Origin of the sequence: Pseudomonas sp. MPFS (genome assembly GCF_022537035.1) — a bacterium.
GTDB lineage: Bacteria > Pseudomonadota > Gammaproteobacteria > Pseudomonadales > Pseudomonadaceae > Aquipseudomonas > Aquipseudomonas sessilinigenes.
Map to the genome: position 1 here is coordinate 3,226,944 of NZ_CP066123.1, position 53,264 is coordinate 3,280,207.

Sequence of the window (53,264 nt, forward strand, 5' to 3'; positions counted from 1 at the left end):
AGTGGAATGTCCATCGCCTACTGCATCGGCGTGGCGGTCTTTGGAGGGTTCACCCAGTTGTTCGCTGCCGCACTGGTCAGCCTCACTGGCAGTCCGAATGCCCCGGCCTGGTACATGTTCGCCGCTATCGTGCTGTCCCTGGCGGGGTTGAAGTTGGCACCTGAAACGGCTGGCAGGGAGTTGGATTGACAGGAAAAGGAGCAGGACTGCGCCGGCATACAAGGTTACAAGTGGATCAATTGAGTCAATATTGACTCATTGGCGGCTGCGAAGTATCTTGTCGCCAGTTCGGACTTTTCCGGATATTTCATCGGTAATCCGTGTGCAGGGACGGCGCTGACACCCTCCCAAGCCCAAACAGCACGAAGTGCCCTGGCCGCGTTGCTCTGCCATAGGTCAAGGCACGGATGGATGTGCCGGTCCAGCTCCTTTGGTTGGCCGCAACCAGCCAATTTGCCCCGTCGGCCTTCGGACCGCGGGGCTTTTTTGTGTGCCGGCAATGCACTGGAATGGGGGAGGACAGCCCGTCAGGCAGGCTTGGTGGTGGCAATGGCGCCATGGAGGAACATCTGTTCCACCACATTGGCCGAATTGGCGCTGGCCGCGCGGCCACGGCGCTCGGCATCGACAATGCCGAAGATCAGGGTGAGGAACAACTCGGTGAAGACCTGGGCGGTGATATCGATGCGGAACACTCCCAACTGCTGGCCTCGCAGGAAGAACGCGTCCAGGGCATCGGTATAGAACTGCCAGCGTTCGTCTTCGCCGTCGTTGAGCATGGTGTCGGGGCGGTACTGGAACAGCAGGAACACCAGCATTTCGCGATGGGCCAGGTGCTCGCTGACCAACGAGCGCAGGGCGGCTACGGGCTCGTCATGTTGCAGGTCGGTGCTATCGATGATGCGATTGAGTACGCCTTGGCCGTGGTCTTCCATCATCTGCAGCAGCTTGTCGCGCGTGCCGCAGAAGCGGTGCAGGGTGGCCTTGCTCACTCCGGCGAGTTCCGCCAGCTCCTTGAGGGTCGCCCGCGGACGGTCGACGATGGCCTGGGCCAGCGCCTTGATGAGTCGTTCGTCTTGAGGGGTCAAGAGCATCAGTGGACCTCGTGTCAGTTGTGAAATGCACGCATTGTGCAGAAATAGTCGATGGCTTCAACGCCAATCAGCGATTGGATGAGGAAAACCGCCACTCAAGTCGCGTTCCAGACGTTGGTTCCAGGAGCACCTTCATCGCCACCCGATGGGTTCAACCCGGGTGACCGGCCTGAAACAACTGCTGGAAACCTTGCAGGGTGCTGTCCACGAAGCGTTCATCGGTGGTGCCTTCAGGGAAATCCAGGACACCCTGGATAACCAGGGAGGCCAGGCCGTGAGTGTAGGACCAGCCGGCGAGGGCCGCTCGCCGCACCTGTGGCTCGTCCACCTGCAGGTGCAGTAACTCGGCGATGATGCGCCGCAACTCGCCGAAGGCCTGTTCTCGGGCGATGGACAGCTCGGGGAGCATTTCGCCGGTGGCGAACTCGGGGCCGAACATCAATTGGTATAGCGCCGGATTACGTCGAGCGAAACCGAAGTAGCTCAGGCAGGCGTTGCGCAGTTTCTGCGTACCGTCGACGGTGCTGTCGTTGAACACCAGTACCGCTGCCAATTCACGAAACCCTTCGGCTGCGAGGCTGCCGACCAGCTGGGCACGATTGGCGTAGTGATGATAGGCGGCAGTGGCACTGACGCCCACGCGCTCGGAAACCGCTCTTAATGAAAGCCGGGTCGGTCCCACTTCCTCCAGCATTGCCCGGGCGGCAGCCAGGAGCTGCGGTGCCAGGTTGCCCACGTGGTAGGAGTCGCGCGAGCGTGGGGAGTTCTTGGTCATGGGAAGTTCGCCGGTATGGCCTGAAGGGGCCTGCAAAGCGCGAAATCCTACCACGGTGATTAATCTTGACGCTGATAAGATTGCACCTTAGCCTGCATCCCATCTCTTGCATGGGGCTCGTCAATCATGTTGCAAAGCCTGTCCGGATTGCTCCTGGCGCCGTTGCTGCTGGCCCAGGGGCGCTATGTGCGCAGGGTCACTCCACGGCTTGCAGAACCTGCTGGCGAACGGTCCGGCGCCTGTGGTGCCGGCCCCTTGCTGCGGTTGTTGATCATGGGGGATTCGGCCGCCGCCGGAGTGGGGGTGACGCACCAGGCCGACGCCCTGTCTGGCCAATTGGCAGCGCGCCTGTCCAGGCACTTCACCCTGTCTTGGCGCCTGCTTGCCCAATCCGGGCTCGATACCCCGGCCTTGCTGCAAAGAATCGAAGACAGCGATACCGAGGATTTCGACGCCGTACTGGTTTGCGTCGGTGTCAATGATGTCACCGGCGGTATCGGTGCCAGGGCTTGGATGAGCTGTGTGGCTCGCTTGGTGGCGTTGCTGCGCAAAAAGTTCGCAGCCCCCCGGGTCTTGCTGTCCTGCGTGCCACCGATGCATGCCTTTGCTTCCCTGCCGCAACCTTTGCGCTGGTACCTGGGGAGCAGGGCGCGACGCTTCAACCAGTTGCTTGGCCAGTGGAGCCAAGCGCAGCCCGGGGTAACCCTGGTGGCCGGCGAGCTACCACTGCACGACGACATGCTGGCCGTGGATGGTTTTCATCCTGGGGCTCTGGCTTATGGAATCTGGGCCGAGGAGGTGGCGACCGTGTTGCGTCAGCCCTGGGTCGCAGCGCGCGGTTGCCGGCCTGGCAACTGAGCCACTACGCCGTCCCCAGGCAAGCTGGGCGACGGAACCTGAGTAGCATCACCGATGCTTGAGAGGAGAACCCGATGTCGGAATTGAAACTGCACCCCAAGGCCCAAGTTTCCCTGCAGCGCTGGCACGCGATGATCGAGCGGCGGAATCTTGGCGACTTGCCTGAACTGTTGGATGCCGCTGTAGTGTTTCGCTCACCGATGGCCCATACGGCCTATCCCGGGGCCCCGGTGGTGGCGACCATCCTGGGGACTGTGCTCGAGGTCTTCGAGGATTTCGCCTATCACCGCGAACTGGCCACGGCCGATGGCCTGAATGTGGTGCTGGAGTTCAGCGCCAGGGTAGGCGACAGGCAGATCAAGGGCATCGATATGATTCGCTTCGATGAGCGGGGCAAGATCGTCGAGTTCGAGGTGATGGTGCGGCCCATGAGCGGGCTCCAGGCCCTTGGTGCGCAAATGGCGCAGCGCTTGGCCGGCTACCTTGCGGCGAGCAAGTCCTAGGCTTCGATCCGGCTATGGCCTGGCGCCGCTCATTGCGGGGCCAGCCATGAGGCCATCACCCGGCGGTCGAGTTCTTCCCAATCCGCCATGCCCAGTACCCGTGTGGTGTTCAACCCGCGAAGATAGCCGCGCAACTGATAGGCCACTTCACGGCGTACCTGCGGGTCGGTGGCCGGGTCGGCCAGGGCGGTTTCATAGTCGATCAGGTAATCGGCTACCCGCTCACGAAATTCTGGCAGGACAGCGTCACGGATAAGGTCGAAAGTTCGCACGAGCAATTCCTTTTTTAGTTGTAATCGGACTGCCTGGCAGTCTGCACGCGGCACAACTATCGGTTCAAGTGATAGTAACAATCAAAAAACGCATATTCTGATTTGCCGACCGACAGTGGAAAATGCGCGCCGTCGCAGAGGCTGGCCAAAGAGTCGGCTTCTGGAGTCCATTAATGAACGCAACGGCAGCGCCGTGACGCCGAACCGTTGCGCAACGAACCAGATTTTATTCCAGGATTTCACCGATGCGTGCTTCACCCGTTGCTGCCTTGACCCTTGTTTCCCTGATGCTGGCCGGCTGTGCTTCGGCACCGAACGATCCGACACTGGTCATGCAGACCAAGAAGACTCCCACCGAATATGCCGATTGTGTGGTGCCAAAACTGAAGGAGCAGGCACTGGTCCCGGTGGTCTCCCAGACCCAGCGCAGCTATCGGATCGTGGTCGTCAGCAAAGTAGCGGCCAATAACGTGCTGGAAGCCTACAAGGCACAGGGTGGTGGCAAGGTATTCCTCTACGAGCGCCATTTGCTGGCCTCGAGCTTTACTCCATCGGCTTTCGAGCGAACCGCCCAGGACTGCCTGTAGTTCGCTGGCGCGCCCCGGCAGGCGTCGGCGCGAGGCTCAAACTGTAGTGCCGAGCAGTTGCTCGATCCGGGCCAGCTCCCAGGTGCTGAGCAAACTGACCGGGTCTGTACCGAAGCGCTGGCGGTTATCGAGCCGCCATTGCCGTCCTTCGACCGTGGTGCAGCACAGGCAGTGCAGCAGGCGTGGGCCATCGAGGTCCAGGAGTAGGCACCAGCCGGCGATGTCCACCAGGACCTGGTCGCCGGCATTTGCCACCTCGATTCGTTGCAATAGGTGGATGCCAAGGGCAGCATCGCGCAACCGCTGGCAGACCTCACGTGCGCTCAGGGCACTTGCCTGTGTCATGTTCTCACTCACCACGTTTGAATTTGCGCATGGCCCACTCAAACTGCTGCCTGCACCATTGCTTGATCTGTGCCCAGTATTCCTGGCCGAGAATGGCGATCACCAGCAGGGTCAGCAACTCGCCGCCTATTGCCAATACAGAGATCACCAGGGTCTTTTGGGGAATATCGAGGAACGGCAAGATAGGCAGGGCAATCCAGTAAAGCAACACCACCGCCAGTAACGACAGGCCAAGTTTTTTCCTGAAGCCCAATGGGTTTCCAGACATGCTCATCTCTCTTCTTCAATGACTGCAGTGGCGTGCGACGGGTCTCGCAGGCGTTGTTTCATCGCCTGGCATGTCCCAGTGGGGCCAGGAACGTCGCGGTTTCAGTGGCGAACTCCTGTGCCAGGGTCTTGGCATGGGCCGCGCGCTGGTAGCTATCGAGGATGTCGAAGAAGCCGGCGTCGTCGGCCAACAACAGCAGGGCCTCCTGGCGGCCGGTACGGGCATCGAGCGCCTCGACTTCGATTGACAGCCCGCCGTTCTTCACCGGTCCCAGCAGTGGCGTGGCCAGGGCATTGAGCACCGGCCAGGCTTCGGCAATCCGCATCACTCGTACCTTGACCACCAGCGTGTTGCTGCCATTGGCGCGCGGGGAGAGCATGAAGTGACGGCTCAATTCGGCCTCCAGGCGTTGTTGCAGCGCCCTGTCCACTTCAAGCCAGACCCCAGGCGAGATGTCCCTGGCGGCCGCGGGGGTTATCTGTATCGGCTTGACCAGCACCTGGACGTACTGGCCGTGGTGAGCGGCATTGGGGGTAATGCCCATGCCGCGTTCGCCGGTCTTTTGCAGGCCCTGGTAGCTCAAGGCCTGGCCTGAGCGCATCACGGGCGGGCTGCTGCACCCGCTGACCAGCAAGGCGCCGGCCACCAGCAACAACAGGCGACCGCCCTTGAAAAGGGTTTTCATTAAATTAACGGAGTACTCCGTCTCATTATTTTGCAAAAAAAAGCCCATCGTAGAAGGGCATTTTGAAGCGGTGTCGTTGAGCATGATATTGCAGGCCTGAATGTGATTGGGGTTGAGGGTAAACAGATAGCGTCCGATGCACGCCATGACGTTTCCCTGCTATATGGATGGCCGCCAACAGAACCTGTTCGCGGCGTAGTCCCTGTAGTCAGGCGGTACGGTCATGAGTCATGGCGATCTTGAAAATAATGAGACTATTTGGTCGCATTATCAAGATCGCCTCGGCGCCGTCAATCCTCACCCGCCATACGGTCAGGCTTCGAGACGGCGTTCCTCCCACCAATCCCAGGCCTTGAGGGCCTGGCGCGCGGCCTTGCCACCCGAGAATGACAAGGTGTCGCTGTTCATCGGCAACGACTTGCGGTTGACGATCCAGAACTCGCTCAATTCGGTTTTGCGCCCGCTGAGCAGGTCGGCGATGGTGCGGCCATTGAGGTGGGTCAGGGCCACGCCGTGCCCGAAACAGCCACCCGAGTAGATGATGCGCTCATCGCCGATGAAACTGATCTCGGGCACCATGTCCAGGTTCACCGACACCGGTCCTCCCCAGCGATAGTCGATCCGGGTGTTCGCCAATTGCGGGTAGATCCACTTCAGGTGGGCTTCGCAGTGCTGCCAGGTCGCGGGCGAGGGCGTTTCTTCCCGGGCCAGGCCCTTACGGGGCAACACATCACCGCCGCCATGACGATCCGCCCATCGGTCGTCGGCCTGAAGTAGTGCAGCATCTGCCGGTTGTCACCGAAGGCCTCGCGTTGTCGCCAGCCAATCTCTTGCCATTGCTCGTCACTCAAGGGTTCGGTGACGACTTGATAGGTCCAGAGCGGATATTGGCGCTCCCTGAGCCCATCCGGCCCGGGAAGCTCGCGCGAATAAGCGTTGGTGGCCAGGACCACCTTTTCGGCCTTGATCCAGGCCTACCAGGCGGCACTCAACGCGCTGAATGACGCCTTGCCTTCGTCCGTCCCGCGCCATTGGCGCTAAGCCGGGTATCCACTGTGCGCCTGCATCCGCTTGCAGGATCAGGCACGGCTCTCGTGGGATCAATGTAACGCCCTCCAGGACCTGGATGGCATCGTGCACATGCCGGAAGTCAAAGCAGGCCAGCTGAAGCCAGCAGCCAGGCTTTCGGATCGTGCAAGTTGCGTCCTGTGCAACTTATTTTTCATTCCCTCTTTCGATTTCAACGCCCGTGTGCGCCTCGCAGAGACCTTGAGTCTGCTGAGCCAACGCATGGCGAGATGCACTCTGAAATCAATCAAAGGAGATGGTTGTGCCTGAGCTAAAGCGATATTGGATCTCATTGGGGCCGGGGTCTTCCCTGGCTATCATCGCCTCCATCACTGCTGCACTTGCCGGCTGCAGCGACGATAACAGCCAAGCGTTAGCCCCCGCGGCGGCCCAGGTCAGTGCGGCCCAGGTCGTGGTGAAGCCGGTGCGGCAGTGGGACGAGTTCAGTGGGCGCATCGCCGCCACCGATGCGGTCGAGGTGCGGGCGCGGGTCAGCGGGTATGTGGAGCGCATCGCGTTCAAGGAGGGTGACGAGGTCAAGCCTGGCGATCTGCTCTATGGGATCGACCCGCGGCCGTACAAGGCCTCCTATGACAACGCGCTGGCACAGCTCGCTCGAGCCCGTGCAACGGCAGAGCTTGCCCGGGTGCAAGAGCAGCGTGCCCAGGTGCTGGTGGCCGCCAATGCGATTTCACGCGAGTTGTTCGACACCCGCCGCGCGGCCTCCACCCAGGGCGCCGCGGATGTACGCGCAGCAGAGGCGGCATTGGCCAGGGCGCAGCTCGACCTGGGCTTCACCGAGGTTCGCTCGCCCATCGCCGGGAGAGTCGGCCGGGCCATGCTCACGGTCGGCAACCTGGTCCAGGCTGATCTGAGCCTATTGACCAGCGTGGTCTCCCAGGACCCGGTCTATATCTACTTCCAGCCGGACGAGCAGAGCTACCTGCGCTACATGGCGCTGGCCCGCACCGGCCAGCGACGCAACTCGGCCAACCCGGTGCGTATCGGCCTTGCCAATGAGACGGGTTTTCCCCACGTCGGCGTGCTGGACTTCGTCAACAACCAGGTCGACGCGGGCACGGGCACCATCACTTTGCGCGCGGTGGTGCCCAATGCCGAGCGTCTGTTGACTCCAGGGCTGTATGCCCGGGTGCAACTTGAGGCCGGCGCTGAATTCAACGCAATGCTGATCGACGACAAGGCAATCCTCACTGACCAGGATCGCAAGTACGTCTATGTAGTGGGGACGAAAAACGAGGCCGTGCGCAAGGACGTCACCCTAGGTGGTTTTGCTGACGGCCTGCGCATCGTGCAGGCCGGGCTTACAGCAGAGGACAAGGTCATCGTCGCCGGCCTGCAAAAGATCTTCTTCCCCGGCGCACCGGTGGATGCCAGCACGGTGGCCATGGGCGCCCCCGCTTCGATCACGGCGAAGTGAGGACGACAGCCCATGAATTTTTCCAGGTTTTTCATCGATCGACCCATCTTCGCAGCGGTGCTCTCCATCGTCATTTCCCTGGTGGGGCTCATCGCCATTCCCCTGCTACCGGTCAGTGAGTATCCCGAGGTGGTGCCGCCGACGGTGGTCGTCACCGCCACCTATCCCGGTGCCAACCCCAAGGTGATCGCCGAGACTGTGGCGGTGCCATTGGAAGAGCAGATCAATGGCGTCGAGAACATGATGTACATGAAGTCGGTGGCCGGCTCCGATGGTGTTTTGATGATGACGATCACCTTCGAACCCGGCACCGATCCCAACAAGGCCCAGGTGGACGTGCAGAATCGGGTGGCCCAGGCTCAACCGCGCTTGCCTGCGCAAGTGGTCGCCCTTGGCGTGACCACGCAAAAGCAGTCACCCAGCTTCGCCCTGATGATCACCCCGGTTGCTCCGGATGGACGCTACGACGGCCTGTACCTGCGCAACTACGCCAACATCAAGATCAAGGACCAGCTCGCCCGTATACCGGGCGTTGGCCAGGTGCGTTTCTTCGGTAGCGGCGATTACGCGATGCGTGTCTGGCTCGATCCAGATAAGGTCGCTTCGCGAAACATGACCGCAGGCGATGTCCTACGTGCGATACAGGATCAGAACCTGCAGGTTTCGGCCGGCCAGCTCGGTGCCGAACCGGTCCGCGGGGGCAGTGACTTCCTGATTGCGATCAATGCCCAGGGACGCCTGCGCACCCCCGATGAGTTCGGCAACATTGTGCTCAAGAGTGGTTCGAACGGTGAGATCGTACGCCTGGCCGATGTCTCGCGTATCGAACTCGGCGCCAGCGACTACACCCTACGCACCCGGCTCGATGGCCAGGAGGCCCCGGTGATCGGGGTGTTCCAGGCGCCGGGGGCCAATCTGCTGGACGTGCGTAACAACGTGATCGCCAAGATGGAGGAGTTGAAGAAAAGCTTTCCTCCCGGCATGGACTACCGATCGGACTACGATGCGACGATTTTCGTACGCGAGGCCATCGACGCCGTGGTCAAGACCCTGGCCGAGGCCATCGTACTGGTGGTGCTGGTGGTGATCCTGTTCCTGCAGACCTGGCGAGCCTCGATCATTCCGCTCATAGCCGTGCCGGTGTCAGTGGTGGGTACGTTCGCGGTGTTGCATGTGCTGGGGTTCTCGATCAATACGTTGACCTTGTTCGGCCTCGTGCTGGCCATTGGCATCGTGGTCGACGACGCGATCGTTGTGGTCGAGAACGTCGAGCGCAATATCGCCGAAGGGCTCACGCCGCTGGCTGCCGCACACCAGGCGATGAAGGAGGTCTCCGGGCCGATAGTCGCGATCGCCCTGGTCCTGTGCGCGGTATTCATACCCATGGCATTCCTGAGCGGTGTCACCGGGACTTTCTATAAGCAGTTCGCCGTGACGATTGCCATTTCCACGGTGATCTCCGCGATCAACTCGCTGACGCTGTCACCGGCGCTCGCGGCCAGGCTGCTGCAGGGGCACGATGCCCCCAAGGATGCGCTCTCACGGGGTATCGACCGGGCCTTCGGGTGGCTGTTCGCACCGTTCAATCGTTTTTTCGACGCCAGTTCGAACAAGTATCAAGGGGCCGTGGCACGTATCCTCAGGCAGCGCGGTGCGGCGTTCGCGGTTTATGGACTGTTATTGGCGGGTACGGGCCTGTTGTTCGATAACGTGCCCCGGGGCTTTATCCCGACCCAGGACAAGCTCTACCTGGTCGGAATCGCGAAGCTCCCCGAGGGCAGCTCGATCACCCGCTCGGATGCGGTTATCAATGAACTGGGACGAGCGGCGCTGGCCATCGATGGTGTCGCCCATGTACTCACATTTGCCGGTTTCAACCCGATCCAGCAGACCAACACACCGAACTATGCGGTGGCCTACGTGATCCTCAAGCCTTTCAACGAGCGCCAACGCAGCGCCAAGCAAATCATGGGCGACATCCAGGCCAAGATGAATGGCGTACAGGAGGGCATGGCTTTCGTGATCAACCCGCCGCCCATCCTTGGCCTGGGCACCGGGGCGGGATACTCGCTGTTCATCCAGGACCGCTCCGGCGAGGGTTATGGCGCCTTGCAACAAGCCACCGGGGCGCTGCAAGGGGCGCTGATGAAGGAAGCGGGCATGGGCTTTCCGTTCTCGGGTTATCAGTCCAACGTGCCGCAGATCGATGTCGAGGTCGATCGCGTCAAGGCCAAGACCCAGGGCGTGGCGCTGGCAGACCTGTTCCAGACGCTGCAGGTGTACCTGGGCTCCAGCTATGTCAACGACTTCAACTTGTTCGGTCGTACCTGGCGCGTATACGCCCAGGCCGAGGGCGACTACCGCAAGCGCGTCGAGGATATCGGCAACCTGAAGACACGTAACGAGCAGGGGGCAATGGTGCCGATCGCTTCGATGGTGAAGGTCAGCCAGACCTACGGACCCGACCCGGTGCTGCGCTACAACGGCTATCCGGCGGCGGACTTCTCGGGCGAAGCCGATCCCGGGCGGTTGTCTTCGGCCCAGGCGATGGAGAAGATCTCCGAGGTCGCCAGGAAGGTACTACCCAATGGTTTTGACTTCGAGTGGAGCGACATGAGCTTCCAGGAGTCCACCCAAGGCAAGGCTGCGTTGGTCGTGTTCCCGGTAGCGATTCTCCTGGCCTTCCTGGTGCTTGCTGCGCTGTACGAGTCCTGGACCTTGCCGCTGGCAGTGATCCTGATCGTGCCGATGTGCGTGCTCTCGGCATTGTTCGGCGTGAAGTTGCTCGGCGGTGACAACAATACATTCGTGCAGGTCGGGCTTGTGGTGCTGATGGGGCTGGCCTGCAAGAACGCGATCCTGATCGTCGAGTTCGCCCGGGAGCTGGAGTTCCAGGGGCGGGAGATCGTCGAGGCGGCCCTGGAGGCGTGCCGCCTGCGCCTGCGGCCGATCGTGATGACCTCGGTTGCCTTTATCGCCGGTACCATCCCACTGGTGTTTTCCCACGGTGCCGGCGCGGAAGTCCGCTCAGTGACTGGCATTACGGTGCTTGCCGGGATGATTGGCGTCACGCTGTTCGGTCTGTTCCTGACGCCAGTGTTCTATGTTGGCCTGCGCAAGCTGTCTGGTCACCAGTTGATCCAGCATGGCCAGAGCAGCATGGAGCACGTGCGGACGGCAACCACCGACGACGTGTAGCGCTGCTCCAAAGCCGGTTGGCGCAACCTGCGCTCAACCGGCCTTGATGCTCGGGCAGCCCGGCCACCGCTGCAGAGCGAGTGCGGTATTGTCGGGAAGCCCGGTCATGCCTCGCGGTCTTTGAGATGCTGCAATGGCGACACCCCATAGAATCGACTGTATTCACGGGTGAACTGCGAGCGACTCTGGTAACCAACGGCAAAACCTGCATTACCGATGTTATGGCGTTCTATCTGTATCAGCCGCCGCGCTTCGTGCAGCCGGAACTGTTTTTGATACTGCATTGGGGTAAGGCCGGTAATGGCCTTGAAGTGGTGATGCAGCGAGGATTCGCTCATTCCTGCCTGGTCGGCCAGCTCCGGTATGCGCAAGGGTTGCACGTAGTGCTTGCGCAGCCAGTCGATGGCTTTGGTGATGCCATTGGTGGAGCTGTCTGCCACTGCCAGTTGCAGCAAGCGACAGCCGTAGGGACTGGACAAGAGCCGGTAGATGATCTCTTGCTCGATCAGGGGCGCCAGGGGTTGGATATCGCCAGGAGCATCCAGCAGACGCAGCAGGCGCAGCGTCGCGTCGAGCAGCTCAGGGTTCAATCGATCCACTACTACGCTGCAGGCCTCATGGGTGGTCGCCGGATGTGGCGGAATGTCCATGCGGGCGAGCACCTCTTGCAGGCGCTCCGGGGTGATCGCCATGCCAAACCCGAGGCAGGGTTGGTCTTCGCTGGCCTCGATGATGTGGAAGGCCACAGGGACGCTGAATGACACGAACAGATAGTCGCCCTGGGCGAAGTGCCGAATCGTTTCCCCTAGCTGAATGCTCATGCGGCCTTGCACCACCATGCCAAAGAACGGCGATTGTGGGCACCTGATCGCTGTCTGGCGCGTGGTATGGCGCGCCACTTCCAGACTGGGGTTGGCCGTACTGCTGGCCCCTTCAGCGACGGCATGGCGGGCGATGAGCTGGGTAATTTCCTTGAGCGCGCTGGTGTTCATGGCTGATCACGACCTGTTGAGCTGACCCGCAGATCTTATCCGTAGATAGATCCGCTTCTGTGCTCATTTGCAGGATCAGGCACAAATCTCGCGGTATTGCGCAGTCAATCCCCGGGTTCTGTCTTCGAGGCGCCCATGAGGTTTGGGCGCCTCATGTCGACCGGAGCACATCCCCCGGAGGCTGGAGTGGGTTTTCACCCCGGTCAGTTGCTATGCCGCGTCGCTGACGGCGGCATCGCTGACCTTGCGGCGTCCGCCCAGCCATACCAGCAACAACCCGGCGGCAGCCAGCAAGCCGCCGGCCACGGGCACCGCAGCGTAACCCAGGCCCTGGCTGATGACTGCACCGCCCAGGGCGGCGCCCACTGCGTTGCCCAGGTTGAAGGCACCCACGTTAATCGATGAGGCCAGGCCCGGGGCCTCGGCGGCGGCGATCATTACGCGCATTTGCAGTGGCGGTACCACGGCGAAGGTGAACATGCCCCACACCAGCAGCGCCAGGGCCGCGGTGATGTGGTTACCCAGCACCAGGGGCATCAGCACCATGATCACGGCCAGCACGCCGAGGAAGATTCGCGCCGAACCATCCAGCGACCAATCGGCCAGGCGCCCGCCGAGGCTGTTGCCCAGGGTGAAGCCGACCCCGATCAGCACCAGGCCCAGGGTGACGAAGCTGTCCGAGGCACCGGTCAGCTGTGCCAGGACCGGGGCGACATAGGTGTAGAGAGTGAACATGGCGCCAGCGCCCAGCACCGTGGTGGCCATGGCCAACAGCACGTTGGGCCGGGCAATCACTGCCAGTTCACGACGGACATGAGGCACGCTGCCACGCTCGCCCTTGGGCAAGGCGTACCACAGCGCGGCGATGGCCAGCAGGCCCAGCACCGCGGTACCGGCGAAGGCCAGGCGCCAGCCGACCTGCTGGCCGAGCCAGGTGGCCGCCGGCACGCCGCCGATGTTGGCAATGGTCAGGCCCATGAACATGGTGGCCACGGCACTGGCCTGTTTTTCCTTGGGGACCACGCTGGCTGCCACCACGGCACCGAGGCCGAAGAAGGCGCCATGGTTGAGGCTGGTGACCAGGCGCGAGGCCAGCAGGGTGTAGTAGTCCGGCGCCAGGGCCGAGAGCAGGTTGCCGATGGTGAAAATGCCCATCAGCATCATCAGTGCCGCGCGCTTGCCGAAGCGGCTGAACAACAGGGTCATGATCGGTGCGCCGACCATCACGCCGATGGCGTAGGCGGTGACCAGCATGCCGGCGCTGGGAATGCTCGCACCGACGCCTTCGGCGATCACTGGCAACAGGCCCATGGGGGTGAATTCGGTGGTGCCGATGCCGAAGGCCCCGATGGCCAGGGCGAAGAGAACGCGTCCGGGTTTCATTGCGCGTACTCCTGGCTGGAGAGGGCGGTCAAGGGGCCCTCCATGCGATAGAAGCTCAGGTCGCTGGCGGTGAAGAAGGCCTGGGAATGGCCACGGGCGAAGTCGTCGACATGTACCACGGTGGCGCCGTCGGCTTCTTGCCAGGAGATCACGTAGACGCCATCGGCGATTTGTCGCCATTGGCACGCGGCTTCGCCGCTGGCACCGGCGTAGGGGCCGGAGACAATGGCGTAGCGAATGCTCAGGCCATCGCTTGCATAGATGTTATGGGCCACCAGGCCGTCGTAGGCGACCTGGAAGCTGCGGCCCGCGAAGGCCGGTATCTGGGGGGAACTGCTCATGAAATGGCCTCCGGTTGTGGGTGTGATGCAGTCGCAGCAGTGGCATGAAATTGTGGCAGTACGTACTCGGCGATCTCCCGCAGGGTTTCGTCCAGTGGTCGCACGTTGCGTCGCAGATGCAGGCCGACATGGTCGACACCGGCTGCTCGCAGGGCATTGAGCTCGGCGATCAGCGCGTTGCGACCACCACGAAAACCGAAGCGCCAGCGGCGCATGGGTTCGTCGGCACGCTCGGCCAGGTCCAGGTGGATGAAGCTGCTGTAGGGCTTGTTGCCCGCCACCGAGCGCCAGTCGGCAACGCGCCGCTGGTGGTCGTCGGGGGTGCCTGGGTAGGCCAGGCAGCCATCCATGTGGTTGCCGATCCAGGCCGGGCTTTGCTGGGCCAGGCCCGCCACCAGCAAGGGCAGGGGCGAGGTACTGGCTGGCAGCACGGCCATGCCCTCGGGCAGGTGGCCGTTGGCGCCGTCCTTGAGCAGGGCGACCTGCTCGCGGAAGTGATGGCCGCGCCCCTCGAAATCCCGCCCGAACAGTGGGTACTCCACCGGCCGGTCACCGCTGGCCACGCCCAGCAGCAGGCGATTGCCGCTCAGGCGTTGCAGGCTGCTGGCCGACTTCAGGGTCAGCAACGGCTCGCGGATCGGCAAGACCACGGCAGCAGTACCCAGCAGGATGTCGCGGGTGACCCCGGCCAGGTAGCCGAGGTAGGAAAACACCTCGAACACCTGGGCAGCATCGCCGAACGACGGGTCGTACAGCGGCACGTCGCGGATCCACAGGGCGCGAAAGCCCAGGCGGTCAGCCAGTTGCGCCAGGTAGGCATGCTGCTTGAGGTCGGGTTCGCCGGGCAGGCGGCCAGCTTGGCGCCGGGCCTGGTCGCCGGCCGGGGTCCAGTCATGGTCCAGCGGTGCTTCCAGGCCGATGCTGAAACCACCGGCGGTCAGGCGTTCGAGGGGCGTGGTCATGGCATCAGTCCCAGATTGGCGCCAGGCCGTCAGGGCTGACTTCGCGGCCATTGCGTTCAAGGGTGGCGATACGCGCCATGTCTTGCTCGTCCAGGCGCAGGCTGCGGGCGAGCAGGTTGCTGGCCAGGTTCTCCGGCTTGGTGGACGACGGGATCACCGCGTAGCCCAGTTGCATGGCCCAGGCCAGGGCGACTTGGGCCACGGTGGCCTTGTGCTTGGCGGCGATCTCGGCCAGCACCGGGTCCTTGAGTACCTTGCCGTAGGCCAGGGTCATGTAGGAGGTGACGCTGATCCCTTGTTCCTTGAGGAACGCAGTGAGCTTGCTGCCTTGCAGGTAGGGGCTGAGCTCGATCTGGTTGGTAGCGATCTGCTCTTTACCGACCACGGCGATGGCTTGCTTGGTCAGTTCGATGTTGAAGTTGGAAACACCGATCTGGCGGGTCAGGCCCAACTTCTTGGCTTCGAGCAGGGCCTCCATGTATTCGGCCAGTTCGATGCCATTGCCTGGGGCCGGCCAATGGATCAGCAGCAGATCGACATAGTCGGTACGCAGCTTGGCCAGGCTGTCGCGCAGGCTGGCAACCAGCTTGTCGGCGGCGTAGTTGTCGACCCAGATCTTGGTGGTGATGAACAGTTCGCTGCGGGCTACGCCGCTTTCGGCGATCGCCTGGCCGACATCGGCTTCGTTACCGTAGATCTGCGCGGTATCGATCACGCGATAGCCCAGGGCCAACGCGGACTTCACCGAATCGATGACAGCCTGGCCGGTCAGGCGGAAGGTACCGAGGCCAAAGGATGGAATACTCATGGATCTGCTCCTGGTGGTTGATGCGTACGATGATCGGTGCGTTGGCTGCGCAGCTTATGGCCCGCGGCTCAGCGATCGCTTGGATGGGGCGTAGTATGGCCATCGCCCGGTGGCGGATTAAGCCGTCGGCGCACCAAAGTCCTTTGACTTGAAGTCACGAATCAACGCCAGCGCTGTGTACTTTGGACATGGATGGGCGGGGAGGAGGGCGCGTTGCCGATGGATGCCGGGGCCGCTGTATCATCGGCGCAAACAATAATCAGGAAGCCAGGCCGATGATCGGGTTCACTTTTCGCCAGCTCGAGTACTTTGTCGCTGCCGCAGAGCAGGGCAGCGTCAGCGCCGCTGCCAGGGCCATGCACATCTCCCAGCCCTCGGTGTCCCTGGCGATCGCGCAACTGGAGACGGCACTGGGCGAAAAGCTCTTTCATCGCCAGGTCAGCCGGGGCCTGGAGTTGAGTCCGGCAGGGCGCAAGTTGCTGGAGCAGGCCCGGGAGATTCTCGCCAGGGCCGCCATCATGGTGGGCGCCGATGATTGCCAGGCCCAGTTACGCGGAACCTTGAGCCTGGTGTGTTTCCAGGACTTGGGGCCGTACTTCGCCCCACGCCTGCTGGCGGGCTTTCGCCAGCGTCACCCTGATGTCTCGATCACCCTGTTCGAGAGCGACCTGGCGGGCGTCAATCGACGCTTGCTGGAAGGGCAGGCAGAGCTGGCCCTGACCTATGGAATGGGCCTGAGCCCGAGCATCCAGGCCCGGGTGCTGGAGCGCCTGATGCCCTACGCCCTGTTGCCAGTGGATCACCCCCTGGCCGCCCAGGAGCAGGTGTCGCTGGTGGACCTGGCCGCCGAGTGCCTGATCCTGGAAGACATCGCCAGGACCCGGGAGTACTTCCTGTCGTTGTTCTGGGCCTGCGACCTGCAGCCGGCGTCATTGCAACTGACCCAGACCTTCGAGATGCAGCGCGGCCTGGTGGCCCACGGCTACGGCGTTGCATTGTCCTGTACCCGGCCCCAGGGCGATCGCAGCTATGACGGGCAACCCCTGGCCTGTCGCCCGTTGCTCGAGGCCGTCAGCCCGCAGCCGGTAGTACTGGCCCAATCCAGCGCCATGCGACCTTCGCCAGTGGCCCAGGCGTTCCTGGATTGGGCCACTGCGCAGTTCACCCCCTAGGGCGTTGCGTCGGCCTGGGCCGGCTTGTCGGCGGCAGCCGGTTGCTTGGCGTCCCGGGCGATGAACAGCCAATAGCCGATGGACAAGAGGGCCAGCCAGCCCAGCCCGACGAACAATGAGGTGCGGGTGTCGGGGAACCAGGCCAGCACGCCGAAGATGAACAGCATGAAGGCGATACCCAGGGCCGGACCCACGGGCCAGAACGGCACCGGGAAGGCCAGGGTGGCGACCTCGGCAGGGGACAGGCGCCGGCGCATCATGACTTGCGACAGCAGGATCATCAGCCAGACCCAGACGATGGAGAAGGTCACCACGGCTACCAGGATCAGGAACAGGTTCTCAGGTACCAGGTAGTTGAGCAGGACCCCGATCAGCAAGGCTACGCACATGACCGCGACCGTCATCCATGGCACCCCGAAACGCGACAACCTGGCGAAGCTCGCCGGCGCCTGGCCATTGCCAGACATGCCATACATCATGCGTCCGGCGGCGAAGATGTCGCTGTTGATCGCCGAAATCGCCGCCGAGATCACCACGACATTGAGCAAGGCCGCCGCCGAATCGATGCCCAGGGCGCTGAAGATCTGCACGAAGGGGCTGCCCTCGCTGCCGATCTTCGACCAGGGGTAGATCGCCATCAGCACGAACAGGGTCAGCACATAGAACAGCAGGATACGCAGCGGCACCGAGTTCACGGCCTTGGGGATCGCCCGCTGTGGTTCCCTGGCCTCGCCGGCGGTGACACCGATCATTTCGACCCCGCCGAAGGCGAACATCACCACGGTGAACGAAGCGATCAGGCCGCTGGCACCGTTGGCGAAGAAACCATCGTGGCTCCACAGGTTGCTCAAGCCGGACTGGACCTGGTCCGAGCCACCGGGCTGGATGCCCAGGAGCAGGATCGCGATGCCGCCGACAATCATCGAGATAATGGCGGTGACCTTGAGCAGGGACAGCCAGAACTCCATCTCGCCGAAGACCTTGACGCTGCACAGGTTCAGTGCGGCGATGAAGAACACGATGCCCAGGACCCAGATCCAGCGTGGCGTATCGGGAAACCAGAAGCCCATGTAGATACCGAAGGCCGTGACATCGGCCAGGCACACCACGAGCATTGAAAAGGCATAGCTCCAACCGGTGAGAAAACCGGGGAAGCGTCCCAGGTATTGGCTGGTGTAGTGGCCGAATGACCCCGACACCGGATTGTGCACGGCCATTTCGCCCAGGGCGCGCATCATGATGTAGATGGCCGCGCCGCCGATCAGGTAGGCCACCAGCACCGAAGGCCCGGCCAGTTGGATCGCGGCGGCGGAACCGTAGAACAACCCGGTACCGATGGCCGAACCCAGGGCCATGAAACGAATATGACGGGTGCTCAGGCCCCGCCGCATGGAAGGCTGCTTGTCGCTCATCTCAAGTCACTCCTGGTTGTTCTTATTATTCGGACGTCAACTGCCGATGATGAAATGCGGGGGCCGGTGTTCCTGGTCCGGCAGTGGCTGGGGGGGAAGGCAGGGTTATTAACCGGGCAAACACCAGGGCTGGCAACCGGTTGGCTATATAAAGTGCCTATATTGATGAATAAGTAATCTGTCGTTTACGCAGAAAGTTCAGCGCCTCAATACTGGGATTCATTAGAACAACAAGAGGTTGACTTGATGAATCCGCAGATCGAAGAGTTTCAACGCAATGGCGCCATTGTCCTGCGTGGGGTCTTTGGCGACTGGATCGAGCGCTTGCGTGAAGGTTTCGAGCAGAACCTGGCCGAACCCAGCGCCTTTGCCATCGAGAACGTCGGCAGCGGCGAAGGCGGGCGCTTCTTCGAGGATTACTGCAACTGGCAGCGTATCCCGGCGTTCCAGGACTTCGTGCTGAACTCGCCGGCGGCGGCCATCGCCGGGCAGTTGATGGAGTCGCAACAGGTGCAGGTCTTCCACGACCACATCCTGGTCAAGGAGCCTGGCACTTCAAAGCCCACGCCCTGGCACCAGGACCTGCCTTACTACTGCGTCGACGGCTTGCAGACGGCCAGCTACTGGATTCCCCTGGACCCGGTGACCCGCAGCAACACCTTGAGTGTGGTCCTGGGCTCGCATCGCTGGCCCAAGCCGGTACGACCCAAGAGCTGGGCCAGTAACCAGGACTTCTATGGCGCCACTGACAACGACACGGGCGAGAGCCTGTTCATGGACATGCCGGACGTGGACAACGGCCAGTACCCGATACTCTCCCCGGAGCTGCAGCCGGGAGACGCCATCGTCTTCGACTTTCGCACCGTGCATGGCGCTGCCGGCAATACTGGGAGCGGCCGTCGGCGGGCGTTCTCTATCCGGTTCATGGGCGACGATGTGCGCTATATCCAGCGCCCGGGGCGTACTTCTCCACCGTTTCCCGGCATCGACCTGAACGACGGCGATCGCATGCGTGAAGACTGGTTCCCGGTGGTCTGGCGGCGCGCGTGAGTGCCAGGCCAGTGCGGCGCCTGCATGGGACGCCGCCGGCGCAATCTTTCTGCCTGTGTGGTGGCCAGGCTGGACAAACCACCAAGGGAGCTCGATGCCGGGCTTCCTAGCGGCGACGCCCGGACCATACCGTGTGGTAACCGCTGGTAGGCGAAGCCGGCAAGTGCCTTGAACTTCTCCCAGAGGACCGTCTCCACCGTTACAGGGCCCTGGCCTTGTCGGCCGCCGGGCAAGCCGTACGTGGAGCAGCGCCATGGCCAGACCGCTATCGCAATACCGCAATAAACGTGACTTGCAGGCCACCCCCGAGCCAGTGGGCCGTCGGCCCCGTGGCAGGCCGGCGCGGGCGCTGCAGTTTTGCGTGCAAAAACACGATGCCAGCCACCTGCACTACGACTTTCGCCTGGAACTGGACGGCACCCTGAAAAGCTGGGCCATTCCCAAGGGGCCTTCGCTGGATCCCGGAGTCCGGCGCCTGGCCGTGCATGTCGAGGACCACCCTCTGGATTACGCCAGCTTCGAAGGGCATATCCCCGAAGGCCACTATGGTGCGGGCGACGTGATTGTCTGGGATCGTGGCAGTTGGTTTCCCGAGGGCGACCCCCATGAGGGTTATGCCCGGGGCAAGCTGCGCTTTCGCTTGCAAGGCGAGAAGCTCGGTGGCTGGTGGAACCTGTTCCGTACGCGCCTGGCAGGCAAGAAGGAACAATGGCTGCTGGTGAAGTCCGCCGATGACCAGGCCCGCGCCGAAGCGCAGTACGACATTCTCCAGGCGCAGCCGCAGAGCGTGCTCAGTGGGCGCGCCCTGATGGCACGCCAGGCGTCCGCTCCCCGGCCCAGGTCTCGGGGCAGTGGACCCTGGCCGAGCTGTCGCGACGCCTGGACGAAACCACCTAGCCCTGGACGGGCTATGTCTCCCCCGCCAGTCGATCCCCGCGCCGATGCGGCGAAAGCCTGGGATGGGGAGCCGCCGGACTGAGTCCGCCGGTGTGCTGGAACCCTTTGCGTGGTTGTCGGTCATTGCTTCTATGCTTTATGGCGCTGGCGCAATCTGAAGGGGCCAGCCAGTATCGATCAACGTCGGCACCCGTGGTCATCGAGGACACCGCTGGGGCGGTTGCAGCGGGCTAACGTGGCTTCGAGATGCAGCAAGGAGCATCCATGCGACTCGCCAATTTCATTCTCATCCACATCGAATCGATCCTGCTGGAATGGGAGAGGTTCGCCAGATCCATCGAAACCCCTTATCCGACCCAGGATGCCCAGGGCCTGAGAAACCAGGCGGAGAATATTCTCAGGTGCATCGCCCAGGACATGCACACCCCGCAGAGCGATGTGCAGCAATTGGAGAAGTCCCAGGGCCGCGGTCCGAGCGCCGATGCCGATACGGCGGCGCACAATCATGCCCACGCGCGTTGGTCGGCGGGCTTCACCTTGAATCAGATGGTTGCCGAGTACCGGGCTCTGAGGGCCAGCGTCCTGCGCTTGTGGCTGTCCGACGAGCTTGAAGTCAGCGCTACGCACACCGACGACATGCTGCGTTTCAACGAGGCCATCGATCAGGCGCTCACCGAGTCCATCGCCTCCTTCGAATCGACACTGGAGCAGACCCGCCAGCTGTTCCTGGGCATTCTCGGACATGACTTGCGAACCCCGTTGGGGGCGGTGCTGATGGGCGCGGACCTGCTGGCCCGCGCCGCAGCCGAAGGATGCCAGCAGAAACTGGCGCTGCAGGTCGGCGCCAGCGCTCGCCGAGCCAACCGGATCGTCGATGATCTGCTGGATCTGGCACGGAGCAATCTGGGGGAAGGTATTCAGATCCGCAAGGAGCGCATCGATTTGACGGTGCTCTGTGCCCAGATCGTCGATGAGGTGCGCACCTGCTATCCGCAGGTGCAGATCGTGTTAAAGGAACGTGGATTGCTCAATGGCCTGTTCGATCCCGGGCGCATGGGCCAGGTATTGGCCAACCTGCTGGGCAATGCCGTGCTGCACGGCGATAGCCGGCGGCCGATCGAGGTGCGTCTGGAGCGGGACGCGGCCGTCATCTGCGTTGAGGTGCACAATTACGGCGAGCCCATCGCCACCGAGGCGCTGCCACTGCTGTTCAGTGCCGGCGGCAGCCGTTACGAGCGTGGTGTTTCTTCAGGGCTGGGCCTGGGCTTGTTCATCGCCGCGCAGATCGTGGAGGGGCATGGTGGGCAAATCGAGGTGCGATCTACCCGTGAGCAAGGGACGACGTTCCGGGTCAGCATCCCGGCAACGCTGGAATGAAAGGCGCAAGGGCCGTAGCCCTTGCGCAGTCACCTCAGGTGTCAGCCGCGGCCATGTCCGCCGCCGCTGTGCTGACCACCCTTCTTACCGGCCTCGGAGGCCTTTTCACGGTCGTTGGCAAAGTTACCGCCGGAAGCGTGACCGCCTTTTTTCCCGGCTTCGGATGCTTTTTCGCGATCGTTGGCGAAGTTGCCCGGGTTGGTATTGCCTTTAGTCGTCATGATGATTTCCTCTTGGTGATGAAATATCAGCACTCGCCATAGAGCGAGCATTAACTGTGAGTCCGGGAAAATTCCCCTGATCGAAAAACATTGTTCTTCCGGCGATGAATGGTTGAGTGCTGGCCGTTGGCTAGTTCACTGCGTGAGTGATTACTTATAAGTAAGCGACACTGCTAAATCCGATCTGAATAACTACCTATTCATATGGGGTGGCGGGTATTCGAATGGGTGGATAACTATTTGGTCACTATTGAAGTGTTGAATCTTGAACTTGTTCCCAGTGGGTTTTTCTACTGATTGAGTACCCATTTATTGTACGAGGTGCACCATGAAGAACTTGATGAGCCTGTCCCGGCTAACCCTGCTGTTTGCTTGTCTGCTGGCCCTGCAGGGCTGTTTCGAAAATAGCGGGGACAAGGACAAGGACAAGGACCGCTCCAAGGCCTCGGTGCAGATGAGCCAGCCCGAGTCCCGGGACAAATGAAACCACGGCGCCGACGGCAAGCCACCGCGATGCCTCAACGGGAGAGTGGACGATGCCAGAACGCTCCATTAGCCGCAGAGTCGTAGCCCATTGTCACGCCGGTGCTGCCCTGCATGAGCGCCAGACCAACCTCAACCTGGCCCGCTGGCTGGCTGAGATCCTCGACTGGCCATTCGACGGCGCCTGGCAGGAACCCATGTCGCGCATCGGCGTTTACCTGGTACCTACGCGTACTCTGATCGGCGAACAGCGGCGTGAGCTGGGCGTCAGTGGCGTCGAGGACCTGCTGGGAGGGCATGTGCAGCAGGCCTTCATGGCCAGCAAGGCGATTTCCCATCCGCTGCCTCGGCGCGCCAGTTATCGGCCCGTCGGCTGGAGTCCGCAGTTCTGCCGCCAGGTGCGCCAGGTAGTGCTGCCGGGGCTGACGGTATTCGATATCGCCGATGCCCGGCGTATCGCCCGCCAGTACCTGGGGCCGGCTGAATTGCGCGTCAAGCAGGTCCAGGCCAGCGGCGGAGCAGGGCAGGCGGTGCTGCGCACGGCACAGGACCTGGAGCACTGGCTGGGACAACTGGACCCGGTTACCTGTCGCCAGGGCCTGGTGCTGGAGGAGAACCTGCATGAGACCTGCACCTACAGCGTGGGCCAGGTATGGATCGATGGGCTCTTGATGAGCTACCACGGCCGCCAGTACCAGCGTCCCAACCAGCGGGGCGAGCCGGTATACGCCGGTTCCGAGCTGTGGCTGGCGCGTGGGGGCTATGCCCAGTTGCTGCAACGTGATCTGGATCCCCAAGTGCGCCAGGCCGTGGAGCATGCCCGGATCTACGACGCGGCGGCCACGGCCTGCTTGCCGGGGTTCTTCGCATCCCGGCGCAACTACGACGTGGTATGCGGACTGGACCACGACGGCCGGTCCCGGCTCGGGGTGCTGGAGCAGTCGTGGCGCGTGGGCGGGGCCACGGGTGCGGAACTGGCCGCCCTGCAGGTGTTTCGCCAGCAGCCGCAAGTGCAGTGGCTCCAGGCCTGGACCCGCGAGACCTGCCAGGAACAATTGCTACCGCCAGGTGCCGTGCTGTTGTATCGCGGTCCTGGCGAGGCGGGCGGTTTTCTACTCAAATATGCACAGGTGCAGGCCCATGTCGGTTAACAGCGAACACATCCTGATCGATGTCGAAGCGGAACGATTGGTGGGCAACCTGCTCAGCCCCAAGGCTCGGGTCCCCGGCGTGTTGTTCGTCCACGGCTGGGGCGGGAGCCAGGAACGCGACCTGAACCGGGCCCGGGGCATCGCAGGCTTGGGCTGCCTGTGCCTGACCTTCGACCTGCGCGGCCACGGTGCGGCCAACCGGCGCCAGGCCCAGGTATCGCGCGAGGACAGCTTGCAGGACGTGCTCGCCGCCTATGACCACCTGGTGGCGCATCCGGCCGTCGATCCGGCGGCCGTGGCGGTGGTGGGCACCAGCTACGGCGGCTACCTGGCCACCATCCTCAGCCAGCTGCGCCGGGTGCGCTGGCTGGCGCTCCGGGTTCCGGCGATTTATCGCGATCGGGACTGGCTGGTGCCCAAGCGCGCCCTGGATCGCGAGGATCTCATGCGCTATCGGGCCAGCCCCATCGACGCGCGGAGCAATCGGGCGCTGCAGGCGTGCGCGAGGTTTTGTGGCGATGTTCTGCTAGTGGAATCCGAACACGACGAACATGTGCCCCACGCCACCATCATGAGTTATCGGGCGGCTTTCCAGCGTACCCATTCGTTGACTCATCGCATCATCGACAGCGCCGATCACGCGCTCTCCAGCGAGGCCTCCCAGGAGGCCTACACCACGATCCTGGTGGATTGGGTCACGGAAATGGTGGTCGGCGAACGCTTGAGCATCAGTCCCAGGAGCTGACCGCCGTTCAGCGGCGCTGCATGGCCCGCCTGATACTCAACCATTGGGCGAAGGCTTCACGGCGCTTGCTATCCGCCTGGCTCTTGGCCTGGGAGTAGCGCACCCATACCTGGTTGTCATAAACGCCTCTGCCGATGATCTGGTAGGCCAGATCGTCCAGCCGATCGGCTTCGTAGAACATTTTGGTGTTCTGGGCTATCTCTGCGTCCCAGTCCGTGGTGGATAGATTCTTGGTGGCTGCACGTTTCATTCCTGGCGCTCCGCTGTCCAATAGAGACGGGCCGAGTGGGACCACTCGACTGCGGTGATTCCGTACTTTTCCGCCAGTGGCTTAGACACTTTCTTCACCGGGTCGCGATCGGACTTTGGAATAATTCCGATGCCAGCATCACAACTGGCCCAGTGCCAAGCCTTGGCGTTATCCATGGCCTTGGCCCTGATAACAAAGAATCTGGGTTGGCCATGTAGCAGATATTGGATTCTGTAGATGGTTTCCTGGCTCATGAATATCTCCTTGTATGTAACTAGTCGATATCCGCGGGGCTCTAAGAATTCAAAGTAAATTCGAATGTTCGACAATTCCAATTAGTGCAATGGGTGCGAGCCGGTTGTTTTATCAAAAAACTATTTTCAATTTTTCGCGACCATGGCGCTTTAATGGCTTTTAGCAACTAGTTAGCCGCTGCGATCAAGCGTTGCCTGGCCATGCAAGTTACAACTTTCACCAGGTGCGCTACCGCTGCGGGCGCAGGGCCTTGGCCCGTCGTTCCAGCACCAGGTAGACCATACTTGCCAGGGCCAGTGGCAGCAGCAGGTAGATTGCCCGGTAGCCCAGCAGGGCCGCCAGGACCGCTGCCTTGCCCAGTTGAGGCTGGAGCAGGGTGATGAACACCGCTTCCAGTACACCCAGGCCGGCCGGGATGTGGGTGATGATTCCGGCGATGCTGCTGATCAGCATGATCCCCAGCACTTGGGGATAGCTGGCGCCGACGGGCAACAGCAGGCACACCACCAGCGCCGGCAGCATCCAATTGAGTGATGACAGCGCGGCCTGGATGAGCGCCATGGTCGTGCCGGGCAGTTCCAGGCACTGGTTGCGCCAGCGCCAGGTCCGGCGCTTGGCGAAGCGGCACGCCAGCAGGTAGGCGGCGGCCACCGCCAGTAGCGCGCCACCCACCAGGCCCAGGCCGCTGCTGCCCAGGGTCCAGTGGTCCGGCAAGCGCACCAGCCCCAGGGCGAACAGCACGCCGGCCAGCAGCAGGTAGCCCAGCCAGTTGGTGGCCAGGCTGAAGCTCAGGATCCGCGTGATCGTGCCCACCTCCAGGCCCAGGCGCGAATACAGTCGGTAGCGCAGGGCGATAGCACCGACCCAGGCGCTCAGGTTGAGATTGAAGGCATAGACCACGAATCCCAGCGCCAGTACCTGGCGGGTCGGCAAGGAGTGGCGTACGTAGTGTCCGGCGAGCAGGTCGTAGCTGCTGTACAAGGCAAAGCTCAGGACTGTGGCCCCCAGCGCCAGCAGCAGGGTAGTGGCGCTATAGGCGCCCACGGCCTGGCTGACCTCGTGCCATTGCAGGTTCCTGGCCAGTCGCCAGAGCAGTACCGGCACCAGCACCAGGAACAGCAGGTTGAGCAGGCGCCGGGCGCGTACCAGCCAGCCATGGCGCCCGCCGTTCATGAACTGTGCTCCCGTTCCAGGGGCTGCTGGCACTGGCGTCCAGGCGGGCCCGGTATCGATTCGAGTCGCGGCCGGTGGGCCGGCAGCCAGCCGGCGATGGCCGGGAAATGCCGCAGCAAGTGGAAGTACAGGAGAATCACCGGCCCGCGCCACCAGTGGCCGCGCAGCAAGCGCTGCGGGGTGACCTGGCGACAGTGGCGGGTCATCAGCCGCTCCAGGTGGCGATGCAGGCGTTGGTTGAAATCGACGTCGCGGATGATCAGGTTGGCTTCCAGGTTCAGCGACAGGCTCAAGGGATCGAGATTGCTGGAGCCCACCGTGGCCCAGTCGCGGTCGGCCAGGGCCACCTTGCCGTGCAGGGGGCGGCGGACGTATTCATGGATGGCCACGCCATCGCGCAACAAATAGTTGTACAGCAACCGCGAGAACCCCCGGGCCCAGGGCAGGTCTGGCTGGCCCTGGAGGATCAGGTTGACCTCCACGCCGCGGCGTGCGGCATTGCGCAGCTCGCGTATCAAGCGGTAGCCAGGAAAGAAATAGGCATTGGCCAGGACCAGGCGCTGGCGGGCAGCGCGGATCGCCTGCAGGTACTGGGTCTGGATATCGTCGCGGTGTCGCTGGTTGTCGCGTATCGCCAGGCGGATGCTTGTCGGCCCGCAAGGCGGCGTCGCAGGCAGGGAAGGGCCGGTGGGGGTGACCTGGGCCAGGGTGCCCAGGGCAGCGGCGCGGATATCGGCGACCACCGGCCCGCGTACGTCCACGGCATAGTCCTGCTTGGCCATCGGACCGAAGTCACGCAGATGATCGGCAGAAAAGTTCAAGCCGCCGATGAACGCCCGTTGGCCATCGATCACCAGCACCTTGCGATGCAGGCGGCGGAACAGGTGGGGGCGCCAGCCGAACAAGCGTGGATGCGGATCGAACAGGTGGACCCGGACCCCGGCGTCGACCATCTGCGCGAGGAAATCCGCGCCCAGGTCGGCGCTACCATAACCGTCGACGGTGATTTCCACCCGGGGAATGCGCCGGGCTGCATCGATCAGGGCTTGCTGCAGCGCGCAGCCGACCTTGTCTTCGAACAGGATGAAGGTCTCCAGCAGTACCTCGTGGCGGGCATCGGCGATGGCCGCCAGCACCCGTGGGTAGAATTGCTCGCCGTTGATCAGCAACTCGACGCGGTTGCCATCGCGCCATGTGCCGCTCACAAACAGACCTCCACGGACAGCGGTGCATGATCAGAGAGATGCGACCAGGGTCGGGTGGAGAGCACCCGGGGGCCGCACGTGCGAGCGTTGCGCACGTAGATGCGGTCCAGGCGCAGCAGGGGCCAGCGCGCGGGAAAACTGCGGGCCGGACGTCCGCCATGACGGACGAAGGCTTCGTGAAGTCCCTGTTCGGCCAAGAGTGCATCGGCCCGCAGGCGCCAGTCATTGAAGTCGCCGGCGACTATCACCGTGGCCTGTGGCGGCAGGCTCGCTACCAGTTCGCACAGCAGGCCCAACTGCAACTGCCGATGAGTTTCGCGCAGGCCCAGGTGCACGCAGATCGCGTGCACCTCGCGCCCCGGCACGGCCAGTACCGAATGCAACAGCCCGCGCTGTTCGTCGCCCTGTTGCGAAACGTCCAGGTTGCGGTGGCCCAGGATCGGGTACTTGGACAACAGGGCGTTGCCATGCTCGCCCTCGGGGTACACCGCGTTGCGCCCGTAGGCGAATTCGTGCCACATGCTGTCGGCAAGGAATTCGTAGTGGGGTTGCTGGGGCCAGTTGTCAAAGCGCTTGGCGTGGTGGCTGTGATCGCCCAGCACCTCCTGCAGGAACACCAGGTCAGTGCCGGTACTGCGCACCGCGTCGCGCAGTTCGGGCAGGATGAAGCGCCGGTTGAGGAAGGTGAAGCCCTTGTGGATATTCACCGTCAGCACCTTGAGCGAAGCCACAGCCGGTGCCTGCTCCGGCTTGGGCAGGGACATGCCGTTCATTGCCAGTCGCCCTCGGGCAGATACCCGGGCTCTACGGCCAGGGTATCGGCCAGGCCGAGGCGTTCCAGCAGTTGGCGAGCGTCGTAGGGCGCGCGGACCTTGATATCGTTGTCGAAGTAGCAATAGACGTCCCGTGCGCCGCCTCGGTCGCGCTCCAGGTCCTGGAATCCGGGAATGCGCCGGGCATCGGCCGGTTGCCGGCCCCGGCGCCATAGCTCGATGCGCCGGCCCCAGCGTTCCAGGGCCTGGTCGCTATAGCCGCTGCTGTAGATTTGCTGGTCGCCGTGCAGGCGCACATAGACGAAGTCGGCGCATAACTCCTCGATCCAGGGCCACTTGCCGGCGGTGTCGGCCACCACCAATGCGACGTTATATCGGCGCAGCAGCGCCACGAAGGCCGGCTCCAGGAAACTGGCGTTGCGGATCTCCACGCAATGGCGCAGCGCTGCGTCGGCGGGAATGTCCAGGTGGCCCTCGCGCCGCAGGCGTTCGTTGCAGTCCCGGGCCAGTTGCCGGGCCATACCGCCCTGGTGCGGCAGTTGGGCGAGGAATTGCTCGAACAGGGGCGGATCGAAACTGAAGCTCGGCGGGAACTGCCAGAGGATCGGCCCCAGCTTGCGACCCAGCTGGAACAGCCCCGAGGCGAAGAAGTTCGCCAGTGGCTCGTGGATGTCCCGCAGGCGCCGGACATGGGTGATGAAGCGCGGCGCCTTGACACTGAAGACGAACGCCTCGGGCACCTGTGCGGCCCAACCGGCATAGCGCTCGGGCGTCTGCAGGGCATAGAACGAGCCATTGATCTCGATGCTGCCCACCGCTCGCGAGGCGAAGGCCAGTTCATCTTTCTGGGCCAATCCCCTGGGGTAGAAATCACCGCGCCAGGGAGCATAGCGCCAGCCGGAAATGCCGACATGGATCTTGCTGCTCATGCTGCGTGTCTCATGCCGCTCAATGCTCGGGCTGTGGGCGCAATTGCACCTTGATCCAGCCAGGCTCACGCCGGTCGAAGGCCTCGAAGGCTGCGATGGCGTCGTCCATCGGCCGGGTCTGGGTCAGGATGCTCGCTGGATCGATGCGCTGGTTCAGCACCATGTCGATCAGCGTCGGAATGTACTGGCGGTGGTGGCAGTTGCCCATGTTGATGGTCAGGTTCTTGTTCATCGAGAGGCCGATGGGAAAGCTGCGCGCCTGCTGCGGATAGACGCCGATGATCGACAGCGTGCCGGCTTTGGCCAGGCCTTCGACGGCCCACTGCAGGGCCTGGTCCGGAGCGTTGCCAGGTTGCCATTGACCGCTGCGCGCTGGCTGGCCGTCATCGCCATGGCACGCATGCTCGGCGTCTACCCCCACCGCATCGATGGCCCGGTCCACACCGATGCCGGCGGTCAGCCGCTTGAGGGTGGCCACCGGGTCTTCCTGGTCGAAGTCGATGGTCTCGGCGCCTTGCCGGCGAGCCATTTGCAAGCGGTCCGGATGGTGGTCGATGGCGAACACCCGGGCGGCGCCCAGCAGCCTGGCGCTGGCGATGGCGAACTGGCCCACCGGGCCACAGCCGAACACCGCCACGGTGTCGCCGTGGCTGACCTCGGCCAGCCGTGCGCCGAAGTAACCGGTGGGGAAGATATCCGAGAGCAGGATCGCCTGGTCGTCGCTGATCTGGTCCGGCAGCTTCACCAGGCCGATATGGGCGAAGGGAATCCGCGCCTTTTCCGCCTGCAGGCCATGGAACGGCCCGGTGCTCTCGGGGCCGCCGTAGAACGCAGTGCCGGCTTCCTTGCCATGGGGATTGACGTCGTCGCATTGGGCGTAATATCCGGCCCGGCAATAGGCGCAGTTGCCACAGGCGATGGTGGAGGGCACCACCACTCGGTCGCCCACTTGCAGGTTACGCACATCGGTGCCCAGCTGTTCGACGATGCCCACGGCTTCGTGGCCAAGGATGGTGCCGGGCTTCATCGGCGCCACCGTGCCACGGACAAAATGCAGGTCGGTACCGCAGATCGCCGAGGCGGTCACGCGGATGATGGCGTCGGTGGGAGCCAGCAAGGTGGGTTCGGCGACGTCGTCGAGGCGGATATCGCCCACGCTATGAAATACAACGGCTTTCATGACAGATCCTCCTGGGGAACAGGGCCGGCGACGCCTTGCAACCGGTACGGCCGGCGGCGCTGCAGCTCTTCACTGTTCCGACGGGGAGGCCTCAGGCACCGTTCAAATTATTGCCGGGAGCAGGGGACGACTGGTCCGCCAGCGGTGCGGTGCTCGTCTATTGCTCCAGCGCCAGCTGGCGCAGGTAATCGGCGAACCCGCCGCTGGCGCGGCCCAGCAGGCGGGCGCTGGTAGTCACCCGGGGCAACTGGCTCCAGCAGATACGCGCACCCAGGCGCTCGAAAGTGCGTACCAGTTGCACATCTTCATGGGCCGACACCGGCAGGAAACCGCCGGAACGCAAATAGGTCGCGCTGCAGAAACCCAGGTTGGCGCCGTGGATATGCCGATGGCCATCGGCCTGGGTATAGGCCTGGGCATAGCGCTGGCGGACGCCCTCGTGCAGCTCGCCCCAATCGCGGACCTGCACCGTACCGCAGACCATCTGCGCTCCCAGGGACAGCTGGGCCACCAGCCAATCCGTGGCGACCTCGCTGTCGGCGTCGGTGCAGGCGATCCAGCGTGCACCCTGGGCGATCAAGTAGTCGCTGCCCACCGCCCGGGCATAACCGACATTGCGTGCGTCGACCTTCAGTCCCTGGATGCCAGCCGCCGCCACGAGCGCTTCGCTGTCGTCGTCGCAGGCATCGAGCACCACCAGGATCCGCACCTGTTCCCTGTCCAGGTGCGGATGCCGGGCAGCCTGCTCTACGGCCTGGATGCACTGGGCGAGCAAGGCTTGCTCGTTGTGGGCGGGGATCACTACCCCGATCATGCCAGGCCCTCGCGCTGGGCCACCGAGGTGGCACGAGTGCCCCATACCTCAAGGACGAAGTCGGCCTCCACATGGCGCAGCAAGCTGGGCAATTGCAGTTGCGCGGCCAGTTGCCGGTGCACCCGGTCGCCGTCCAGCGGGCATTCGGTGATGGGGTGACGCCAGTGGCAGGCCAGCAGCGTGCCGTCCGTGGCCAGTGAGTCACGGGCCTGGGCAATCAGGCGTTGCAGGTCTTGCAGGTCGAGGTAGTAGCCCAGTTCGCTGATGACGATCAGGTCGAAGCTCCCGTCCGGCCATTGCCGGGGCAGGCGTGCCTGGCGTACCTCGGCCTGGTCCAGATGCTGCAAGCGTTGGCGAGCCTCGTGTACCGCCAGCGACGAGGTATCGCAGCACAACAAGCGGTCGCAGCGCTCGGCCAGGCGCAGGGCCAGCTCGCCGTTGGCGCAACCGGCTTCCAGGCCCCGGCGATAGTGGGGTCGAGGCAGGGCGGCAAGGGTCAGGTCGCGCTTGCGCTGTTCATACCAGCGAGAGCGCATGGCCCAAGGGTCGGGGTTGCCATCGAACAAGTGGTCGAAATAGTCGTCGGTGACGCTCATAGGAATATCACCTCGAAATCCCGCAGCAGGCGCTCCAGGGTCAATGGGCCCAGGACCGGGGCGTTTCCGTTCAGCGGGTCGGGGCTGATCTGGCTGGTGAAGGCATGTACCGCGTGGCGCTTGCGGGCCAGGGTCGGGGCATCCAGCAACAGCTTGCGTGCCCGGTGCCAGGGCAAGCGCGGATCTTCCGGTAGGGCCCAGTGCCAGGCCCAGACCGGTATTTCATGGACCCGGACATCCACCTCTCGGGCCGCTGCCAGGCAGGCACGACCGCAGGCTTCGTGATCGCTGTGGCCGTCCTGGTGCCAGGTAGTGAAGAGCACATCGCCAGGTTGCAGGCAGCGTTGCAGAAAAGCCTGCAAGCTTCGCTCGTGGCGGGCCACGGCGGTGTCCGGCAAACCAGCGCGCAACCAGGTCATGTGCTCCGGCGCCAGGCCCAGGCGCGCCAGGGCCACAGCGCTTTCCCGGGGACGCACCTGCGCCAGGCGGCGCGGCGTCCAGTAGCGCGAGCCGGGATGGCTGGCACAGCCATCGGTGACCGAGACCAGCACGAGTTGGCGCTGCATTCGGGCCAGCTGTTGGAGCAAGCCGGCACAGGCGAGGATTTCGTCGTCGGGGTGGGGCGAGACGATCACCGCGCGCGCTCCGTCCGGCACCAACTGTTGCGGTGTCACCGTCCCGAGTGCGGCGAGCCGGCTTGAAGCGTTCCAGGCCTCGGGCGGCGTGCCTTTGCCGATGATCGGATTGGCGTTCATGGCAACCAGTCTCCTTCCGGGTCCGCGGCCACCAGGCCACCGAGGACGGCGAGATCGCGCTCGGCATGGCTTTGGCGCAAATACACCGGCAGGTCGGCGAACAGCCGGGCCAGGTGTGCATCGCGGCAGTAGGGCGTGGCCCCCAGGGCCCGGCCGACGTGTTCCAGCACTTGCGTGGCACTGGCCTCGCAGGCGGCGCGCAGACGGCGTGCAGGCACCTCGGCCGCGGCCGTTGGATGCTGGTCGATCCAGCGTGCAGTGCTGCGCACCAGGTTGGCGCTGGCTTGCAATGCGCAGTCCACGGCGCCCAGGTGAGCCAGGGCATGGGGCTCGGGACGTTCGGTGCAATGCCTGCGCAGGGCCTGGCCGATGGCTTGCGCCGCGCCGTGCCAGCAGGCGGCGATACCCGCGCCGCCCTGCCAAAACCCGGGCCGTTGCAGGTAACCGTGCGCCGGGCCGACCAATTGCCCATGGGCACCGTCCAGCACCACCTCGACGCTTTGACTGGCGGCCATGCCGACGGCCTGCCAACCATTGCCCGTGACTTGCACGCCGGTCTGGTCCAGTGCGACGGCCACCAGGTACTGGCGGTCCTCGGCATCCCAGGCGGTCAACAGGCCGTGGCTCAAGAGCGAGGCGCCGGAGCACCAGGCCTTGAGCCCCTGCAGGCGCACAGCGCCGGCATGCCGGGTAGCGTGCAGGATGACCCTGGCCTGGGGTGGTTCGGCGGCCCACATGCCCCAGGTACTGTCTGCGGGAGGCAGTGGCGCCGACCAGTACCGCATGATCGCCAGGGCATCGGTATGGCCTTCATAGAGCTTGCACAGGCTCAGGTCGCAGGCCGCCACCCGGGCCAGGGCCTGCCAGCGCAGCAGGGTCTGGCCCTGGCCGGGCAGCGGTAGCCGGTCGAGGCCCTGGCCAACCAGTCGCTCCATGAGCCGTGCCAGGGCACGGGGCTCGAGTGGGGAGCCCAATGGCCATTCACGCAGGCAGGTATCCAGCCTGGTCAATGAAAAATTCCCGTGCATATCCGCTCCTCGATCTTGCGTTCAGTCTTTGGCCTGGCCCAACTTGGCGTGGTCATGCGGCAGGGGCCGGCCCACAGCACGGGTCTGCCCGCCTGTGCTTCCACCCGGATGAGATGGTCGGCCGCCCTTGGGTTTCCTGGATCTGGTACGCGAATTTGCGGATACATCGTTCGATGTCCATGGCGACGGCTCCTACAGGGGATTCGGGCGCAGCGCAGCGGCGTCGTCAGCATATTGAGGAGAGCGGGGATGGCGCGGTTCAGTTTTTATCGTCGTTCGGCCTGCTGGCGACAGCGTTGGTAGTGCAGCAGCAATGGCTGGGTGCTGAGGCCATGGACCAGGATGCTCAACGCCACCACCGACAGAGTGAGCTGGATGCTGAGTGTCGCCTGCGCCGGTTCGAGTTGGTGGTTCAGGGCATAGAACAAGTAGTACAGACTGCCGATGCCGCGAATCCCGAACCAGCCCAGCAGCAGGCGCTGGTGGCGGTCGAGCAGGGCGCCCCAGGGCATCGCCAGCACGCTTAAGGGGCGCACCACCAGGAACAGCAGTGCCCCTAGTAGCAACGCCCGCCCATCCCAATGGGCCGGCAGTACCACCCCCAGCAAGGTGACGATGAACACTTCCATGGCCCGCTCCACCAGGCTGCCGAACGACAGCATGTCACCGAGCATGATGCCGGCCGCCACTTGGCGTTCTTCCAGGGCCTGGACATCGCCGTGCACGGATTGGCGTGGGTCGCCGTGCAGGTGGCCGACCACCGGCTGCACCAGGTGCTCCGCCGGTGGGTGGCCGGCGCTGCTGGCATGGACTTCGGCCTGGCGCAACCCCAGGCCGGCGGCGAATACCGAGAGGAAGCCGTAGCCGTGCACCAGTTCCGCCGCGACATAGGCCAGGGCGATCAGGGCGAAGCTCAGGTAGTCGTTGGGCGAGACGCTGCTGTCGGCGTGGCGGGTACGCAGGCGCAAGGTCAGGCGCCCCAGGCCATGGCCCAGGCCATAGCCACAGAGCAGGCCGGCCGGTATCGCCCAGAGCAGGCTGTACAGCAGCCAGTCCGCCATCCAGCGCTGCGGGGCGCTGTCCTGCTTGAGCAGCAGGACCCCGAGGATCACGAAGGCGAAGGCCACGCCATCGTTGAGCCCGGCCTCCCCGGACAAGCCGAAGCGCACCCGGTCGTGATCCTGGGCATCGTTGACCTGGACCATGGAGGCCAGCACCGGGTCGGTGGGCGCCAGGATCGCCCCGAGCAGCAGGGCGAAGCTCCAGTCCAGATCCAGCAAGACGTGCAGCACCAGCGCGACACCGAGGATGCCCAGGCCCAGTACCGGTCCAGCCAGGCCGAAGGCCACCCACCAGCTGCGGTCGGCCAGCGGCAGCCGCAGCTTGAGGCCACTGACGAACAGCGAGAACAGCAGCGCCACCTCGGTCAGGTTCTCCATCCAGTCCGCCGCCTGGCGGATATCCAGTTGCAGCAAGCCGACCCCACCCGGGCCGATGAGCACGCCCAGGGCCAGGCACACCACCGAGGTGGTGATCGGCAGCCAGCGCAGGTACGAGGAGGTGAGCGCGAGGATCAGCAGCACCGTACCGAGCACCGCGACCCAGATCGTGAAACTCATGGGGTTCGCTTCAAGCCAGCGTATGGCTGACTTGCAGCTCACTGATGATGCACACCGAACCGTCGCTGGCGGGGGTGCTGTCGCTGTAGTCGACCTGGTTGTAGACCCCGCCGTGGAAGTCGAAACGGTGGTCGTTCCAACTACTGTCCAATTGCCCTGGAGTACTGGCGCTGGTGACGCCGTTGCAGGTCACCACCACCAGGACCAGGCCAGCGGCAGTGGCGCTCAGGGTGATTTCGAAGGGAGCCTGCAACGGCACGTTGGTGGCGATGATGCTGGTGGCCGGTTCGCCCTGGTTGAAACTGGCGCGAAAGCCCCAGGTGATCCTGCCCTTGTTCCAGAACACCTTGACCGCCGGACTGTCGTCGTCCTTGACGTGCATCTGCGAGATCACCACCTTTTGCGCCGAATTGACCTGCTCCAGGCGCATGACCTGGCGGTTGCCATGCAGGTTGGCGCTGGCCAGGGACCAGTACAGCGGCTCCTTCCACTCGCAGCGGGTGCGGTGGGTGCTCTTGCTGGAGGCGCCACGGGTCGGCGCGCTCATGCGGATCGAGCCGTCGGGCAATTGGCTGATGACTTGGGGCACCTGGGCCAGGGCCTGGGCGCCCATCAGTTCCAGGGCCACCGGGTTGCTTGGGGAACTGGCAACCGGGGTGGTGATCATGAAGGGAAGGATGTCGACTGCCATGGGGAGTTCCTCGTCGCTGCAAGCGGCCTGTGGATCAGGGCCACTCGAGGGGATGACGCCAGAGGCCGGCGGACGTTCCCGCAGCCTGCCGGGTGGTGACGCCTAGGCACCGCTGACTTTCCAGTGCTTGAGGTCGTCGGCGAACACGGGCTGGCGCACCTCGTGGGCGATACCGTAGGCCAGCGACTCATGGGCGGCGATGACCTTTTCCTCGGCCGACAGGCATTTGAAGATGTCCAGCTGGGTCTCGGCGGCCGCGGTCTCGATCTCGTAGATCTTCACGTAGCGCGCCAGATCGTTGTCCAGGCTCGACAGGTACTCGCGCAGGCGCTGGTGATCCACCGAGCTCTGGCTGAAGTACCAGTTCATCGGATGGATCAGGAAGCGTGAATGAGGCGTAGTGATGCGCCGGTTGGCCGCCAGGAACAGGATGATTCCCATGGATTCGATGTTGCCCGCATTGATCGCGCACAAGGGCACCGGCAAGGACTTGAGGAAGGTATAGAGGGTGAAGCCGAAGTTGGTGCTGCCACCGGTGGTCGACAGGTTCAGGAGCAACGAGCTGGCGCCTTCTTCGATGGCTTGCAGGCACGAGTCGCGAAAACGTTCGCTGGTGCTCTGGTCGATCTGGCAATGGAAGTGAACGATGTGTTCGGTCATAGGACCACTCCCCATGGCGTTGAGGTAAACGTCTACCCGTCGGTTGAGCTTGGCGTGCCAGCGAAGGTTCCACCGTTCTGCTCCGAGTCTGCGAGGCCAACAGCGGTTCGCGGATGAAGATGTGCGGCAAACCCGATTGAACGTCATCCAGGCAGGCAGACCTAAACCATGTACGCCCTGCCAGGCATCCGGACTCTGGTTTTGGGGCTGCCATCATCGACCCGAACCCCGGAGACTGCCGTGCCTCGTATCCTGACCTCCCGTACGGACGCCACCGATCTGAGCGAACACAATGCCTTGATGTTCGGTTCGCCCAAGGAACGCCTGGACTTTTATCGGCGGGAAATCCAGTACGAGACCAGCATCCTGGCCAATCGCACCGACGCCTACCTGGCGGCGCAATCGTTCCTTGTTATCGCTTTCGCCTCGTCGATGTCCAATCTCAACCCCGAGTGGGGCAAGTTGTTCACCCTGCTGGTACCACCGTTCCTGGCCCTGCTGGGTATCCTCACGACGCTTAATGCCTGGCCGGGCATCCGTGCCGCCTACGACATCATCGACCACTGGTATTTCAAGCAAGCCCAGTTGCTGCGCAGCGAGCCGCTGATGGGACTGGCCTACGACGAGTCGCCGTTGTTCTGTGAAAGCGAGTCGACCCACAAGGGCTATCGCAAATCCCTGCTGTTTTCCCTGCGTACGCCCTGGATCTTCGCGATCTTCTGGCTGCTGCTGGGAGGTTGGGCGATCTACATCCAGCTCAGCAACCCAGGGGGCTGAGCAATCATATGCACCCCCCGATCATGGCCCCGTTGATGACGGCCAGTGCGCTGAAAATTTACCTGGATTGCGGTCGCTCCAGCTGGCCGCTGGAAATAGCCGTCGTGCAATCAAGACCCAGGCTTCAGAGAATTGGCTTACCGCCGGTGACACCTATGCGCGAGCCGGAAAGGTAGCTGGCCTCGTCGCTCGCCAGCAGGACATAGATGGGCGCCACTTCCACCGGCTGGCCCGGACGGCCCAGGGGCGTCTGCTCGCCGAAGTGGGTGACAGCCTCTGGCGGCATGGTGGAGACGATCAGCGGCGTCCAGATGGGACCGGGGGCGACGCTGTTGACCCGGATGCCGACGGGGCCCAGCAGTTGCGCCAGCCCGGCGCTGAAATTGGCGATGGCGCCCTTGGTGGTGGCATAGGGCAGCAGCGTCGGTTTAGGGGCGTCGGAATTGATCGAGCTGGTGTTGATGATCGAACTGCCGGGCGCCATGTGTGGTACCGAGGCCTGGCAGATGCGAAACATCGCGGTGATGTTGATATCGAAGGTCCGCACCCATTCTTCATCGCTGATGTCCGCCAGTTCATGGTGGGTCATCTGGTAGGCGGCATTGTTCACCAGGATATCGATGCGCCCGAACTGCTCCACGGTCTTGGCGACGATGTCGTGGCATTGCTGTCTGCCCGCCAGGTCGCCCGGTAGCAACAGGTATTGGCGTCCGGCCTGTTCCACCCAGCGGGCGGTCTCGTGGGCGTCGTCGTGTTCGTCCAGGTAGGCCAGCGCCACATCGGCGCCTTCCCGGGCGAAGGCAATGGCCACTGCCCGGCCGATGCCGCTGTCGGCCCCTGTCACCAGGGCGATCTTGCCGGCCAGGCGGCCCGAGCCCTGGTAGCTCTGTTCGCCGCAGTCGGGGTAGGGCGCCATGGCAGCTTGGGCTCCGGGAACCGCTTGCTGCTGTGCGGGAAAGGGTGGTCGTGGATAGGATTTCATGGGCACCTCCGGGGTGGCTGACAAGGTTCCGGCTGCCCCTGGGCATGCCTGGACCTTGGGGCGCCGAGGGAAAGACTCAGCGGGTGATTGGGCGTTCGCGGATGCAGGCCATGCCCGCAACAGCACACTTATTGGGAGGCCGGTGAGTTGTAAAAAATCGAAATGATTGGGTGAGCAGCGACGAGTGGTTACTCGTGAATAGAGAAAATTTCCTGCCAGCGCCGCTATGAGTTGAAACGACATGGACCGGGGCGCCTCAAACCCAATGAGTAACCTGTACTCAGAGGAGGTTTGGCATGAAAGTTCGAGCTGCAGTATCTCGTTCCTGGGCAATGAGCCCGACGACCCAGGGCCTGGCGGAACAAGATCCGGGGCCGGGCTTGACCGATGACCAGCGGGTCTGCCGCGAGGACCAACCCCAGGCGAAACGGGGGCCGCGAGTCGATCTGGGGCCTGCCGACTACGAGCGCCTCAAGTCTTCATAGGTCAAGGCTGGGGCTCAAGCTCCAGCAGCAGTCCACCGTTGGCGAGTCGCCGACCATGGCACACCCGGCCCCGGCATGTGTTTCCTGCCTGTTCGAAGCTCAAGCTCTGGGCATGCAGCAGTTGTTCGGGCCAGGGCTGGGTAATGAGTATTTGCAAACCAGGTTCGTATGCGTTGGTGTCGATGATTTCCAGCGGACATTCACAACTCAGGACGTTGACGCCAAACAGGGTGTCTTGCAGGTAGTGCAGTTTCGTCAGGGCAGTGTTTACAGGTGCAGTGACATCATTGCGGCCTGAGCTGGAAAAGCGCGAGAGCTGGCGTGTGACGACCATTTCTTCGAGGATCTCTCGAACTAAGCGGTTGATACCGGACGCTCCGTGATAACGGGAGCGGTCAATATTGGCGATGGTGAACTGGTTTGTGCCTGGCGCCAGGATATCCAGCGATGCGCTACTGTCGGCATTGATCACGCAAGCCACTCGGCAGTTGGGTAGTCTCTGTGCAATTGCGGTCTCGATTTCTAGTTTGCTTAAAGTATCCATGGGATATCCGAACAAAAGTCATGGGTTGGGCAAGAGGGATTACCAGGTCCCGCCATCTATTCAGAGCTCCTCGTCACGAGTCGGATCGAGGTTACGTAGACGTCCCGATTCTCCGCCCGCGATACGCAGGGCCTGGTCGACCCCACGTCTCAAGGCATGTTCCAGGCACCATTCGGCACCTGGCAGATGGGTCAAGCGTTCGGTTACGCATTGTCCCTGGGCGGTGTACACGCCGATCAGCAAGTCGACATCGCCAGCAGGCGTCTCGCGTGCCCGCACATCCACTCGGCAACCGTTGTCCAGTATTCGTTCGTGGCTGACCTCTGGCAGAACTTGCGCTTTCCACGCCGTATAGACGTTGCCCCTCTTCATGTTTACTTCTCCTGGCTCTGGGCAATTAGGCTGGCCAGTATAGGATCGTCTTTGTGAGTGGTTTGTGTGAGTTGGGAAAGTACCGACGGAAGGTTCGTGTAACTTGCTGTCATTGGGCCATCGATACCGCTCGTCAGAGTCGCAGTCAAATATTCAAACCATCACCATGGGACATATTCAAACCATTAACCAAACCTCCCGGGAGAGTTGGAATAACTTTAATTAAATCAAGAGGACGGTTCTCATGAATGATCAAACCAAGCGCTGTGCCTGCCCTGGATGCAACATCCCGATCGATCCCCAACAGCCTTTCGAACGTGACGCAAAGGCTTATTGCTGCGCGGCTTGCGCCGACCATCACCCCCACGGCGAGCCCTGCACCCATCTCGACTGTCATTGCGAAGACGGGGCTGTTGAGGAGAATGCTGTAATCGGCGAGCCCTCCAGTGGTTGATCATCTCGTACGTCAGGTGCCTCGACACTGGGGGAATTAAGTTCGGTGTTGAGTGGTAATGGTCAACGTAACTAGCGAAGCGGAAAAAGCATTCAGCCAATTGAATACAGTGCGCTTTATGGAATGGCTAAATAGTTCGCTGGAGTGTCTTTTTTATATATGGCGCCGCTTGAGGCTATCGACTGTGGGGGAACTTCACAGTGCAAACTATCAATAAGATCCTGCTGGTGGCCGCATGCGCTCTCTTATCCGCTTGCAACTTGATCGTGTTCAATCCCAAGGGTCAGGTCGCCACCGACGAGCGCAACCTGATCATCCTGGCCACAGCGCTGATGTTGTTGGTGGTGATCCCGGTCATCGTGCTGATGTTCGTGTTCGCCTGGCGTTATCGCTCGACCAACAAGCAGGCGCGCTATTCGCCGGGCTGGGCCAGTTCCCATCGGATCGAGGCGGTGGTCTGGGGCGTGCCGCTGCTGATCATCGTGATACTGGGCATCGTCACCTGGCGCACCACCCACTCCCTGGATCCGTACGAACCCATCGCTTCCGACAATTCGCCGCTGAACGTGCAGGTGGTGGCCACCGACTGGAAATGGCTGTTCATCTATCCGGACCTGGGCATCGCCTCGGTCAATGAACTGGCGCTGCCGGTGCATACCCCGGTGAGTTTTACCATCACCTCGGACGCCGCGATGACCTCGTTCTTCATCCCGGCGCTGGGTGGACAGATCTACGCCATGGCCGGCATGCAGACCCGCTTGCACCTGATCGCCAATGAAACCGGGCAATTCCGCGGGATCGCCGCCAACTACAACGGCCCGGGGTTCTCCGACATGCATTTCACCACCCAGTCCCAGACGCCGGCGCAATTCGAGGCCTGGGTCCAGAGGGTGCGCCAGGGGCCGCTGCGCCTCGATCAGCAAAGCTACGCCGTGCTGGCCCGACCCACCCTCGGCCACCCCATCCAGCACTACGCCAGCGTCGAGCCGGGCCTGTTTCAGGTCATCGTCGACCAGTACGAAGGCATGAACAAGGCCCGTGGCAGCGCCCGCCAGGCGGCCCCCGCCGACAACCCCCTGGGCGAAGCAAGGAGTTCGGACGATGTTCGGTAAATTGACCTGGGATGCGGTGCCCACCGGCGAACCCATCATCATGTACACCCTGCTGGTGGTCGGCCTCATCGGCCTCGGGGTGCTTGGCGCCGTCACCTACCAGCGCAAGTGGGGCTACCTGTGGCGCGAATGGCTGACCACGGTGGACCACAAGAAGATCGGCGTCATGTATATCCTGGTGGCGCTGGTGATGCTGCTGCGGGGTTTTTCCGACGCCATCATGATGCGCACCCAGCAGGCGATGGCGGCCTCGGGCGGGCCGGGCTACTTGCCGCCGGAACACTATGACCAGATCTTCACCGCCCATGGCGTGATCATGATCTTCTTCATGGCCATGCCGTTCGTGGCCGGTCTGATGAACCTCGTGGTGCCGCTGCAGATCGGCGCTCGCGATGTGGCCTATCCCTTTCTCAATGCCCTGAGCTTCTGGCTGTTCGTCGCCGGCGCGGCACTGGTCAATATTTCCCTGGGCGTGGGGGAGTTCGCCCGGACCGGGTGGGTGGCCTATCCGCCGTTGTCGGAGCTGGGCTACAGCCCCGGGGTCGGGGTGGACTACTACATATGGGCCTTGCAGATCTCCGGGATCGGCACCTTGCTCACCGGGGTGAATTTCTTCGTCACCATCCTGAAGATGCGCACCACCGGCATGACCCTGTTCAAGATGCCGGTGTTCACCTGGAACTCGCTGTGTACCGCGGTGCTGATCCTGGCGGCGTTCCCGATCCTCACCGCGACCTTGCTGATGCTGTCCCTGGACCGCTACCTGGGCATGCACTTCTTCACCAACGAGGCCGGCGGCAACCCGATGATGTACGTCAACCTGATCTGGGCCTGGGGCCACCCGGAGGTGTACATCCTGATCCTGCCGGCGTTCGGCGTCTTCTCGGAGATCGCCGCGACCTTCAGCAGCAAGCGCCTGTTCGGCTACGTGTCGCTGGTCTGGGCCACCATCGCCATCACCATCTTGTCGTTCATCGTCTGGCTGCATCATTTCTTCACCATGGGCGCCGGCGGCAACGTCAACGCCTTCTTCGGCATCATGACGATGATCATCGCCGTACCCACCGGGGTGAAGATCTTCACCTGGCTGTTCACCCTGTACCGCGGCCGCGTGCGTTTCGCCACGCCGATGCTGTGGACCATGGGCTTCATCGTCACCTTCAGCATCGGCGGCATGACCGGGGTCTTGCTGGCGGTGCCGGGGGCCGACTTCATGCTGCACAACAGCCTGTTCCTGATCGCCCACTTCCATAACGTGATCATTGGCGGTGCAGTGTTCGGCTACATGGCGGGGCTGACCTACTGGTTTCCCAAGGCCTTCGGCTTCACCCTCCATGACCGCCTGGGACGCCTGTCGTTCTGGTGCTGGCTGGTGGGCTTCTACTTCGCCTTCATGCCGTCCTATGTGCTGGGGTTCATGGGCATGACCCGGCGCCTCAACCACTTCGACAACCCAGAGTGGCGTCCCTGGCTGATGCTCGAGCTGATCGGTGTGGGCATCATCCTCTGTGGCGTCACCTGCCAGCTCCTGCAACTGTGGGTCAGCGTGCGCGACCGTCGGGCCAACCGCGACCGCAGCGGCGACCCCTGGGATGGCCGGACCCTGGAATGGGCCACCACCTCGCCACCGCCACTGTACAACTTCGCCGAGCAACCGGTGGTCGACGACCTCGATGCCTACTGGGGCATGAAGGAGCGCGGCACCAGCACCCTCAACCGTACCGACTACCGGGCCATCCACATGCCGCGCAACACCTCGGCCGGGCTGGTCATGAGTGTCTTCGCCCTGGTCTGCAGTTTCGCCCTGGTCTGGCACATCTGGTGGCTGGCGCTGGCCAGCCTGGTGGCCACGGTGGCTGCCCTGGTGGTGCGCAGCAACGATGAGGATACCGACTACTTCATTCCCGCCGACGAAGTGGCGCGGATCGAGAAGGCCCGGCTCGCAGACCTGGCGGAGACTTGAACATGGTCAATATCGTGCTGGACCAAGACATCGCCCATTCCCATGAACAGGGGCATGAAGACGCAGGTTCCCTGCGCCTCTTCGGCTTCTGGGTCTACCTGATGACCGACTGCATCCTGTTCGCCACGCTGTTCGCCAGCTACGCGGTGCTGCGTGACAGCGTAGCTGGCGGCCCGTCGACCCTGGACATCTTCGAGCTGCCCTATGTGCTGGCCGAGACCTTGTTGCTGCTCCTGAGCAGCATCACCTACGGCTTCGCCATGCTGGCCATGAATCAGGACCAACGGACCCAGGTGTTGCGCTGGCTGGGCCTGACCGCGCTGCTGGGCCTGGGTTTCGTCGCCATGGAGATCAACGAGTTCCACCAACTGATCAGCGAAGGCCACGGGCCGGATCGCAGTGCCTTCCTCAGCGCTTTCTTCACCCTGGTGGGCACCCACGGCCTACACGTGGCCTGCGGCCTGGTATGGATGGCGGTGTTGATGTGGCAAGTGCATTCCCGTGGCCTGGGTACCATCCAGGCCACGCGCCTGAGTTGCCTGAGCCTGTTCTGGCATTTCCTGGACGTGATCTGGATCTGCGTCTTCACCGTCGTCTACCTGCTTGGAGTGGCCTGATATGTATACCCAGAGTTCCGTACGCAGCAGTGCCGGCTCCAGCCATGGCAGCCGGCGTTCCTATCTGGTCGGTTTCGCGCTGTCGCTGGTGTTGACGCTGATTCCCTTCGCGCTGGTGATGTACCCCAGCCTGCCGCGCAACGTCACGCTGTGGGCCGTGGTGGGGCTGGGGGTGATCCAGATCCTGGTCCACCTACGCTATTTCCTGCACCTGGATACCGCCACCGAACAGCGCTGGAACCTCACCGCGCTGATTTTTTCCGCGGTGGTGATCCTCCTGCTGGTAGGGCTTTCGCTGTGGATCATGAACAGCATCCATCACAATATGCTCGCCCATTGAGCATCGCCGCGCTGAGGACCAGGGCAGCCTCAACGCAGGGAGGCCCCTTACCGATTGGGAGAAGACCTTCGAGGGCAAAGTTTGAACGACTTGCCCGAGGGCTCGACGAATGGCCGCGACTCAGGCGTCGACCGGCAAGTCCGGGTAGTGGGCGGTGACCGAGGCGATCAGCCGGCGGATTCGCGGCTTGACCGAGGGTTGGCGATGGACCCGTCGCCAGCGGCAATCGGCGATTTCATGGGCAGGCACTGCTTGTTCCCGTTCGTTCAGGCGCGCCTGGAACACATGGTGCAGGCAGTCGCCGTCGTGGTAGCGCATCAGGTAGCGCAGATCCCGGGCAATGATCCCGGTTTCCTCCTGCAGTTCACGCCAACCGGCCTCGGCGGGCGTCTCGCCGGGCTCGATACGCCCACCCGGCAGGGTCCAGTCAGCCTTGGACTTGCGTACATACAGCCATTGCCGGTTCTGGCAGCAGATTACGGTGGCACGTTGTTTCATGCTTATCTGCCTGAGCAGTCGGTCAGGGGGTTAAAGCCGGGCATCACGCAGCCCAACGGCATGGCTGGGTGATGTCCGGAGCGTAGTTCCAGCGTCATTTGGCGTGCTGGGTCTGCAGGCGCTTGGCCATGTCCAGGTGCATGCGCAGTTGAGGCAAGGTGCTCTGGGCGAATGCCTTGAGCTGGGCATCGTCCTTGGATTGCGATTCTTTTTCGAACAGCGCCACGGTTTTCTCATGGGCCTCGACCTGGTTATCGATATAGGCCTGGTCGAAGGACTCATCGCGCATTTCCAGGATCATCTTCTTCGCTCTGGCAGTCAGGGAGGCCTCGTCCGGCACTTTGATATCGAGCTTGTGAGCCAGATTCATCAGCTCCTGGTTGACTTTGGTGTGGTCGTCCACCATCTGCTGGGCGAAGGCCTTCACATCGGTGGCGGTGCTTTTCTCCAGCGCCAGCTTGGCGCTCTGCACTTCGTTGATACCGCCCTGGGCCGCTTCATCGACGAAGTCGCTGCTGTTGGCCGCTACTGCCAGGCTAGAGCCTGCGGCGGTCAGCAATAACGACAGTCCCAGTTGGCGCATGAGTTTGTGGTTCATAACGTTCTCCTCAGGAGGGGCACGACAAAGACATCGCCCTACTGTTGAGCACAGGGCGGGGCCAATGGTTTAGTTTTTTCCGCCCATGCTCAAAGTACCGCCACCGGTCGCAGGTATTGCGGTGCCAGCACGTTGAACCAGAGCAGGATCATGCTCACCAGGCTGGTCACCAGTACCAGCAGGCCCACACCCCATACCGAGGCGGCATACAAGCGCCCGCGTTCCTGGTTCAGGTACATGAACTTGGGCAGGCCCACCAGCAGCAAGTAACTGGCATGGACACTGGCCGCCAGCAGGGCCGCCACCGCCAGCCAGCGGCTGGGATACAGGCCGGTGATGCCGGCGATGAAGTAGGGCGTGGCGGTGTAGGCGGCGAAGCCGATGCACTGGTCGAGTGTCGGCCGGGCCTCGAAGGAGCGCGACATCCAGCGGATGAATCCGCCCATCAGCACGGTGCCCAGCAGGGCGGTCAGGTAGAGCAGCAAGGCCAGCTGCATCGCACTGGCCAGGCTCAGGCGCACCCGTTCGGCATCGACCAGGCTCCAGCCGACCTGGGTCACGCCAATGAACAGGCAAAGGGCGGGAGCCAGGGCCCAGAGCAGCAGGTGGGGCAGGTATTGCCGCGGCTTGCGTTGTTCTTCGCAACGGATCTGGACCCAGGCCGATTCCGGCTGGGTCAGTAGCTTGACGAGGTGGGTTTTCATGGGACCTCCGATAGGCCAATACCGTGTCACGGCTTCTTGGCATATGGAGGCGGGCGTGCATCCGGCGGTTCAAGTTTTATCCCTCAAGGCACCGGTCATCCATGCTTGGCGCAACGCGATGGAATCTTTTACCGCTCTGGCCTCTCTGCCTTTGAAAGGCGCACACCCTGTCGCCCCCGAACGATGCTGGCGTTGATCCAAGGAGCCTGCCATGAGCCTGCTGGAAGTTTTCCACGGTAGCCCGACGGTGTTACCCCACGATGCCGCCTTGCGTAGCCTGTACCACCAGCTGCTGGGCCCTGGCGATGCCCAGGCACACAGCCTGGGCCAGGAGTTCCTGGAGCGGCAATTGCAAAGCCTGGACCCGGCGGTCCAAGTGCTGCCCGGCGATCCCGGGCAACTGATGGCCATGGTCGAGGACAACTGCCAGGCGGTCAGCCGGCAATATGCCGACTACCTGGACCAGCGCCGGCAGGGGGCCGGGCGGCGGTTCTTCGGCAACAAGGCCCATGCCTTGTACTTCCTGCAGGGCGTGGCGCCTACCAAGCTGGTGGACGGCGCCTGGTTGCACGGGGTGCTGGCGCATTGGCGGGACTACCGCTACGACGGCCTGGTCAGCACCTACCTGGAAGAACTGGGGGAGGGCGAGGCGGCGCAGAATCATGTGGCCTTGTACCGTAGGCTGCTGGCCGAGCAGGGCTGCGACAGCGACCCGGGCCTGAGCGACGAGCACTATCGCCAAGGGGCGATCCAGCTGGCCCTCGGCCATTGTGCCGAGTCGTTCATGCCGGAGGTACTGGGCTACAACCTGGGATACGAACAGCTGCCGCTGCATTTGTTGATCAGCGCCTACGAGTTGAACGAACTGGGCATCGATCCCTACTACTTCACCTTGCACGTGACCATCGACAACGCCAGCAGCGGGCACGCGCGCAAGGCCGTGCAAGCGCTGTGGGACCTGCAGCCGGTGGGCATGGAGGGTGGGGAGTTCTGGCGTCGGGTATCCCGTGGCTACCAGCTCAATGACCTGGGCCTGGGATCCGCAGCGGTGATCCAGGCATTCGACCTGGAGCGCGAGCTGGTGGCGATGCTCGAGCGCAAGCGCCTGGCGGGACGGCACATGCATGGCGATTACTGCCGCTTCGATGGCAAGAGCGTGAACCAGTGGCTGGACCAGCCGGGGCAGATCCGTGGCTTCCTGCAAGCCCTACAGGACAAGGGCTGGATCAAGCGCAACCAGGATCCGCAGGACAGCCGCTTCTGGCAGTTGGTCCACGGGCACGGCGCGGCCATGTTCGGTGTGTTCAGCGGTTATGAAAAACAGCTGCTGCATGACTGGATCGCCGGCGACTGGGATATCGGTGGCTACCCCTCGCCCAAGCGCCGGATCCAGTCCCACGGCCTGCCGGAGCGCAACGATCAGGATCCGGAGACCCTGGCATTGCGCCAGGCGCTGCACGAGCAAGACGCCGAGCGGCAATTGCAATTGCTGCTGCCTTGGCTGGCGGCGCCCCGGCATTGCCGGCCGGCGGGATTGTTCGCCACGCGCACCTTCATCGATTTACGCCATCGCCTGCGCTGACCCCGGGAGCCTGCCATGAACCAACGCCCTTCATCCTTCCATCCGCCGCGCCAGGCGAGCCGGCCCCAGGCCGACCAGGCCTTGCTGCAACTGGGGCGACGCCTGCAAGCGGCGGGCTATCGCTTCGTCACGCCCACCCCGGCCACGCACCAGCGGGTCAACCGGCGCCCGGACGCCGCGTGCAGCGCCGACCTGCGCGATGTGTTCGGCTGGTCGAGGCCGTTCGCCGCCAGCCTGTTCGAGGCCACGGAACTGGATCTCTTGTACCAGGCCGGGATCATCCAGGCCGAGGCGGGGCGGCTGCACAGCACGGTGCGTTGGTCGAGCCTGGACGAGCTGCTGCTCGTGCACTCGGCCTATCCGACCGACGATGCCGAGGCGGTGTTCTTCGGCCCGGATACCTATCGTTTCGCACGCCTGATCGAGGCCTGCCTGCAACAGCGATTCACCGCCGTGCGGCGAGTGGCCGACATCGGCTGCGGCACCGGAGCGGGGGCCTTGCTGGTGGCGCGTGCCCGGCCCGAGGCCCAGGTGTTGGCCCTGGATATCAATCCGCGAGCCTTGCGCTACTGCGCAATCAATGCCGAATTGGCCGGGGTCGGCAATGTCGGCGTCTATCACAGCGATGTGCTGGACGGTGTCGAGGGGAATTTCGACCTGATCCTGGCCAACCCGCCCTACATGCGGGACCCTCGCCAGCGCGCCTATCGCCATGGCGGCGGGGCCCTGGGCGAGCACCTGTCGCTACGCATCCTGGCCCAGGCGCTGCCGCGCCTGGAGCCACAGGGAACCTTGCTGCTGTACACCGGGGTGGCGATGGTTCGCGGTCGCGATCCGTTCCTGGATGCCGCCCGTGCGTTGCTGCAAGGCGAGCGCTACGGCTGGACCTACCAGGAACTGGACCCCGATGTATTCGGCGAGGAGCTGGAACAGCAAGGCTATGAACAAGTCGAGCGCATTGCCGTGGTGGCCCTGACCGTCACGCGCCTGGCCTGAGGCGAGCACGGCATGAGCGCTTTCGACCCTGGCCAACCGCAATGCCTGGGCATCGAGGAGGAGTACCTGCTCACCGATCTTGGGAGTCGACGCATGGTTGCCGAGCCACCGCCCGAGGTACTGCGCGACTGCCGCGAAGCCCTTGGCCAGAACTTCGCCTACGAGATGTTCCAGGGGCAGATCGAGGTCGCCTCGCCAGTGTTCGACCACAGCGCCCAGGCCGGCGCCTACCTGCGCCAGGTACGCTCGGCCCTGGACCAGGCCCTGGCCAGCCACGGCCTGGGGTTTGTCTGTGCCGGCAGTCATCCGCTGGCTGACTGGCACGAGCAGCGGGCGACGCCGCAGGCGCATTTTCGCCAGCTGTTCGACGAATTCGCCCTGGCGGCCCGGCGCAGCGTGCTCAGTGGCTTGCATGTGCATGCCCAAGTGCCGGCGGCGGTGGACCGGATCGCGGTGATGAACGAAGTCTTGCCCTGGACACCGTTGTTGCTGGCGTTGAGCCTGTCCTCCCCATTCTGGCAAGGCCATGACAGTGGCTATCTCAGCTACCGCCAGGTCGCCTGCGATGAATGGCCGCGCATGGGCATCCCCGAGTACCTGCACGATCACCAGGCCTATGACGACTACCTGCGGTTGTTGCGCGGCATTGGCGCGCTGGGTGCCGAGGACAATGCCTGGTGGGGCATTCGCCCGGCGTTGCGCTACCCGACCCTGGAACTGCGCATGACCGATGCCTGCCCCCGGGTCGCGGATGCCCAGACCCTCGCCGGACTGTTCGCGGTGATGGTTCGACATGCCTGCCTGTTGCCCGCGGCGGGTAGCCAGTACACCCAGGCCCGGCGCTGGCTGCTCAAGGAGAACCGTGTCCAGGCCCGGCGCCGGGGAGCCCAGGGGCGCTACCTGATGAGCCCGGAACAGGCACCGATGGACCTGGGGCAATGGCTGGACCTGGCTGAACAGGTATTTGGCGCCACTGCGCAAGCCCTGGGCGAAGAGACGCTGTTCGAACGCGCGCGCCAGCTGCTGCGGGGTGGTTGCAGCGCTGAGCGGCAACTGCGTTGCCATGCCGCCCAACCCGCAGAAGCGGACCGCGAAACCCGCTGTCGGGCGGTGGTCGACCTGCTGCTGCAGGAAAGCCGCGATCCAGGACCGGAAACGACCCATGCCTCCATGAACGAAGGAAAGCCAATATGAATGTCGCACCCGCCGCATCGCCCACCGAGGGGCCCCAAGCCTGCCCGGAACTGCTCCAGCGCCTGCTGCTGGCTCGCGGCCCGGGTGGCCAGGAAGACGAAGTCCGGGCTATCTGCGTCGAGCACCTGCGGCGCTATTGCGACGAGACCCGGATCGATCCCGCAGGCAACGTCATCGGCCGGTTCGCCGGCCACGGCGCGCCACGTGCCGGATCGGGAATCTGCGTGATGGCGCACATGGACGAGATCGCCATGGTGGTCAAGCGGGTCATGCCTGACGGCACCCTGCAGGTGGTGGCCCTGGGAGGGGCCAATCCGGTGAACTTCGGCATGTGCCCGCTGGACATCCTCGGCGACCAGGCGATCTTGCCGGGGGTATTGTCCTTCGGCTCGATGCATGCCACGCCGGGCTCGCCCCAGGGGCGCGACGTGGTTTCGGGCAACGTGCACTGGAAGGATGTGCACGTCATCACCCGCTGTTGCCCGCAGCAGCTGCGCGCCCAGGGCGTGCGCCCGGGCACGCGGGTGGTCCTGAGCCAGCACTGGCGCAGCCCCTGGCGCGTGGGGGATGCCATCGCCGCGCATTTCATGGACGATCGGGCGCCGCTGGCGGCAGTGCTGGAATGTGCGAGGTTGCTCGCCGACCGGCGCGGGCGCCTGGAACAGGAGGTCTACTTGGTGCTGACTACCTGCGAGGAAGAGTCCAACGCCGGGGCCATGTATGCCGCTGCGCATCTGGCCTGCGATACCAGCATCGCCGTCGAGGTCGGCCCGGTGCTTGAAGAGTATGCGACGCGGTTGAGCCTGGATCCGATCATCAATACCGGTGACGAGAAAGGCTATTACAGCCGTTCGGTGGTCACCGGCTTGGCCAGCGCCGCGCAACGTTGCGGGTTGACGCCGCAGTATGCCTTGCTGGTGGACTTCGCCTGCGATGCCAGCGCGGTGCTCAGCAGCGGCCTGTGCGGGCGAGCAGGGTGCCTGGGGATCGCCACCGAGAACACCCATGGTTATGAGCTGGTCCTGGATGGCGCCATCGATGCCTGTGCCCGCACCCTGGCCGAGTATCTGGAGCATTTTTCCTAGCCGCGCCATTTGCCGATCCGCCTGGTCCGGTACTGGCGTAATGCCGTTTAGTCAAGGAAAGGGTAGGAGCGAGGCTTTCCCGCGATGGACTTCAAGGCCCTGCGTTTATCCAGTAAGCACGCGCTACCGTTAACGACCATCGCGAGCAAGCGAGCGTCGACCGGCTGCTCCTACAGGGGATCACCTCGCTTAACTGACTGGCATCACGGTATTGGTGAGCCTTACCCAGGCGGATTGGTGGTCTCGCGTTGCCGGGCATTCTTGCCCAGGCCGCGCAGGTTCATCAGCCCCAGGCAGCACTGCAAGAGCACCAGGGCGTAGGCATGGGCATACAGGCCCCAGGCGATCCACAGCAGGTTGCTGAGCATGAAGCAGATGAAACCGGTCATTCGGCGTCCAGGGCGCAGCGAGCCGATCAGCCAGGCCGCGAGCACCGTCACCAGCATGGCCGGCCATTGCAGTGCATCCAGATAGTCCATCCGTCGCTCTCCGCGCAGCGGTAGGTTGGGTGATAAAGGTTGCGGTTTGCAGTCGCGGTACTGCAGTCGACCCTTGCCCGGCACGGAAGATTCGTTATTTCGCAGCCAGGTCCGCCGGGGTGCATGAACGACAGATTCAGTGAACCCTGGACATGCGCCTCGAGCCTAAAGAAGCATCAACCCGGAGGTGCATCATGCTCGCAAGTTATCTATGGATCGGCCTCTGCGCGATCCTCCTGTTGCTCGATCTATGGGCCATCAACAGCATATGGCGCAGCGACAATTCCTCAGGCAGCAAGGCCTTGTGGACAGCCTTGGTGGTCCTGCTGCCCGTGCTGGGGCTGGTGCTGTGGGGCGTGCTCGGGCCGCGGGGCGTGACCAAGGGGCCGTCGTCTCCCGAGCACAGCAAGGGCTAGGCCGACCATTCATTTGTATTGAACCGCTATCTCTGGAGCAGAGCACCATGCCCGGGGCCTGCCCAGAGCCGCGGCGCGGGTGGGGTAGGGACCGCGGTTAGAGGATCGGCTTGGCGCCAATGACGCCCATTCGTGAGCCGAGAATTTGGCTGGTCTGATCGCTCAGGCAGGCAGCTGATGGCTTGGGGCCGTAGTGCCAGGGCCTGTTCACCCGTCAGTTCGAGGGTGAACGGATTACTGGCAGGGCTGTGCTCCGTCGTGGTGACTCTATGTCGACTGGTGCAGGTATTGGGATCGGCCTGCTGGCGCGTTGCGAGAACTAGCGCCCGGTGCGCTGTAGAAGCGATTTCCGGGATGCCTGTTTGGGCGGGGAGGTGCGCAGCAGCGGAACAAAGCCTGAGGCCTGGGGCTCGCCGAACTCCCGGTTGACCAGTTGCAGGTGCTCATTGGCTTCCTGGAATTTCTCCTCGGCCTTGTTACGCAGCAAGTGGTATTGCTCGAAGGTATCCAGGTCGGGCCGGACCTTGTCGAGGAGTGCGTAAGCCTGGCTGTTCAGGGCATGGGCTTGTTTGAGCAGGCGCTGGTTCTGTTCGAGGGCAAGCTTACGGCAGGCACGGGCCTGCAGGCGCTGGTGGATGCTGTACATGATGTCGTCCCTTGTCTGCGGTTTGACTTTACACGGCAGGTCCTGCTGGTCGCGACCAGCGCTGGAACCGCGGCTTGCAAGGCCGATGTCGTGCATTGGTAATAATCTGACCGGCAGGTCCAGGGGAGGACTGCAAAAATAATCAGCGAAAAAATCGGTTGGTCGTTGCACCAACCTTCAATTGAAGAATCGGCTTATCCAATAGGTCGAGCCCTTCATTACGTGGCTCAGGGAAGGTGGGATGACTGTCGCGAGACGACCATTTCCTCGAGTATCTCGCGCACCAGCCGGTTGATGCCTGACTCACCGTGATAGTGGGTGCGGTCGATGTTGGCGATGGTGAACTGGTTGGTGCCCGGCGCAAGGACATCCACCGACAGATGACCGTCGGGATTGATCGTACAACTGACTGAGCAGTTGGGCAGCCGTTGTGCAAGGGCCGTCTCGATTTCAAGTTTGCTCAATGTATCCATGAAGGCGCCGGGAAAACGTTCAAAGGCAAAGCGTAGCGCACGATGCTGCCAAACCTGCGATGACAGGATGAATGACTTCCAGGCCGAGGATAGCTTCGATGGTGGGCAGGCAAGCCGCACTGGTGCGAGAGCCAGGTGCCGCCTGGTGAGGCGCCGTTCATCAACAGCGCAGTCTTTCCATGCGCGCCTGGCCTTGGATCACCCTTGGAGCAAGAGCCATCCAAAGCGATGGTCAGCGCTGATTCAGGTCGCGTCGGCTACGCTCGCAGCACAGTTTGGGATTGGCACGAAGTGCTAATTCCATGGCATGGGAAGCTAAGCTTTTTGTGATCCGAGAGAGGCAGACTAAAGAGACCAATAACAAAAACACTGCACTCGATTTCGACTCGGGTGACGGAGGTCTCCATGCGTAAAGTCATGCTCTCTCTACTTTTCATCATGGTGTGCTCGGGAGGCCTGTATTCCCTGGCTCCAAAGACCCCGGGTCATACCAATGATGCGCAACTGGACCGTACATCTCATCTCCATTCGCCGGTTGCCGGGATCAGTGAGGTGATAAAGCACTTCTGATGGGGAGCAGGCCCGGGTGGGTCAACGTGCAGGTTCGCCGGTCTCCTCGGTCAATGCGTCCCAAACCTGATGCGGTGACATGCTCATCTCGAGCCAGATCTGGGTCAGCAGCAGTGCCACGAAGCAAGCCAGGCCTATACCCAGGCTCAGGTCGGCGATATCCACCAGCTTGACGATGGAGACCAGGATGCCGATCAGGTACACCTCGAGCATGCCCCACTCGCGCAAGTGATGGTAACTGCGGTAGAGCAGCATCCCGGTCCGGAGGGCGATACGAAAATGCAGGCTGAGCAGCACCAGCAGTTGGCAGAGCAACTTGAGCAACGGGATCACCATGCTGCTCAGCAACACGAGGATGGCAACT

At 63.1% G+C, this 53,264-nt stretch carries 62 protein-coding genes and 2 pseudogenes (2 of these 64 cut by a window edge); 25 read left to right on the forward strand and 39 right to left on the reverse strand.

Going from position 1 to position 53,264, the window contains the following annotated elements:
- A protein-coding gene (locus I9018_RS14955) for an MFS transporter (protein WP_241109945.1) crosses the window boundary here: on the forward strand, window positions 1-189 show its final stretch. 1,134 nt of this gene lie to the left of the window's left edge; 189 of the gene's 1,323 nt are visible here — the last part of the coding sequence; its start codon lies off the left edge, out of view; the stop codon is at window positions 187-189.
- A 338-nt stretch (window positions 190-527) separates the two neighbouring features.
- Here I9018_RS14955 and I9018_RS14960 read toward each other — a convergent pair whose 3' ends face one another.
- Window positions 528-1,094 carry a transcriptional regulator gene (locus I9018_RS14960; RefSeq protein ID WP_068576123.1) on the reverse strand — a complete coding sequence of 189 codons (567 nt, stop codon included), beginning with the start codon at window positions 1,092-1,094 and terminating at the stop codon, window positions 528-530.
- 151 nt (window positions 1,095-1,245) lie between these two features.
- Window positions 1,246-1,869: a TetR/AcrR family transcriptional regulator gene (locus I9018_RS14965; protein ID WP_068576182.1), complete on the reverse strand. Its 624-nt coding sequence runs from the start codon at window positions 1,867-1,869 to the stop codon at window positions 1,246-1,248.
- Between the two features lie 126 nt (window positions 1,870-1,995).
- Between I9018_RS14965 and I9018_RS14970 the strand changes: the two genes are divergently transcribed.
- Both I9018_RS14970 and I9018_RS14975 read left to right on the forward strand, forming a co-directional pair.
- Window positions 1,996-2,727: an SGNH/GDSL hydrolase family protein gene (locus tag I9018_RS14970; RefSeq protein ID WP_241109946.1), complete on the forward strand. Its 732-nt coding sequence runs from the start codon at window positions 1,996-1,998 to the stop codon at window positions 2,725-2,727.
- A gap of 74 nt (window positions 2,728-2,801) precedes the next feature.
- Window positions 2,802-3,230, forward strand: coding sequence for a nuclear transport factor 2 family protein (locus tag I9018_RS14975; RefSeq protein WP_241109947.1), 429 nt, complete (start codon window positions 2,802-2,804; stop codon window positions 3,228-3,230).
- Between the two features lie 29 nt (window positions 3,231-3,259).
- Here the strand turns inward: I9018_RS14975 and I9018_RS14980 are convergent, their stop codons facing one another.
- The gene (locus I9018_RS14980; protein ID WP_068576129.1) at window positions 3,260-3,502 is read right to left on the reverse strand and encodes a hypothetical protein; all 243 of its coding nucleotides are present in this window, start codon (window positions 3,500-3,502) and stop codon (window positions 3,260-3,262) included.
- 245 nt (window positions 3,503-3,747) lie between these two features.
- Here I9018_RS14980 and I9018_RS14985 point away from each other — a divergent pair, with 245 nt between their 5' ends.
- On the forward strand, window positions 3,748-4,089 hold the full coding sequence (locus I9018_RS14985) for a hypothetical protein (RefSeq protein WP_068576131.1): 342 nt from the start codon (window positions 3,748-3,750) through the stop codon (window positions 4,087-4,089).
- 36 nt (window positions 4,090-4,125) lie between these two features.
- Here I9018_RS14985 and I9018_RS14990 read toward each other — a convergent pair whose 3' ends face one another.
- From I9018_RS14990 to I9018_RS32780, 5 genes are all read right to left on the reverse strand, one after another.
- The gene (locus I9018_RS14990) at window positions 4,126-4,434 is read right to left on the reverse strand and encodes a hypothetical protein (RefSeq protein ID WP_241109948.1); all 309 of its coding nucleotides are present in this window, start codon (window positions 4,432-4,434) and stop codon (window positions 4,126-4,128) included.
- Between the two features lie 4 nt (window positions 4,435-4,438).
- Window positions 4,439-4,708, reverse strand: coding sequence for a transporter suffix domain-containing protein (locus tag I9018_RS14995; protein ID WP_241109949.1), 270 nt, complete (start codon window positions 4,706-4,708; stop codon window positions 4,439-4,441).
- A gap of 52 nt (window positions 4,709-4,760) precedes the next feature.
- Entirely contained in the window at window positions 4,761-5,387 is a 627-nt protein-coding gene (locus tag I9018_RS15000; RefSeq protein WP_241109950.1) for a DUF3313 family protein, read from the reverse strand.
- Window positions 5,388-5,699: 312 nt separating this feature from the next.
- The gene (locus I9018_RS15005; RefSeq protein WP_241109951.1) at window positions 5,700-6,116 is read right to left on the reverse strand and encodes a hypothetical protein; all 417 of its coding nucleotides are present in this window, start codon (window positions 6,114-6,116) and stop codon (window positions 5,700-5,702) included.
- Window positions 6,041-6,340, reverse strand: coding sequence for an FAD-dependent oxidoreductase (locus I9018_RS32780; RefSeq protein WP_346780103.1), 300 nt, complete (start codon window positions 6,338-6,340; stop codon window positions 6,041-6,043). Before I9018_RS32780 ends, I9018_RS15005 begins: the two co-directional genes overlap by 76 nt.
- Window positions 6,341-6,717: 377 nt before the next feature.
- Here I9018_RS32780 and I9018_RS15010 point away from each other — a divergent pair, with 377 nt between their 5' ends.
- Together I9018_RS15010 and I9018_RS15015 are read left to right on the forward strand one after the other, a co-directional pair.
- Window positions 6,718-7,893 (forward strand): efflux RND transporter periplasmic adaptor subunit, encoded by a 1,176-nt coding sequence (locus tag I9018_RS15010; protein WP_241109952.1) that lies wholly within the window; start codon window positions 6,718-6,720, stop codon window positions 7,891-7,893.
- A gap of 12 nt (window positions 7,894-7,905) precedes the next feature.
- Window positions 7,906-11,091, forward strand: coding sequence for a multidrug efflux RND transporter permease subunit (locus I9018_RS15015; RefSeq protein ID WP_241109953.1), 3,186 nt, complete (start codon window positions 7,906-7,908; stop codon window positions 11,089-11,091).
- 104 nt (window positions 11,092-11,195) lie between these two features.
- Here I9018_RS15015 and I9018_RS15020 read toward each other — a convergent pair whose 3' ends face one another.
- The 5 genes from I9018_RS15020 to dkgB all read right to left on the reverse strand — a co-directional run bounded on the left by I9018_RS15020 (window position 11,196) and on the right by dkgB (window position 15,577).
- On the reverse strand, window positions 11,196-12,083 hold the full coding sequence (locus tag I9018_RS15020; protein ID WP_241109954.1) for an AraC family transcriptional regulator: 888 nt from the start codon (window positions 12,081-12,083) through the stop codon (window positions 11,196-11,198).
- 210 nt (window positions 12,084-12,293) lie between these two features.
- Complete coding sequence (locus I9018_RS15025; protein WP_068576153.1) at window positions 12,294-13,466, reverse strand: MFS transporter; 1,173 nt, start codon at window positions 13,464-13,466, stop codon at window positions 12,294-12,296.
- The gene (locus I9018_RS15030) at window positions 13,463-13,807 is read right to left on the reverse strand and encodes an adenylate cyclase (protein WP_124346819.1); all 345 of its coding nucleotides are present in this window, start codon (window positions 13,805-13,807) and stop codon (window positions 13,463-13,465) included. Before I9018_RS15030 ends, I9018_RS15025 begins: the two co-directional genes overlap by 4 nt.
- On the reverse strand, window positions 13,804-14,769 hold the full coding sequence (locus I9018_RS15035; RefSeq protein ID WP_241109955.1) for a TIGR03571 family LLM class oxidoreductase: 966 nt from the start codon (window positions 14,767-14,769) through the stop codon (window positions 13,804-13,806). The genes I9018_RS15030 and I9018_RS15035 overlap by 4 nt, the downstream gene beginning before the upstream one ends.
- 4 nt (window positions 14,770-14,773) lie before the next feature.
- Window positions 14,774-15,577, reverse strand: coding sequence for a 2,5-didehydrogluconate reductase DkgB (gene dkgB, locus I9018_RS15040; protein WP_053129602.1), 804 nt, complete (start codon window positions 15,575-15,577; stop codon window positions 14,774-14,776).
- Window positions 15,578-15,852: 275 nt separating this feature from the next.
- Here dkgB and I9018_RS15045 point away from each other — a divergent pair, with 275 nt between their 5' ends.
- On the forward strand, window positions 15,853-16,749 hold the full coding sequence (locus tag I9018_RS15045; protein WP_241109956.1) for a LysR family transcriptional regulator: 897 nt from the start codon (window positions 15,853-15,855) through the stop codon (window positions 16,747-16,749).
- Here the strand turns inward: I9018_RS15045 and I9018_RS15050 are convergent.
- Window positions 16,746-18,161, reverse strand: a complete 1,416-nt coding sequence (locus tag I9018_RS15050; RefSeq protein WP_241109957.1) for an amino acid permease — start codon at window positions 18,159-18,161, stop codon at window positions 16,746-16,748. The genes I9018_RS15045 and I9018_RS15050 overlap by 4 nt on opposite strands.
- Window positions 18,162-18,407: 246 nt before the next feature.
- Between I9018_RS15050 and I9018_RS15055 the strand changes: the two genes are divergently transcribed.
- From I9018_RS15055 to I9018_RS15065, 3 genes and pseudogenes are all read left to right on the forward strand, one after another.
- Complete coding sequence (locus tag I9018_RS15055) at window positions 18,408-19,211, forward strand: phytanoyl-CoA dioxygenase family protein (protein ID WP_241109958.1); 804 nt, start codon at window positions 18,408-18,410, stop codon at window positions 19,209-19,211.
- A 253-nt stretch (window positions 19,212-19,464) separates the two neighbouring features.
- Window positions 19,465-20,046, forward strand: a pseudogene (locus I9018_RS15060) (DNA polymerase ligase N-terminal domain-containing protein); the annotation flags it as partial.
- A gap of 326 nt (window positions 20,047-20,372) precedes the next feature.
- Window positions 20,373-21,485 (forward strand): HAMP domain-containing sensor histidine kinase, encoded by a 1,113-nt coding sequence (locus I9018_RS15065; protein WP_241109959.1) that lies wholly within the window; start codon window positions 20,373-20,375, stop codon window positions 21,483-21,485.
- A gap of 41 nt (window positions 21,486-21,526) precedes the next feature.
- Here the strand turns inward: I9018_RS15065 and I9018_RS15070 are convergent.
- Window positions 21,527-21,685 (reverse strand): annotated as a pseudogene (locus I9018_RS15070) (general stress protein); the annotation flags it as partial.
- 349 nt (window positions 21,686-22,034) lie between these two features.
- Between I9018_RS15070 and I9018_RS15075 the strand changes: the two are divergent.
- From I9018_RS15075 to I9018_RS15085, 3 genes are read left to right on the forward strand one after another with little or no spacing between them, the layout of a single operon-like run.
- The gene (locus I9018_RS15075; protein ID WP_241109960.1) at window positions 22,035-22,190 is read left to right on the forward strand and encodes a hypothetical protein; all 156 of its coding nucleotides are present in this window, start codon (window positions 22,035-22,037) and stop codon (window positions 22,188-22,190) included.
- A gap of 52 nt (window positions 22,191-22,242) precedes the next feature.
- Window positions 22,243-23,340 carry a DUF3182 family protein gene (locus I9018_RS15080; RefSeq protein ID WP_241109961.1) on the forward strand — a complete coding sequence of 366 codons (1,098 nt, stop codon included), beginning with the start codon at window positions 22,243-22,245 and terminating at the stop codon, window positions 23,338-23,340.
- Window positions 23,330-24,085: an alpha/beta hydrolase gene (locus I9018_RS15085; RefSeq protein ID WP_241109962.1), complete on the forward strand. Its 756-nt coding sequence runs from the start codon at window positions 23,330-23,332 to the stop codon at window positions 24,083-24,085. The genes I9018_RS15080 and I9018_RS15085 overlap by 11 nt, the downstream gene beginning before the upstream one ends.
- A 7-nt stretch (window positions 24,086-24,092) precedes the next feature.
- Here I9018_RS15085 and I9018_RS15090 read toward each other — a convergent pair whose 3' ends face one another.
- The 14 genes from I9018_RS15090 to I9018_RS15155 form a co-directional block, all read right to left on the reverse strand.
- The gene (locus tag I9018_RS15090) at window positions 24,093-24,335 is read right to left on the reverse strand and encodes a hypothetical protein (RefSeq protein ID WP_241109963.1); all 243 of its coding nucleotides are present in this window, start codon (window positions 24,333-24,335) and stop codon (window positions 24,093-24,095) included.
- A complete protein-coding gene (locus I9018_RS15095) occupies window positions 24,332-24,589 on the reverse strand; it encodes a DUF6555 family protein (RefSeq protein WP_241109964.1) in 258 nt (85 codons plus the stop codon). Before I9018_RS15095 ends, I9018_RS15090 begins: the two co-directional genes overlap by 4 nt.
- A gap of 229 nt (window positions 24,590-24,818) precedes the next feature.
- Window positions 24,819-25,763, reverse strand: coding sequence for a lysylphosphatidylglycerol synthase domain-containing protein (locus I9018_RS15100; RefSeq protein ID WP_241109965.1), 945 nt, complete (start codon window positions 25,761-25,763; stop codon window positions 24,819-24,821).
- Window positions 25,760-26,968, reverse strand: a complete 1,209-nt coding sequence (gene clsB, locus I9018_RS15105) for a cardiolipin synthase ClsB (RefSeq protein WP_241109966.1) — start codon at window positions 26,966-26,968, stop codon at window positions 25,760-25,762. Before clsB ends, I9018_RS15100 begins: the two co-directional genes overlap by 4 nt.
- Complete coding sequence (locus I9018_RS15110) at window positions 26,965-27,741, reverse strand: endonuclease/exonuclease/phosphatase family protein (RefSeq protein WP_241109967.1); 777 nt, start codon at window positions 27,739-27,741, stop codon at window positions 26,965-26,967. Before I9018_RS15110 ends, clsB begins: the two co-directional genes overlap by 4 nt.
- Window positions 27,738-28,670 (reverse strand): DUF72 domain-containing protein, encoded by a 933-nt coding sequence (locus I9018_RS15115; protein ID WP_241109968.1) that lies wholly within the window; start codon window positions 28,668-28,670, stop codon window positions 27,738-27,740. The genes I9018_RS15110 and I9018_RS15115 overlap by 4 nt, the downstream gene beginning before the upstream one ends.
- 19 nt (window positions 28,671-28,689) lie before the next feature.
- Complete coding sequence (locus I9018_RS15120) at window positions 28,690-29,850, reverse strand: zinc-dependent alcohol dehydrogenase (RefSeq protein ID WP_241109969.1); 1,161 nt, start codon at window positions 29,848-29,850, stop codon at window positions 28,690-28,692.
- Between the two features lie 157 nt (window positions 29,851-30,007).
- The gene (locus I9018_RS15125; RefSeq protein WP_241109970.1) at window positions 30,008-30,664 is read right to left on the reverse strand and encodes a glycosyltransferase; all 657 of its coding nucleotides are present in this window, start codon (window positions 30,662-30,664) and stop codon (window positions 30,008-30,010) included.
- The gene (locus tag I9018_RS15130) at window positions 30,661-31,260 is read right to left on the reverse strand and encodes a class I SAM-dependent methyltransferase (RefSeq protein WP_053129685.1); all 600 of its coding nucleotides are present in this window, start codon (window positions 31,258-31,260) and stop codon (window positions 30,661-30,663) included. Before I9018_RS15130 ends, I9018_RS15125 begins: the two co-directional genes overlap by 4 nt.
- Window positions 31,257-32,015 (reverse strand): PIG-L family deacetylase, encoded by a 759-nt coding sequence (locus I9018_RS15135; RefSeq protein ID WP_241109971.1) that lies wholly within the window; start codon window positions 32,013-32,015, stop codon window positions 31,257-31,259. Before I9018_RS15135 ends, I9018_RS15130 begins: the two co-directional genes overlap by 4 nt.
- Window positions 32,012-33,043, reverse strand: coding sequence for an acyl-CoA dehydrogenase (locus I9018_RS15140; protein ID WP_241109972.1), 1,032 nt, complete (start codon window positions 33,041-33,043; stop codon window positions 32,012-32,014). Before I9018_RS15140 ends, I9018_RS15135 begins: the two co-directional genes overlap by 4 nt.
- A 266-nt stretch (window positions 33,044-33,309) precedes the next feature.
- Window positions 33,310-34,662 (reverse strand): cation:proton antiporter, encoded by a 1,353-nt coding sequence (locus I9018_RS15145; RefSeq protein WP_241109973.1) that lies wholly within the window; start codon window positions 34,660-34,662, stop codon window positions 33,310-33,312.
- Window positions 34,663-34,672: 10 nt separating this feature from the next.
- Window positions 34,673-35,353 (reverse strand): polysaccharide lyase family 7 protein, encoded by a 681-nt coding sequence (locus I9018_RS15150; protein ID WP_241109974.1) that lies wholly within the window; start codon window positions 35,351-35,353, stop codon window positions 34,673-34,675.
- A gap of 102 nt (window positions 35,354-35,455) precedes the next feature.
- On the reverse strand, window positions 35,456-36,013 hold the full coding sequence (locus I9018_RS15155; RefSeq protein ID WP_053129701.1) for an ATP-dependent Clp protease proteolytic subunit: 558 nt from the start codon (window positions 36,011-36,013) through the stop codon (window positions 35,456-35,458).
- A gap of 300 nt (window positions 36,014-36,313) precedes the next feature.
- On the opposite strand from I9018_RS15155, the gene I9018_RS15160 reads away from it, so the two are divergent.
- Window positions 36,314-36,790 (forward strand): hypothetical protein, encoded by a 477-nt coding sequence (locus I9018_RS15160; RefSeq protein WP_241110148.1) that lies wholly within the window; start codon window positions 36,314-36,316, stop codon window positions 36,788-36,790.
- A 124-nt stretch (window positions 36,791-36,914) separates the two neighbouring features.
- Here the strand turns inward: I9018_RS15160 and I9018_RS15165 are convergent, their stop codons facing one another.
- Window positions 36,915-37,772 carry an SDR family oxidoreductase gene (locus tag I9018_RS15165; protein WP_241109975.1) on the reverse strand — a complete coding sequence of 286 codons (858 nt, stop codon included), beginning with the start codon at window positions 37,770-37,772 and terminating at the stop codon, window positions 36,915-36,917.
- A gap of 296 nt (window positions 37,773-38,068) precedes the next feature.
- Here I9018_RS15165 and I9018_RS15170 point away from each other — a divergent pair, with 296 nt between their 5' ends.
- Window positions 38,069-38,257, forward strand: a complete 189-nt coding sequence (locus I9018_RS15170; protein ID WP_241109976.1) for a hypothetical protein — start codon at window positions 38,069-38,071, stop codon at window positions 38,255-38,257.
- Window position 38,258: 1 nt separating this feature from the next.
- On the opposite strand, the gene I9018_RS15175 is transcribed toward I9018_RS15170, so the two are convergent.
- Both I9018_RS15175 and I9018_RS15180 read right to left on the reverse strand, forming a co-directional pair.
- Window positions 38,259-38,801 carry a hypothetical protein gene (locus I9018_RS15175; RefSeq protein WP_241109977.1) on the reverse strand — a complete coding sequence of 181 codons (543 nt, stop codon included), beginning with the start codon at window positions 38,799-38,801 and terminating at the stop codon, window positions 38,259-38,261.
- 60 nt (window positions 38,802-38,861) lie between these two features.
- Entirely contained in the window at window positions 38,862-39,173 is a 312-nt protein-coding gene (locus tag I9018_RS15180) for a hypothetical protein (protein ID WP_241109978.1), read from the reverse strand.
- Window positions 39,174-39,417: 244 nt separating this feature from the next.
- Here I9018_RS15180 and I9018_RS15185 point away from each other — a divergent pair, with 244 nt between their 5' ends.
- The 5 genes from I9018_RS15185 (at window position 39,418) to cyoD (ending at window position 43,659) form a co-directional block, all read left to right on the forward strand.
- Window positions 39,418-39,627: a metallothionein gene (locus I9018_RS15185; RefSeq protein ID WP_241109979.1), complete on the forward strand. Its 210-nt coding sequence runs from the start codon at window positions 39,418-39,420 to the stop codon at window positions 39,625-39,627.
- A 209-nt stretch (window positions 39,628-39,836) separates the two neighbouring features.
- On the forward strand, window positions 39,837-40,739 hold the full coding sequence (gene cyoA / locus I9018_RS15190; protein ID WP_241110149.1) for a ubiquinol oxidase subunit II: 903 nt from the start codon (window positions 39,837-39,839) through the stop codon (window positions 40,737-40,739).
- Window positions 40,729-42,702, forward strand: coding sequence for a cytochrome o ubiquinol oxidase subunit I (gene cyoB / locus I9018_RS15195; protein WP_241109980.1), 1,974 nt, complete (start codon window positions 40,729-40,731; stop codon window positions 42,700-42,702). The genes cyoA and cyoB overlap by 11 nt, the downstream gene beginning before the upstream one ends.
- A 2-nt stretch (window positions 42,703-42,704) precedes the next feature.
- The gene (cyoC, locus tag I9018_RS15200) at window positions 42,705-43,319 is read left to right on the forward strand and encodes a cytochrome o ubiquinol oxidase subunit III (protein WP_241109981.1); all 615 of its coding nucleotides are present in this window, start codon (window positions 42,705-42,707) and stop codon (window positions 43,317-43,319) included.
- A gap of 1 nt (window position 43,320) precedes the next feature.
- Window positions 43,321-43,659, forward strand: coding sequence for a cytochrome o ubiquinol oxidase subunit IV (gene cyoD / locus I9018_RS15205; protein ID WP_185701400.1), 339 nt, complete (start codon window positions 43,321-43,323; stop codon window positions 43,657-43,659).
- A gap of 120 nt (window positions 43,660-43,779) precedes the next feature.
- Here the strand turns inward: cyoD and I9018_RS15210 are convergent, their stop codons facing one another.
- The 3 genes from I9018_RS15210 to I9018_RS15220 all read right to left on the reverse strand — a co-directional run bounded on the left by I9018_RS15210 (window position 43,780) and on the right by I9018_RS15220 (window position 45,459).
- Window positions 43,780-44,157, reverse strand: coding sequence for an NUDIX hydrolase (locus tag I9018_RS15210; protein WP_241109982.1), 378 nt, complete (start codon window positions 44,155-44,157; stop codon window positions 43,780-43,782).
- A 94-nt stretch (window positions 44,158-44,251) separates the two neighbouring features.
- A complete protein-coding gene (locus I9018_RS15215; RefSeq protein ID WP_241109983.1) occupies window positions 44,252-44,755 on the reverse strand; it encodes a DUF4142 domain-containing protein in 504 nt (167 codons plus the stop codon).
- A gap of 89 nt (window positions 44,756-44,844) precedes the next feature.
- Window positions 44,845-45,459: a Yip1 family protein gene (locus I9018_RS15220; RefSeq protein ID WP_241109984.1), complete on the reverse strand. Its 615-nt coding sequence runs from the start codon at window positions 45,457-45,459 to the stop codon at window positions 44,845-44,847.
- Between the two features lie 211 nt (window positions 45,460-45,670).
- Here I9018_RS15220 and I9018_RS15225 point away from each other — a divergent pair, with 211 nt between their 5' ends.
- The 4 genes from I9018_RS15225 to I9018_RS15240 are packed head-to-tail and all read left to right on the forward strand — an operon-like array spanning window position 45,671 to window position 50,316.
- A complete protein-coding gene (locus tag I9018_RS15225; RefSeq protein ID WP_241109985.1) occupies window positions 45,671-47,041 on the forward strand; it encodes an iron-containing redox enzyme family protein in 1,371 nt (456 codons plus the stop codon).
- Between the two features lie 15 nt (window positions 47,042-47,056).
- Window positions 47,057-48,037 carry a class I SAM-dependent methyltransferase gene (locus tag I9018_RS15230; RefSeq protein ID WP_241109986.1) on the forward strand — a complete coding sequence of 327 codons (981 nt, stop codon included), beginning with the start codon at window positions 47,057-47,059 and terminating at the stop codon, window positions 48,035-48,037.
- 12 nt (window positions 48,038-48,049) lie between these two features.
- The gene (locus tag I9018_RS15235; RefSeq protein WP_241109987.1) at window positions 48,050-49,231 is read left to right on the forward strand and encodes a carboxylate-amine ligase; all 1,182 of its coding nucleotides are present in this window, start codon (window positions 48,050-48,052) and stop codon (window positions 49,229-49,231) included.
- Window positions 49,228-50,316, forward strand: coding sequence for a M28 family peptidase (locus I9018_RS15240; RefSeq protein ID WP_241109988.1), 1,089 nt, complete (start codon window positions 49,228-49,230; stop codon window positions 50,314-50,316). The genes I9018_RS15235 and I9018_RS15240 overlap by 4 nt, the downstream gene beginning before the upstream one ends.
- Before the next feature lie 221 nt (window positions 50,317-50,537).
- Here I9018_RS15240 and I9018_RS15245 read toward each other — a convergent pair whose 3' ends face one another.
- Window positions 50,538-50,795: a hypothetical protein gene (locus tag I9018_RS15245; RefSeq protein WP_241109989.1), complete on the reverse strand. Its 258-nt coding sequence runs from the start codon at window positions 50,793-50,795 to the stop codon at window positions 50,538-50,540.
- A gap of 194 nt (window positions 50,796-50,989) precedes the next feature.
- Here I9018_RS15245 and I9018_RS15250 point away from each other — a divergent pair, with 194 nt between their 5' ends.
- Window positions 50,990-51,211 carry a PLDc N-terminal domain-containing protein gene (locus I9018_RS15250; protein ID WP_241109990.1) on the forward strand — a complete coding sequence of 74 codons (222 nt, stop codon included), beginning with the start codon at window positions 50,990-50,992 and terminating at the stop codon, window positions 51,209-51,211.
- A gap of 319 nt (window positions 51,212-51,530) precedes the next feature.
- On the opposite strand, the gene I9018_RS15255 is transcribed toward I9018_RS15250, so the two are convergent.
- The 3 genes from I9018_RS15255 to I9018_RS15265 form a co-directional block, all read right to left on the reverse strand.
- Complete coding sequence (locus tag I9018_RS15255) at window positions 51,531-51,857, reverse strand: hypothetical protein (RefSeq protein WP_241109991.1); 327 nt, start codon at window positions 51,855-51,857, stop codon at window positions 51,531-51,533.
- 227 nt (window positions 51,858-52,084) lie between these two features.
- The gene (locus I9018_RS15260) at window positions 52,085-52,330 is read right to left on the reverse strand and encodes a hypothetical protein (RefSeq protein ID WP_124346827.1); all 246 of its coding nucleotides are present in this window, start codon (window positions 52,328-52,330) and stop codon (window positions 52,085-52,087) included.
- Between the two features lie 591 nt (window positions 52,331-52,921).
- Window positions 52,922-53,264 carry the 3' portion of a paraquat-inducible protein A gene (locus I9018_RS15265; RefSeq protein WP_124346828.1) on the reverse strand. The gene runs 314 nt beyond the window's last position, so 343 of the gene's 657 nt are visible here — the last part of the coding sequence; the start codon falls outside the window, past its right edge; its stop codon occupies window positions 52,922-52,924.

Excerpts from the sequence above, each read along its gene's own strand:
- I9018_RS15245 (WP_241109989.1), bottom strand. The coding sequence starts at position 50,795 with ATGGACTATCTGGATGCACTGCAATGGCCGGCCATGCTGGTGACGGTG.
- I9018_RS15050 (WP_241109957.1), bottom strand. The coding sequence starts at position 18,161 with ATGAGCGACAAGCAGCCTTCCATGCGGCGGGGCCTGAGCACCCGTCAT.
- I9018_RS14995 (WP_241109949.1), bottom strand. The coding sequence starts at position 4,708 with ATGAGCATGTCTGGAAACCCATTGGGCTTCAGGAAAAAACTTGGCCTG.
- I9018_RS15140 (WP_241109972.1), bottom strand. The coding sequence starts at position 33,043 with ATGCACGGGAATTTTTCATTGACCAGGCTGGATACCTGCCTGCGTGAA.
- I9018_RS14970 (WP_241109946.1), top strand. The coding sequence starts at position 1,996 with ATGTTGCAAAGCCTGTCCGGATTGCTCCTGGCGCCGTTGCTGCTGGCC.
- I9018_RS15155 (WP_053129701.1), bottom strand. The coding sequence starts at position 36,013 with ATGACCGAACACATCGTTCACTTCCATTGCCAGATCGACCAGAGCACC.
- I9018_RS15225 (WP_241109985.1), top strand. The coding sequence starts at position 45,671 with ATGAGCCTGCTGGAAGTTTTCCACGGTAGCCCGACGGTGTTACCCCAC.
- I9018_RS14960 (WP_068576123.1), bottom strand. The coding sequence starts at position 1,094 with ATGCTCTTGACCCCTCAAGACGAACGACTCATCAAGGCGCTGGCCCAG.
- I9018_RS15115 (WP_241109968.1), bottom strand. The coding sequence starts at position 28,670 with ATGAGCAGCAAGATCCATGTCGGCATTTCCGGCTGGCGCTATGCTCCC.
- I9018_RS15080 (WP_241109961.1), top strand. The coding sequence starts at position 22,243 with ATGCCAGAACGCTCCATTAGCCGCAGAGTCGTAGCCCATTGTCACGCC.
- I9018_RS14975 (WP_241109947.1), top strand. The coding sequence starts at position 2,802 with ATGTCGGAATTGAAACTGCACCCCAAGGCCCAAGTTTCCCTGCAGCGC.
- I9018_RS15230 (WP_241109986.1), top strand. The coding sequence starts at position 47,057 with ATGAACCAACGCCCTTCATCCTTCCATCCGCCGCGCCAGGCGAGCCGG.
- I9018_RS15045 (WP_241109956.1), top strand. The coding sequence starts at position 15,853 with ATGATCGGGTTCACTTTTCGCCAGCTCGAGTACTTTGTCGCTGCCGCA.
- I9018_RS15125 (WP_241109970.1), bottom strand. The coding sequence starts at position 30,664 with ATGATCGGGGTAGTGATCCCCGCCCACAACGAGCAAGCCTTGCTCGCC.
- I9018_RS15150 (WP_241109974.1), bottom strand. The coding sequence starts at position 35,353 with ATGGCAGTCGACATCCTTCCCTTCATGATCACCACCCCGGTTGCCAGT.
- I9018_RS15210 (WP_241109982.1), bottom strand. The coding sequence starts at position 44,157 with ATGAAACAACGTGCCACCGTAATCTGCTGCCAGAACCGGCAATGGCTG.
- I9018_RS15075 (WP_241109960.1), top strand. The coding sequence starts at position 22,035 with ATGAAGAACTTGATGAGCCTGTCCCGGCTAACCCTGCTGTTTGCTTGT.
- I9018_RS15145 (WP_241109973.1), bottom strand. The coding sequence starts at position 34,662 with ATGAGTTTCACGATCTGGGTCGCGGTGCTCGGTACGGTGCTGCTGATC.
- I9018_RS15160 (WP_241110148.1), top strand. The coding sequence starts at position 36,314 with ATGTTCGGTTCGCCCAAGGAACGCCTGGACTTTTATCGGCGGGAAATC.
- I9018_RS14965 (WP_068576182.1), bottom strand. The coding sequence starts at position 1,869 with ATGACCAAGAACTCCCCACGCTCGCGCGACTCCTACCACGTGGGCAAC.
- I9018_RS15135 (WP_241109971.1), bottom strand. The coding sequence starts at position 32,015 with ATGAACGCCAATCCGATCATCGGCAAAGGCACGCCGCCCGAGGCCTGG.
- I9018_RS15030 (WP_124346819.1), bottom strand. The coding sequence starts at position 13,807 with ATGAGCAGTTCCCCCCAGATACCGGCCTTCGCGGGCCGCAGCTTCCAG.
- I9018_RS15000 (WP_241109950.1), bottom strand. The coding sequence starts at position 5,387 with ATGAAAACCCTTTTCAAGGGCGGTCGCCTGTTGTTGCTGGTGGCCGGC.
- I9018_RS14990 (WP_241109948.1), bottom strand. The coding sequence starts at position 4,434 with ATGACACAGGCAAGTGCCCTGAGCGCACGTGAGGTCTGCCAGCGGTTG.
- I9018_RS15255 (WP_241109991.1), bottom strand. The coding sequence starts at position 51,857 with ATGTACAGCATCCACCAGCGCCTGCAGGCCCGTGCCTGCCGTAAGCTT.
- I9018_RS15035 (WP_241109955.1), bottom strand. The coding sequence starts at position 14,769 with ATGACCACGCCCCTCGAACGCCTGACCGCCGGTGGTTTCAGCATCGGC.
- I9018_RS15260 (WP_124346827.1), bottom strand. The coding sequence starts at position 52,330 with ATGGATACATTGAGCAAACTTGAAATCGAGACGGCCCTTGCACAACGG.
- I9018_RS15095 (WP_241109964.1), bottom strand. The coding sequence starts at position 24,589 with ATGAGCCAGGAAACCATCTACAGAATCCAATATCTGCTACATGGCCAA.
- cyoD (WP_185701400.1), top strand. The coding sequence starts at position 43,321 with ATGTATACCCAGAGTTCCGTACGCAGCAGTGCCGGCTCCAGCCATGGC.
- I9018_RS15130 (WP_053129685.1), bottom strand. The coding sequence starts at position 31,260 with ATGAGCGTCACCGACGACTATTTCGACCACTTGTTCGATGGCAACCCC.
- dkgB (WP_053129602.1), bottom strand. The coding sequence starts at position 15,577 with ATGAGTATTCCATCCTTTGGCCTCGGTACCTTCCGCCTGACCGGCCAG.
- I9018_RS15185 (WP_241109979.1), top strand. The coding sequence starts at position 39,418 with ATGAATGATCAAACCAAGCGCTGTGCCTGCCCTGGATGCAACATCCCG.
- I9018_RS15175 (WP_241109977.1), bottom strand. The coding sequence starts at position 38,801 with ATGGATACTTTAAGCAAACTAGAAATCGAGACCGCAATTGCACAGAGA.
- I9018_RS15250 (WP_241109990.1), top strand. The coding sequence starts at position 50,990 with ATGCTCGCAAGTTATCTATGGATCGGCCTCTGCGCGATCCTCCTGTTG.
- I9018_RS15235 (WP_241109987.1), top strand. The coding sequence starts at position 48,050 with ATGAGCGCTTTCGACCCTGGCCAACCGCAATGCCTGGGCATCGAGGAG.
- I9018_RS15020 (WP_241109954.1), bottom strand. The coding sequence starts at position 12,083 with ATGAACACCAGCGCGCTCAAGGAAATTACCCAGCTCATCGCCCGCCAT.
- I9018_RS15165 (WP_241109975.1), bottom strand. The coding sequence starts at position 37,772 with ATGAAATCCTATCCACGACCACCCTTTCCCGCACAGCAGCAAGCGGTT.
- I9018_RS15015 (WP_241109953.1), top strand. The coding sequence starts at position 7,906 with ATGAATTTTTCCAGGTTTTTCATCGATCGACCCATCTTCGCAGCGGTG.
- I9018_RS15100 (WP_241109965.1), bottom strand. The coding sequence starts at position 25,763 with ATGAACGGCGGGCGCCATGGCTGGCTGGTACGCGCCCGGCGCCTGCTC.
- I9018_RS15110 (WP_241109967.1), bottom strand. The coding sequence starts at position 27,741 with ATGAACGGCATGTCCCTGCCCAAGCCGGAGCAGGCACCGGCTGTGGCT.
- cyoB (WP_241109980.1), top strand. The coding sequence starts at position 40,729 with ATGTTCGGTAAATTGACCTGGGATGCGGTGCCCACCGGCGAACCCATC.
- I9018_RS15065 (WP_241109959.1), top strand. The coding sequence starts at position 20,373 with ATGCGACTCGCCAATTTCATTCTCATCCACATCGAATCGATCCTGCTG.
- cyoC (WP_241109981.1), top strand. The coding sequence starts at position 42,705 with ATGGTCAATATCGTGCTGGACCAAGACATCGCCCATTCCCATGAACAG.
- I9018_RS15215 (WP_241109983.1), bottom strand. The coding sequence starts at position 44,755 with ATGAACCACAAACTCATGCGCCAACTGGGACTGTCGTTATTGCTGACC.
- I9018_RS15240 (WP_241109988.1), top strand. The coding sequence starts at position 49,228 with ATGAATGTCGCACCCGCCGCATCGCCCACCGAGGGGCCCCAAGCCTGC.
- I9018_RS15085 (WP_241109962.1), top strand. The coding sequence starts at position 23,330 with ATGTCGGTTAACAGCGAACACATCCTGATCGATGTCGAAGCGGAACGA.
- I9018_RS15090 (WP_241109963.1), bottom strand. The coding sequence starts at position 24,335 with ATGAAACGTGCAGCCACCAAGAATCTATCCACCACGGACTGGGACGCA.
- I9018_RS15055 (WP_241109958.1), top strand. The coding sequence starts at position 18,408 with ATGAATCCGCAGATCGAAGAGTTTCAACGCAATGGCGCCATTGTCCTG.
- I9018_RS14985 (WP_068576131.1), top strand. The coding sequence starts at position 3,748 with ATGCGTGCTTCACCCGTTGCTGCCTTGACCCTTGTTTCCCTGATGCTG.
- I9018_RS15120 (WP_241109969.1), bottom strand. The coding sequence starts at position 29,850 with ATGAAAGCCGTTGTATTTCATAGCGTGGGCGATATCCGCCTCGACGAC.
- I9018_RS15025 (WP_068576153.1), bottom strand. The coding sequence starts at position 13,466 with ATGAAACCCGGACGCGTTCTCTTCGCCCTGGCCATCGGGGCCTTCGGC.
- I9018_RS15170 (WP_241109976.1), top strand. The coding sequence starts at position 38,069 with ATGAAAGTTCGAGCTGCAGTATCTCGTTCCTGGGCAATGAGCCCGACG.
- I9018_RS15220 (WP_241109984.1), bottom strand. The coding sequence starts at position 45,459 with ATGAAAACCCACCTCGTCAAGCTACTGACCCAGCCGGAATCGGCCTGG.
- I9018_RS15180 (WP_241109978.1), bottom strand. The coding sequence starts at position 39,173 with ATGAAGAGGGGCAACGTCTATACGGCGTGGAAAGCGCAAGTTCTGCCA.